The sequence below is a fragment of the Flavobacterium artemisiae genome, from assembly GCF_042678225.1.
Taxonomy (GTDB): domain Bacteria; phylum Bacteroidota; class Bacteroidia; order Flavobacteriales; family Flavobacteriaceae; genus Flavobacterium; species Flavobacterium artemisiae.
Map to the genome: position 1 here is coordinate 517,329 of NZ_JBHUDZ010000007.1, position 57,671 is coordinate 574,999.

Annotated in this window: 57 protein-coding genes (1 of these 57 only partly in view); 34 read left to right on the top strand and 23 right to left on the bottom strand. The window is 33.2% G+C overall.

All coding sequences use genetic code 11. The features are described 5' to 3' along the window. From ACFSC2_RS07425 to ACFSC2_RS07470, 10 genes are all read left to right on the top strand, one after another. A protein-coding gene (locus tag ACFSC2_RS07425; protein ID WP_379816759.1) for an amidohydrolase crosses the window boundary here: on the top strand, window positions 1-804 show its 3' portion. It extends 1,083 nt beyond the left edge of the window; the window shows 804 of its 1,887 coding nt (coding positions 1,084-1,887); its start codon lies beyond the left edge, outside the window; its stop codon occupies window positions 802-804. An 11-nt stretch (window positions 805-815) separates the two neighbouring features. After that, complete coding sequence (locus ACFSC2_RS07430; RefSeq protein ID WP_379816760.1) at window positions 816-1,244, top strand: DoxX family protein; 429 nt, start codon at window positions 816-818, stop codon at window positions 1,242-1,244. Window position 1,245: 1 nt separating this feature from the next. Continuing rightward, window positions 1,246-1,719 (top strand): Dps family protein, encoded by a 474-nt coding sequence (locus ACFSC2_RS07435; RefSeq protein WP_379816761.1) that lies wholly within the window; start codon window positions 1,246-1,248, stop codon window positions 1,717-1,719. Between the two features lie 4 nt (window positions 1,720-1,723). After that, window positions 1,724-2,389: a YoaK family protein gene (locus ACFSC2_RS07440; protein ID WP_379816762.1), complete on the top strand. Its 666-nt coding sequence runs from the start codon at window positions 1,724-1,726 to the stop codon at window positions 2,387-2,389. 38 nt (window positions 2,390-2,427) lie between these two features. Beyond that, the gene (locus ACFSC2_RS07445) at window positions 2,428-4,704 is read left to right on the top strand and encodes a tetratricopeptide repeat-containing sensor histidine kinase (RefSeq protein WP_379816763.1); all 2,277 of its coding nucleotides are present in this window, start codon (window positions 2,428-2,430) and stop codon (window positions 4,702-4,704) included. 9 nt (window positions 4,705-4,713) lie between these two features. Then, window positions 4,714-6,072: a sigma-54-dependent transcriptional regulator gene (locus ACFSC2_RS07450; protein WP_379816764.1), complete on the top strand. Its 1,359-nt coding sequence runs from the start codon at window positions 4,714-4,716 to the stop codon at window positions 6,070-6,072. A gap of 379 nt (window positions 6,073-6,451) precedes the next feature. Next, window positions 6,452-6,742, top strand: a complete 291-nt coding sequence (locus tag ACFSC2_RS07455) for a GNAT family N-acetyltransferase (protein WP_379816765.1) — start codon at window positions 6,452-6,454, stop codon at window positions 6,740-6,742. 16 nt (window positions 6,743-6,758) lie between these two features. Beyond that, a complete protein-coding gene (locus tag ACFSC2_RS07460; RefSeq protein WP_379816766.1) occupies window positions 6,759-7,379 on the top strand; it encodes an alpha/beta hydrolase in 621 nt (206 codons plus the stop codon). Continuing rightward, window positions 7,379-7,732 carry a cupin domain-containing protein gene (locus tag ACFSC2_RS07465; RefSeq protein WP_379816767.1) on the top strand — a complete coding sequence of 118 codons (354 nt, stop codon included), beginning with the start codon at window positions 7,379-7,381 and terminating at the stop codon, window positions 7,730-7,732. Before ACFSC2_RS07460 ends, ACFSC2_RS07465 begins: the two co-directional genes overlap by 1 nt. Before the next feature lie 183 nt (window positions 7,733-7,915). Next, on the top strand, window positions 7,916-8,533 hold the full coding sequence (locus ACFSC2_RS07470; protein ID WP_379816768.1) for a TMEM175 family protein: 618 nt from the start codon (window positions 7,916-7,918) through the stop codon (window positions 8,531-8,533). Window positions 8,534-8,538: 5 nt separating this feature from the next. Here ACFSC2_RS07470 and ACFSC2_RS07475 read toward each other — a convergent pair whose 3' ends face one another. Next, window positions 8,539-10,128: a sigma-54 interaction domain-containing protein gene (locus ACFSC2_RS07475; RefSeq protein WP_379816769.1), complete on the bottom strand. Its 1,590-nt coding sequence runs from the start codon at window positions 10,126-10,128 to the stop codon at window positions 8,539-8,541. 317 nt (window positions 10,129-10,445) lie between these two features. Between ACFSC2_RS07475 and ACFSC2_RS07480 the strand changes: the two genes are divergently transcribed. Beyond that, window positions 10,446-11,384 carry a ring-cleaving dioxygenase gene (locus ACFSC2_RS07480; RefSeq protein WP_379816770.1) on the top strand — a complete coding sequence of 313 codons (939 nt, stop codon included), beginning with the start codon at window positions 10,446-10,448 and terminating at the stop codon, window positions 11,382-11,384. A gap of 148 nt (window positions 11,385-11,532) precedes the next feature. Here the strand turns inward: ACFSC2_RS07480 and ACFSC2_RS07485 are convergent, their stop codons facing one another. Both ACFSC2_RS07485 and ACFSC2_RS07490 read right to left on the bottom strand, forming a co-directional pair. Next, window positions 11,533-12,510, bottom strand: a complete 978-nt coding sequence (locus ACFSC2_RS07485) for a YheT family hydrolase (RefSeq protein ID WP_379816771.1) — start codon at window positions 12,508-12,510, stop codon at window positions 11,533-11,535. A 269-nt stretch (window positions 12,511-12,779) separates the two neighbouring features. Further along, on the bottom strand, window positions 12,780-13,307 hold the full coding sequence (locus tag ACFSC2_RS07490) for a hypothetical protein (protein ID WP_379816772.1): 528 nt from the start codon (window positions 13,305-13,307) through the stop codon (window positions 12,780-12,782). Between the two features lie 235 nt (window positions 13,308-13,542). Here ACFSC2_RS07490 and pdxR point away from each other — a divergent pair, with 235 nt between their 5' ends. After that, window positions 13,543-14,955, top strand: coding sequence for a MocR-like pyridoxine biosynthesis transcription factor PdxR (pdxR, locus tag ACFSC2_RS07495; protein ID WP_379816773.1), 1,413 nt, complete (start codon window positions 13,543-13,545; stop codon window positions 14,953-14,955). Window positions 14,956-15,578: 623 nt separating this feature from the next. On the opposite strand, the gene ACFSC2_RS07500 is transcribed toward pdxR, so the two are convergent. Beyond that, window positions 15,579-15,842 carry a DUF2024 family protein gene (locus ACFSC2_RS07500; protein ID WP_379816774.1) on the bottom strand — a complete coding sequence of 88 codons (264 nt, stop codon included), beginning with the start codon at window positions 15,840-15,842 and terminating at the stop codon, window positions 15,579-15,581. 176 nt (window positions 15,843-16,018) lie between these two features. Here ACFSC2_RS07500 and ACFSC2_RS07505 point away from each other — a divergent pair, with 176 nt between their 5' ends. Both ACFSC2_RS07505 and ACFSC2_RS07510 read left to right on the top strand, forming a co-directional pair. Next, window positions 16,019-16,750: a YggS family pyridoxal phosphate-dependent enzyme gene (locus tag ACFSC2_RS07505; protein WP_379816775.1), complete on the top strand. Its 732-nt coding sequence runs from the start codon at window positions 16,019-16,021 to the stop codon at window positions 16,748-16,750. Window positions 16,751-16,779: 29 nt separating this feature from the next. After that, window positions 16,780-17,496 carry an AAA family ATPase gene (locus tag ACFSC2_RS07510; protein WP_379816776.1) on the top strand — a complete coding sequence of 239 codons (717 nt, stop codon included), beginning with the start codon at window positions 16,780-16,782 and terminating at the stop codon, window positions 17,494-17,496. Between the two features lie 125 nt (window positions 17,497-17,621). On the opposite strand, the gene ACFSC2_RS07515 is transcribed toward ACFSC2_RS07510, so the two are convergent. Continuing rightward, the gene (locus tag ACFSC2_RS07515; RefSeq protein WP_379816777.1) at window positions 17,622-19,070 is read right to left on the bottom strand and encodes a glycosyltransferase family 2 protein; all 1,449 of its coding nucleotides are present in this window, start codon (window positions 19,068-19,070) and stop codon (window positions 17,622-17,624) included. A 529-nt stretch (window positions 19,071-19,599) separates the two neighbouring features. Here ACFSC2_RS07515 and ACFSC2_RS07520 point away from each other — a divergent pair. Both ACFSC2_RS07520 and ACFSC2_RS07525 read left to right on the top strand, forming a co-directional pair. Next, a complete protein-coding gene (locus ACFSC2_RS07520; protein WP_379816779.1) occupies window positions 19,600-20,046 on the top strand; it encodes a response regulator in 447 nt (148 codons plus the stop codon). A 12-nt stretch (window positions 20,047-20,058) separates the two neighbouring features. Further along, the gene (locus tag ACFSC2_RS07525; RefSeq protein ID WP_379816780.1) at window positions 20,059-24,078 is read left to right on the top strand and encodes a PAS domain S-box protein; all 4,020 of its coding nucleotides are present in this window, start codon (window positions 20,059-20,061) and stop codon (window positions 24,076-24,078) included. Between the two features lie 97 nt (window positions 24,079-24,175). Here ACFSC2_RS07525 and ACFSC2_RS07530 read toward each other — a convergent pair whose 3' ends face one another. Together ACFSC2_RS07530 and ACFSC2_RS07535 are read right to left on the bottom strand one after the other, a co-directional pair. After that, window positions 24,176-24,592, bottom strand: coding sequence for a lipocalin family protein (locus tag ACFSC2_RS07530; RefSeq protein ID WP_379816781.1), 417 nt, complete (start codon window positions 24,590-24,592; stop codon window positions 24,176-24,178). Between the two features lie 126 nt (window positions 24,593-24,718). Beyond that, complete coding sequence (locus ACFSC2_RS07535; protein WP_379816783.1) at window positions 24,719-25,633, bottom strand: hypothetical protein; 915 nt, start codon at window positions 25,631-25,633, stop codon at window positions 24,719-24,721. Window positions 25,634-25,993: 360 nt separating this feature from the next. Between ACFSC2_RS07535 and ACFSC2_RS07540 the strand changes: the two genes are divergently transcribed. The 13 genes from ACFSC2_RS07540 (at window position 25,994) to ACFSC2_RS07600 (ending at window position 35,909) form a co-directional block, all read left to right on the top strand. Further along, window positions 25,994-26,152 (top strand): hypothetical protein, encoded by a 159-nt coding sequence (locus ACFSC2_RS07540; RefSeq protein WP_379816784.1) that lies wholly within the window; start codon window positions 25,994-25,996, stop codon window positions 26,150-26,152. Window positions 26,153-26,280: 128 nt separating this feature from the next. Beyond that, window positions 26,281-27,924 carry a tetratricopeptide repeat-containing sensor histidine kinase gene (locus ACFSC2_RS07545; protein WP_379816785.1) on the top strand — a complete coding sequence of 548 codons (1,644 nt, stop codon included), beginning with the start codon at window positions 26,281-26,283 and terminating at the stop codon, window positions 27,922-27,924. Window positions 27,925-27,930: 6 nt separating this feature from the next. Continuing rightward, on the top strand, window positions 27,931-28,599 hold the full coding sequence (locus ACFSC2_RS07550; RefSeq protein WP_379816786.1) for a response regulator: 669 nt from the start codon (window positions 27,931-27,933) through the stop codon (window positions 28,597-28,599). Window positions 28,600-28,889: 290 nt separating this feature from the next. Further along, the gene (locus tag ACFSC2_RS07555) at window positions 28,890-29,192 is read left to right on the top strand and encodes a DUF4236 domain-containing protein (protein WP_379816787.1); all 303 of its coding nucleotides are present in this window, start codon (window positions 28,890-28,892) and stop codon (window positions 29,190-29,192) included. 7 nt (window positions 29,193-29,199) lie between these two features. Continuing rightward, a complete protein-coding gene (locus ACFSC2_RS07560; protein WP_379816788.1) occupies window positions 29,200-29,424 on the top strand; it encodes an excalibur calcium-binding domain-containing protein in 225 nt (74 codons plus the stop codon). Window positions 29,425-29,436: 12 nt separating this feature from the next. Next, window positions 29,437-29,832, top strand: a complete 396-nt coding sequence (locus ACFSC2_RS07565; RefSeq protein ID WP_379816789.1) for a hypothetical protein — start codon at window positions 29,437-29,439, stop codon at window positions 29,830-29,832. Window positions 29,833-29,835: 3 nt separating this feature from the next. After that, window positions 29,836-31,104, top strand: a complete 1,269-nt coding sequence (locus ACFSC2_RS07570) for an ABC transporter permease (RefSeq protein ID WP_379816790.1) — start codon at window positions 29,836-29,838, stop codon at window positions 31,102-31,104. Window positions 31,105-31,108: 4 nt separating this feature from the next. After that, a complete protein-coding gene (locus tag ACFSC2_RS07575; protein ID WP_379816791.1) occupies window positions 31,109-32,008 on the top strand; it encodes a hypothetical protein in 900 nt (299 codons plus the stop codon). 176 nt (window positions 32,009-32,184) lie between these two features. Next, window positions 32,185-33,249, top strand: coding sequence for a type I restriction endonuclease (locus ACFSC2_RS07580; RefSeq protein WP_379816792.1), 1,065 nt, complete (start codon window positions 32,185-32,187; stop codon window positions 33,247-33,249). Window positions 33,250-33,317: 68 nt separating this feature from the next. Then, the gene (locus ACFSC2_RS07585; protein ID WP_379816793.1) at window positions 33,318-33,668 is read left to right on the top strand and encodes a DUF4359 domain-containing protein; all 351 of its coding nucleotides are present in this window, start codon (window positions 33,318-33,320) and stop codon (window positions 33,666-33,668) included. A 39-nt stretch (window positions 33,669-33,707) separates the two neighbouring features. Further along, on the top strand, window positions 33,708-34,124 hold the full coding sequence (locus ACFSC2_RS07590) for a hypothetical protein (RefSeq protein WP_379816794.1): 417 nt from the start codon (window positions 33,708-33,710) through the stop codon (window positions 34,122-34,124). A gap of 11 nt (window positions 34,125-34,135) precedes the next feature. After that, the gene (locus tag ACFSC2_RS07595; RefSeq protein ID WP_379816795.1) at window positions 34,136-34,345 is read left to right on the top strand and encodes a hypothetical protein; all 210 of its coding nucleotides are present in this window, start codon (window positions 34,136-34,138) and stop codon (window positions 34,343-34,345) included. Window positions 34,346-34,556: 211 nt separating this feature from the next. Further along, complete coding sequence (locus ACFSC2_RS07600; protein WP_379816796.1) at window positions 34,557-35,909, top strand: GH1 family beta-glucosidase; 1,353 nt, start codon at window positions 34,557-34,559, stop codon at window positions 35,907-35,909. Window positions 35,910-36,132: 223 nt separating this feature from the next. On the opposite strand, the gene ACFSC2_RS07605 is transcribed toward ACFSC2_RS07600, so the two are convergent. Further along, window positions 36,133-36,498: a hypothetical protein gene (locus ACFSC2_RS07605; RefSeq protein ID WP_379816797.1), complete on the bottom strand. Its 366-nt coding sequence runs from the start codon at window positions 36,496-36,498 to the stop codon at window positions 36,133-36,135. A gap of 344 nt (window positions 36,499-36,842) precedes the next feature. Further along, a complete protein-coding gene (locus ACFSC2_RS07610) occupies window positions 36,843-37,475 on the bottom strand; it encodes a hypothetical protein (protein ID WP_379816798.1) in 633 nt (210 codons plus the stop codon). Window positions 37,476-38,042: 567 nt separating this feature from the next. Between ACFSC2_RS07610 and ACFSC2_RS07615 the strand changes: the two genes are divergently transcribed. Next, window positions 38,043-38,231 (top strand): hypothetical protein, encoded by a 189-nt coding sequence (locus ACFSC2_RS07615; protein WP_379816799.1) that lies wholly within the window; start codon window positions 38,043-38,045, stop codon window positions 38,229-38,231. Window positions 38,232-38,284: 53 nt separating this feature from the next. Further along, on the top strand, window positions 38,285-39,994 hold the full coding sequence (locus tag ACFSC2_RS07620; protein ID WP_379816800.1) for a tetratricopeptide repeat-containing sensor histidine kinase: 1,710 nt from the start codon (window positions 38,285-38,287) through the stop codon (window positions 39,992-39,994). Between the two features lie 22 nt (window positions 39,995-40,016). Here ACFSC2_RS07620 and ACFSC2_RS07625 read toward each other — a convergent pair whose 3' ends face one another. The 10 genes from ACFSC2_RS07625 to ACFSC2_RS07670 all read right to left on the bottom strand — a co-directional run bounded on the left by ACFSC2_RS07625 (window position 40,017) and on the right by ACFSC2_RS07670 (window position 52,401). Next, entirely contained in the window at window positions 40,017-40,388 is a 372-nt protein-coding gene (locus tag ACFSC2_RS07625; protein WP_379816801.1) for a hypothetical protein, read from the bottom strand. A gap of 126 nt (window positions 40,389-40,514) precedes the next feature. Next, entirely contained in the window at window positions 40,515-41,960 is a 1,446-nt protein-coding gene (locus ACFSC2_RS07630; protein ID WP_379816802.1) for a TolC family protein, read from the bottom strand. Then, window positions 41,953-45,120 (bottom strand): efflux RND transporter permease subunit, encoded by a 3,168-nt coding sequence (locus ACFSC2_RS07635; RefSeq protein ID WP_379816803.1) that lies wholly within the window; start codon window positions 45,118-45,120, stop codon window positions 41,953-41,955. Before ACFSC2_RS07635 ends, ACFSC2_RS07630 begins: the two co-directional genes overlap by 8 nt. Before the next feature lie 59 nt (window positions 45,121-45,179). Then, a complete protein-coding gene (locus tag ACFSC2_RS07640; RefSeq protein WP_379816804.1) occupies window positions 45,180-46,262 on the bottom strand; it encodes an efflux RND transporter periplasmic adaptor subunit in 1,083 nt (360 codons plus the stop codon). A 181-nt stretch (window positions 46,263-46,443) separates the two neighbouring features. Beyond that, complete coding sequence (locus ACFSC2_RS07645; protein WP_379816805.1) at window positions 46,444-46,830, bottom strand: hypothetical protein; 387 nt, start codon at window positions 46,828-46,830, stop codon at window positions 46,444-46,446. Between the two features lie 156 nt (window positions 46,831-46,986). Next, on the bottom strand, window positions 46,987-47,391 hold the full coding sequence (locus ACFSC2_RS07650; RefSeq protein ID WP_379816806.1) for a GNAT family N-acetyltransferase: 405 nt from the start codon (window positions 47,389-47,391) through the stop codon (window positions 46,987-46,989). 181 nt (window positions 47,392-47,572) lie between these two features. Next, the gene (locus ACFSC2_RS07655; protein ID WP_379816807.1) at window positions 47,573-48,187 is read right to left on the bottom strand and encodes a hypothetical protein; all 615 of its coding nucleotides are present in this window, start codon (window positions 48,185-48,187) and stop codon (window positions 47,573-47,575) included. A gap of 151 nt (window positions 48,188-48,338) precedes the next feature. Then, on the bottom strand, window positions 48,339-50,216 hold the full coding sequence (locus tag ACFSC2_RS07660) for a M1 family metallopeptidase (protein ID WP_379816808.1): 1,878 nt from the start codon (window positions 50,214-50,216) through the stop codon (window positions 48,339-48,341). Window positions 50,217-50,430: 214 nt separating this feature from the next. Next, the gene (locus tag ACFSC2_RS07665) at window positions 50,431-52,011 is read right to left on the bottom strand and encodes an NADP-dependent glyceraldehyde-3-phosphate dehydrogenase (RefSeq protein WP_379816809.1); all 1,581 of its coding nucleotides are present in this window, start codon (window positions 52,009-52,011) and stop codon (window positions 50,431-50,433) included. 78 nt (window positions 52,012-52,089) lie between these two features. Further along, complete coding sequence (locus tag ACFSC2_RS07670; protein ID WP_379816810.1) at window positions 52,090-52,401, bottom strand: rhodanese-like domain-containing protein; 312 nt, start codon at window positions 52,399-52,401, stop codon at window positions 52,090-52,092. A gap of 359 nt (window positions 52,402-52,760) precedes the next feature. Here ACFSC2_RS07670 and ACFSC2_RS07675 point away from each other — a divergent pair, with 359 nt between their 5' ends. After that, window positions 52,761-53,390 (top strand): Crp/Fnr family transcriptional regulator, encoded by a 630-nt coding sequence (locus ACFSC2_RS07675; protein ID WP_379816811.1) that lies wholly within the window; start codon window positions 52,761-52,763, stop codon window positions 53,388-53,390. 192 nt (window positions 53,391-53,582) lie between these two features. Then, window positions 53,583-54,368: a sulfite exporter TauE/SafE family protein gene (locus ACFSC2_RS07680; RefSeq protein ID WP_379816812.1), complete on the top strand. Its 786-nt coding sequence runs from the start codon at window positions 53,583-53,585 to the stop codon at window positions 54,366-54,368. Between the two features lie 126 nt (window positions 54,369-54,494). Here ACFSC2_RS07680 and ACFSC2_RS07685 read toward each other — a convergent pair whose 3' ends face one another. The 3 genes from ACFSC2_RS07685 to ACFSC2_RS07695 form a co-directional block, all read right to left on the bottom strand. Then, window positions 54,495-54,881, bottom strand: coding sequence for a helix-turn-helix transcriptional regulator (locus tag ACFSC2_RS07685; protein WP_379816813.1), 387 nt, complete (start codon window positions 54,879-54,881; stop codon window positions 54,495-54,497). A 232-nt stretch (window positions 54,882-55,113) separates the two neighbouring features. Further along, entirely contained in the window at window positions 55,114-55,518 is a 405-nt protein-coding gene (locus ACFSC2_RS07690) for a hypothetical protein (protein ID WP_379816814.1), read from the bottom strand. 278 nt (window positions 55,519-55,796) lie between these two features. After that, on the bottom strand, window positions 55,797-56,192 hold the full coding sequence (locus tag ACFSC2_RS07695) for a helix-turn-helix domain-containing protein (protein WP_379816815.1): 396 nt from the start codon (window positions 56,190-56,192) through the stop codon (window positions 55,797-55,799). A 317-nt stretch (window positions 56,193-56,509) separates the two neighbouring features. Here ACFSC2_RS07695 and ACFSC2_RS07700 point away from each other — a divergent pair, with 317 nt between their 5' ends. Then, window positions 56,510-56,905: a hypothetical protein gene (locus ACFSC2_RS07700; RefSeq protein ID WP_379816817.1), complete on the top strand. Its 396-nt coding sequence runs from the start codon at window positions 56,510-56,512 to the stop codon at window positions 56,903-56,905. A gap of 139 nt (window positions 56,906-57,044) precedes the next feature. Here ACFSC2_RS07700 and ACFSC2_RS07705 read toward each other — a convergent pair whose 3' ends face one another. Next, the gene (locus ACFSC2_RS07705) at window positions 57,045-57,506 is read right to left on the bottom strand and encodes a hypothetical protein (protein WP_379816818.1); all 462 of its coding nucleotides are present in this window, start codon (window positions 57,504-57,506) and stop codon (window positions 57,045-57,047) included. Between the last annotated feature and the right edge of the window lie 165 nt (window positions 57,507-57,671).

The following is a 57,671-nucleotide window of genomic DNA, read 5'->3' on the forward strand; positions in this document are numbered from 1 at the left end:
GTTCCATTTAACGGATTGCCTTGGATTTTTGATCACGCTGAAACTATTGACGAAAGAAATATCGAACGTGTAAAAGCACTTGGCGGCGGTATTGCGGTACAAAGCAGAATGGCGTATCAAGGCGAATATTTTACCGATCGTTATGGAGCAAAAGCGGCAGAAAACACACCTCCAATCAAAAAAATGATTGAAATGGAAGTTCCAGTTGGAGCAGGTTCAGATGCTACACGTGTAAGCAGTTATAATCCGTGGGTTTCTATGTATTGGATGACGGTTGGAAAAACAATCGGTGGTTTGCAATTGTATAACGAAACGAGATTAAACAGACAAACCGCTCTTGAATTGTATACGAGAGGAAGTGCTTGGTTTTCGCAGGAACAAACTAAAAAAGGAGATATTAAAACCGGAATGTTTGCCGATTTAGTGGTTTTAGACCGCGATTATTTCAGCATTGACGATGAAGATATCAAAAAAATCGAAGCCGATTTAACCATTGTTGACGGAAAAATTGTGTACGCTAATGGCGATTTTTCTTCATTTTCTCCGCCTCATATTCCGATTCTGCCAGATTGGTCACCGACAAATATTTACAATGGATATCCAGCGAGAAGCAGTTTTCAAAGTACAATTGAGAAAAATGCACATGCTCATGCAAAACCAAGTTTAACATCACAAATACACAGTTGCAGTGGCAGCTGCGATGTGCACTTACATAATCACGACGCTGCAAGATTGAGCAACGTTCCTGTTAACAATTACAATGCATTTTGGGGCGCTTTAGGCTGTTCTTGTTTTGCTTTTTAAAAATAAACGTAATGATAGACCTTATAAAACAAATCCTTTCTTCTGATTTAGGAAATTCATTCAACAATGCTGCGATTCTAGTTTTTAGAATTCTATTGGCTGTTGAACTTTTCAGAGTACATGGAATGAAAAAATTCAGAGTTGAAAACGGCCAAAAAGAACACGTTCCGAATCCGTTACATCTTCCTGAAAAACTAAACGGATTGGTGGCAACTTTCTCCGATACTGTAGTTCCGTTTTTTATTATTCTCGGACTCGGAACCCGCTTAGCAGTATTACCAACAATTGGCGTAACAGCCGTTGGTTATTTTGTAGTACACAGAAAAGATTCGCTCGAAGTACGAGACGTTCCTTATATGTACACTTTATCTCTATTACTGATTCTAGCTCTTGGAGCAGGAAAATATTCACTTGATTATTATTTATTAAACCTAATTTAAAATGAAAGCAAACATCGGAATTAAACAAGAAAACATTAACAAAGTGGTTGATGTATTAATTAAAGTTCTTGCAGATGAATTTGTATTGTACACAAAAACAAGAAGAGCACACTGGAATATTGAAGGTCCGGATTTTTACAACAAACATCTTTTCTTCGAAAAACAATACGAAGAGCTTGACGAAATTATGGACACAGTTGCAGAAAGAGTAAGAGCTTTAGGCCATTATACTCCTGCAACACTAAAAGACTTTTTAGAATTGACACATCTTTCAGAAGAGTTAAAAGAGAAAAATGATGCTAACGGTTTCATTAAAGAATTGCTTATCGATCACGAAAGTATCATTATCTATCTGCGTGAAAACATCAATTACATCGCTAATGACTTACAAGATGCGGGAACAAGCGATTACATTACAGGTCTTGTAGAAACTCACGAAAAAATGGCGTGGATGCTTCGTGCCCACTTAAATTAATACTATGGAAATTCAAAAAAATATTTGGTACGTAACCCTGCTGCTTACAATGATAGCAGGGTATTGCGATACCGTCACTTTTGTCGCGGCAGATTCTTTATTTTCGGCACACGTTACGGGCAACTTTATTGTATTTGCCTACCAAATCATCAAAGGTTCTGATGTACATGCTTGGATCAAATTATTGACTTTCCCGATCTTCATTCTTGCCGTTATCGCCGGCGGAAGAATCGCTTTAAAAAGTGTAAACCGTTATACTATTTTATTTTGGGAAGGTGTCATATTAATGCTTTCAGGAATAGCTGCGTATGTTTTTGGTTATCTAGGAATCTTTTCAGAATGGGCAATGTACTCGGTAGCAATGACAACGGTATTTGCAATGGGACTTCAGAATGCATTCGGAAAATTATTTGCTAAAGAAACCCATGGCCCGACAACGATGATGACCGGAAATGTAACACAAGCTTCTCTGGATTTAGGAAACCTGATTAAAAACGGAACAAATGATGCCGATTCTTTTTTAAGTTTTAAAAAACAATTGGTTACCATTTTTGGTTTTCTAATAGGCTGTTTTCTTGGAGCTGTTGCTGGAAAGTTTTTTGGTCTCGGAACTTTAATTTTACCTGGAGCTGCCATGATTATTTGTTATTGGTATCATAGAAACAACTAGCATTTTCAGTTTTATGACAATTGGTTATCTTGAGAAAAATGAGTAATAATTTCGTAAACGCTTTTAAAAATCACCTATGCAGTACGCATATGGTGATTTTTCTGTTTATCCTGCATACACAAGTTTTTGCACAATTTAAAAAAGATCCAGCTGCAATAAACAGAAAAATAGCAGTATCCGAAAACGATACTCAAAAAGTAGAATTACTGCTGACTTTAGGAAAGTGTTATTTAAATAAAGACGGCGAATTCAAAAACGATTTGGACAATGCTGTTCTTGCAAACAAACAGGCAAAAGTTCTAAGTGACCAGTTAAACTATAAATTGGGAATTGGAAAATCGATTCTTCTCAGTGCTCAAATTACAAGAGAAAAAGGCAGGCCTGAAAACGGTTTAAAAATAGCCAGACAAGCCCTCATTTATACTCAAAACAATTTATTACTAGAACTTCAGGCCTATGTCTACTTAGAGTTATCTATGTATGGATCTTTTGAGGACAAAATTAAAAATAAAGAAACCGCGCTTCGAATTTTTAAGAAAGTCGGAGCAAAAGAGAAACAAGCAGATATTTTAAAACAGCTTGGCGAGTTATATATCATACAAGAAAATCAAGCGAAAGGAATCGCTCTTTTAAAAGAATCACTACAACTTTATCAATCCATAAAATTTCCTCATGTGCAAGGCGTATACAATTTACTTTCTGAAGGTTATACGCAAACGGGAAATTGCGTTGAATCTTTAAAATATGCGTTGCTGGCAGAAAAAACAGCTGTAAAAGTACGAGACAGTTCGCTGCAAATGAGTTCTATTTACAATCACGTCGGAATGGCGTATTACAGCCTCAGACAAAAAAATACTTCGGAGGAATATTTCTATAAGGCTCTTGAAATAGCTAAAAAATATAAGGATACAGAATATGTTCGAGCAATAAATGAGAATCTATGCACGGTATTGATTTCACAAAAAAAAGAAAAAGACGCACTCAAAGTTATTAGAGACATGCAGCTCAATTTTCCTACTGCTAATATTGGCAGACAAATGAAAGAGAATTACCTTTTGCTTACAGTTTACAGGAAGCTGCAAAATATTGACAAAGCGAAAATATATTACAATAAGCTTGTTGCCTATTATGGAATAAATGCTGAGAAAGAAAAGGAAAACAGATTGCAGATTTTGAGAAGCTATTCTAATTATCATTACCAGCTTAAAAATTATAATGATCTCTATCGCATAATTAGACTTATCGATTCTATAACTACTGCTACCAATAATAATTTAATGTGCTCCGAGAATCATCTTACTTGGTTCCAGGCAGATTCTTCCCGCGGCGATTATAAGAATGCCATAAAACATTATCAGTTATATAAAAGTCTTTCTGACTCGGTTTATAAAGGCGAAAAAAGCAAGCAGATCAATAGTCTTCAGATCAAATTTGAAAGCGAAAAAAAAGATAAAAACATCGATCTTCTTACACAGCAAGACAAACTGCAGAAAATTCAGATTCGAAACGACAGTATTATCAGATATGTTTTTATTGCCAGTCTAATTGTTTTGACTCTTTTTATCCTGCTGCTTTACAATCGATTTCTATTAAAAAAGAAGACCAATAAACAGCTTGAAATCAAAACACAGGAGATTAATGAACAAAATGAACTGAACAAAAAAATGCTGATTGAAAAAGAATGGCTTCTTAAAGAAATTCATCATCGTGTAAAGAATAATCTTCAGATTGTCATTAGTTTATTAAACACACAATCGGCTTATCTGGATAACGAAGATGCCTTGCTGGCGATACAAAACAGCCAGCATAGAATGCACGCCATGTCACTCATTCATCAAAAATTATATCAATCTGATAATTTAGCCAATATTGATATGTCTTGGTATATTTATGAATTGATCAGTTACATGAAAGAATGTTTTGATACTCATGAAAAAATCAATTTTGTTCTAAACACCGAAAAAGTCTATCTTGATGTTGCACATGCTGTTCCGCTCGGATTAATTATAAACGAAGCCGTCAATAATGCGATAAAATATGCGTTTCCACAGGACACAAAAGGTGATGTATATATCGAACTAAAAAATACCGGCGAAAATAATTATAAATTGATCATTGCTGATAATGGCATTGGCGTTGCTGAAAATTTTAATGCTGCCGAAAGAAAATCACTCGGCGTAAATTTAATGATGGGATTAAGTGAACAAATTGATGGAAATTTTGAAATGAAAAATGATCACGGATTAAAAATCAAAATTACTTTTACACGAAATACAGAATTTGAAGGCACAGCTGATAATTCAGAAATTATATAACTTTAGGTAATGAAGGAGAAAATTCTAATTGTTGAAGACGAATTTATTGTAGCAAACGATTTAAAAATCATGCTGATCAAAGCGGGTTACGAAATAACCGGCATTGCTTCTTCTGTGGTTCAGGCACGTAAATTAATTTCCGACAAAAGACCCGATTGGGTTTTGCTCGATATTATGCTCAAAGGCGAACTTACCGGAATCGATCTTGCTTGGGAATTGCGCGAAATGCAATTACCGTTTCTTTATATTTCTGCCAATACCAATCAATCGACCTTGGAAGCAGTTAAAGAAACCCAGCCGTATGGCTTTATGGTAAAGCCATTTAGAGAACGTGATCTTGTCGTGATGCTGGATATTGCCAAATACCGATACAATGAAGAAAAGGGTTCTTATATCGAAAATTCTCCTGCTGTTGCTGATGCCGAAATCGAAGGTATTATTGGAAGCAGCGAAGTTTTGAAAGAAGTAATCGAAAAAATAAAAATCGTAGCTCCGACAGAAACTTCCGTTTTAATTCTGGGCGAAAGCGGTACTGGAAAAGAACGTGCAGCACATTCTATTCACGATCTTTCGCATCATAAAAACAATCCGATTGTTGTGGTAAACTGCGCTGCTTTACCGCAGTCTTTAGTAGAATCGGAACTTTTTGGACACGAAAAAGGAGCTTTTACAGGCGCAAATTCGCAGCGAATCGGGAAATTTGAACAAGCCGATAACGGCACTATTTTTCTGGATGAAATTGGTGAGCTTCCACTCGATTCCCAAGTAAAATTATTACGCGTTTTACAAGAAAAAGAAATTCAGCGTCTAGGCGGCAATTCAACTATAAAAATCAATGTGCGTATTATAGCGGCCACCAATAGATCGTTGGAAAAAGAAGTTGCAGAAGGTCGTTTCAGGCTTGATTTGTATTATCGATTAAATGTTTTCCCGATTGAGTTACCGCCGTTAAAAGAACGAAAAGAAGATATTGAAGCGCTTGCCAGCCATTTTCTTAGAAAATATGCCGCAAGTTCGCGCAAAAACGTTTCGAGTATAAATGCCAATGCTTTGGAACAACTAATGCAATACAACTGGCCGGGAAATATTCGCGAACTCGAACATTTGATAGAAAGAAATGTTTTGCTTTCTAAAACAAATGAAATCGAAAAATTTGATTTACCGCAATCTGTTTCCAGACCACTTCAAGAAACTTCGGGTAAAATGAAAACGATGGAAGAAATGGAAAAAGAACATATTTTGACAGCATTGCAAAATTGCGGTGGTAAAGTTTCAGGTCCCGGCGGCGCAGCAGCACTTTTACAAATGTCAGCACAAACTTTGTATTCAAAAATGAAAAAATTAGGGATAAAACAGGGATATAATTAATTTGGTTTGAAGTTTTTAACCGCGAAGATTTACGCAAGGTTCGCAAAGGTTACTATATTAATTATTAGGCATAGTTTGTCATTTCGAGGAACGAGAAATCACACGCGGGATTCTGCAATAATGATTAAAAAACTTTGTGGTTACGAGTGCGATTTCTCGTTCCTCGAAATGACAAACAAGGTTTAAAAAACTTAGTTTCTTTGCGTTTCTGTGCCAAATAGCATAAAACTAAAATAAAAAAAGGAATCTTATTAATCTAGATTAAGCTGACTTCACCGTAAGCTTAGCGAACTTTGTAACTATAAAACCAACACATAAAAAACTTCGCGAACCTTGCGTAAATCGTTGCGCTCTTTGCGGTTAAAAAAACAATAAAATTATGGAAACAATAAAACTAGAATTAGACGAAAAAAAACACGGCAATTTCAATTTGTATGTTGACGGAAAAAAACAAGGCGAAATGACCGTTAGCATAAAAGATGATTTACTAACTGTTTATCACACAGGAGTTGAACCAGAAGCCGAAGGAAAAGGTTACGCAAAAAAACTTCTTGAAGAAATGGTTTCGTATGTACGCGAACATAAAATGATGGTTAAAGCACTTTGTCCTTACGTACACGCACAATTCACAAGACATCCAGACGAATATCTGGATATCTGGAAAAAATAATTTAAAAACAAAGCTTATGAACTTAGATACAATTACTGCCGGCGTTCCTTTAAACGAGGCGAAAAAAGCTTTAATCATGCTTCACGGACGTGGTGCAACTTCACACGATATTTTATCGATTGCCAAATATCTTGATGTCGAAAAATTTGCTTTGGTAGCACCGCAAGCAGAAAACAGAACTTGGTATCCGTATTCGTTTTTAGCTCCGATCAACGAAAACGAACCTTCTTTTTCAAGATCTTTAGAGGCGATACATCAGGTTTTGGTTGCGGTACAGCAAAACGGAATCGAAAAAGAAAATATTTATTTCTTAGGATTTTCGCAGGGCGCTTGTCTTGCTTTAGAATTTACAACCAGAAATGCAGCTAAATATGGCGGTGTCGTGGCTTTTACAGGCGGACTTATCGGCGATAAAGTGTATGAAGAGCATTATCACGGAAACTTTGAAAACACGCCAATTTTCATCGGAACGAGCGATCCCGATTTTCATGTTCCTGTTGAAAGAGTAAATGACTCTGAAGCTCTTCTTAAAAAAATGGGTGCTAACGTGACCAAAAAAATCTACGATAATATGGGACATACCATAAGTCAGGATGAAATTGACTTAGCAAATCAACTTATTTTTTCTAAGAAATAATGATTCAGATTACGCGAGTTTACAGCGACGAAAATGGCGAAAGTCATTTTGAAGATTTTGAAGTTCCGTTGAAAAATAACGGAGATATCGGCTTTTTGTCTGATGACGAACCTGTAAAATCGATCGTTTTTAGAGAAGTAAAACCTTCTTACGATTATGATTTTCACAATGCGCCAGACCGTCAATATATTGTTTTATTAGACGGCGGCGTAGAAATCGAAACTTCATTAGGCGAAAAAAGAACTTTTGAAACAGGTTCAATATTACTGGTTGAAGATACAACGGGTAAAGGACACAAAACAAAAAATATCGAACCTAAACTCCGAAAATCGATATTCATAAAATTAGTTTAAACACATAGCTTTAACGATGGCAGCTTTGTCAAAGTTTTGAACTTTGACAAAGCTTTCGGAATGAATTACGTTTACATAACGTCTATGTTTATTAAACAATTGAAACGCCTTTTCTAAAACCTAGAAAACTATGTTTCTATGTGTTAAAATAACTACCCTCTCAATTATTAAAAATTTATAAAAATGGAAAAAGAAACCGCTAGAATAGAAGGCTTCAGTGATGGCGTATTTGCGATCGCGATCACACTTTTGGTGCTGGACCTGCATGCGCCCGAAATTGGAATTGTAAAAACCAGCAGTGAATTATTGGCTTTTCTAAGAAGCGAATGGACAACGTATCTTGCTTTTACCCTTTCTTTTTTCAGCATTTTCATCATGTGGGTCAATCATCATAAAATTTTCAAACAGATTTACAGTCGTAATACTGGAATCATGTTTGCCAACGGATTCATCCTTTTTCTGGTTTCTGCCGTTTCGTATCCAACTGCATTGTTAGCGCGTTTTTTTGATGGAGAAGCTTCTAATATCGCGGTTGCTGTTTATACTGGAATCTTTGTTTTAATTAATATTTCGTACAACCTTTTGTGGTTTATTGCGAGCCACAACAAAAAACTGCTGCGTCCTGGAATTACCGATTCAGCGATTAAAAAAATCACAAATAATTATCTCTACGGATTTCCAACGTATCTAATTGCTTTCGGAATTTCGTTCCAGTTTCCTGCCATTGCATTGGCCATCAATATGATTCTGCTGATTTTTTGGGCTGTTTCTTCTGGAAAAATAAAAGTCGCTCAGGAATAAATCGCCTAAAAGTACTTTTTCTTAATCCCTAATTTCTGCATTTTAGAAATGAGCGTTGTTGGAGGCAGATCCAATAAAACTGCAGCACCTTGAGGTCCCGAAATTCTACCGCTGCATTTTTTTAAAACTTTTAAAATATGCTCTGCCTCTACTTCCTGCAGAGTTTTGGTGTAAAGTTCATTTTCAGTATTCTGAGATTCTGTTATAAAAACTTTCGAAAAAGTCATCTCTTTGATTACCTCATCTTTTGCAAACAAAATACTGCGTTCAACCATATTTTCGAGTTCGCGCACATTTCCCGGCCACGGATTTGCTGTCATGCTTTTAAGCACTTTTTTAGAAAATCCTTTTATCTTTTTTCCGATTTTCTGCGAATGTTTTTCTAAGAAAAAATTCCCCAGAGCTTCAATATCTTCCGGACGTTCACGCAGCGCCGGAAGTGAAATTGGAAACACATTTAAACGATAAAACAAATCGCTTCTAAAACGACCTTCGGCCACTTCTTTTTCAAGTAACTTATTGGTCGCCGCGATTACTCTTGCATTCACTTTTATAGAATTTTGACCGCCAATTCTTTCTATTTCTTTTTCCTGCAAAACGCGTAATAATTTTCCTTGCAGTTCCAAAGGCAGTTCTCCTATTTCATCCAGAAAAATGGTGCTGTTTTTGGCTTGTTCAAATTTTCCAATTTTTAAATCTGTTGCTCCTGTAAACGCACCTTTTTCATGTCCGAATAATTCACTTTCAATTAAATTTTCGGGAATTGAAGCGCAATTTACTTTGATCATTTTTTCATTAGAAACCGACGATAAATAATGAATCGCATTCGCAATTAATTCTTTTCCTGTTCCCGTTTCTCCTAAAATTAAAACAGTAGATTGCGATGGCGCCACTTGATTTACTAATTCTAAGACCTTTTGCATGACTTGGCTGCTGCCGATAATCTCCAGAAAACTTTCTTCTTTTATAAGTTTTGTTTCTGATTTTCTTTCGCTTAAATTATTTTTTAAAAACTGCAATTCTTTTAGATTGCTTTCGTATTCTTCAGATACTTTAATATTTCTAACCGTTATACAAAGCTGTGAAGCAATTTTGCGAATAATCCGATTGGATTCTCTGGTAAAAGTGACCGCATTTTTAAAGAATAGAAAAAGCACACTTTGGTTTCCTTTTATAGACGGGAGACAAATTCCGATTCCGTTTTTAAAATTTTTATTTTTTACGAAATGAAGATAATCGGGAAGTTTATTTTTTCTTTCAGTTAACAATTTTAAGTCAAAAATAATTGAATCGGCAGCATCCAGACAAACATCAAAAAAACCGTCATTTATAGTATAGGTTTTATTTTCTGTTTTTTTCTGATCTGAGAATTGATAGAAGATTTCATAATTCGTTTGATTCTCTTCCGCGAAAGCGAAAATAAAATCTTCAAATAAAAACTGTTCTTTTAAAACATCATTTACAATCGTGTGAAATTCTTCTTTAGTTAAAGCTTCAGAAAGCCATTTGCAGATCGACAAAACCAACATTTGTTCTTTTTCTCTCTCCTGCAATCTGTTGAGCATAATTGCGGTTTGATCTGCTGGCTTTTCCATAATTATTCTTTGACGTGGTATTTTAATTGGGTAAAAGGTAAATTTAAGAAATAGCCTAGTTTAAATTACTATTGATTTTTGAAATAAAGCATTTTCGAGCTATAAAATTACGATATATCGTATAACTAAAAATAGTTACAGAACCAAAAACCTTTGTATTGCAACATATTAACTCAAATGGAATATTATTTGGATATTATTTAAACGAGAAAAAAATACCGTTTTTTTATTTCTTAATCTAGGTTAATCGATCAGCAGGCATAACGGACGTAAATTTGTAAAAGAAAAATCAAACAACAATTTAATACATAAATACCATGGAAAATAAAATTTTAGGCTTACACCATATTACTGCAATCGCAGGTGACGCTAAACGTAATTTCAACTTTTATTCAAACATATTAGGATTAAGATTTATCAAAAAAACGGTAAATTTTGATGATCCAGGAACCTACCATTTTTACTTTGGTGACGAAGTAGGAAGCGCTGGAACAATCTTGACTTTTTTCCCTTGGGGAGAAGGAATTCAGCAAGGAAGAAAAGGTTCTGGAATGGCAACTGAAATCGGCTATTCTGTTCCAAAAGGAAGTTTAGATTTCTGGCAGAAACGTTTTGAGCAGTATAATGTAATTTACAACAAACCTGCTGAAAAATTCGGAGAAAAATATTTGACTTTCTTAGATCCAGACGGTTTAAAATTAGAGTTAATAGAATCTAAAACTGACGATAACAGAAAACCTTGGGAAACTGACGAAGTAAAAGCAGATGTGGCAACAAGAGGTTTTCATAACATTACTTTGACTTTAAATAATATCAAACCAACTGCGGCGATTTTAACTGAAATATTTGGTTATAAATTAATCGATCAAGATGTTAATCGTTACCGTTATGCAACTGATACTGTAGAGAATGCTGCAATTGTAGATTTGGTTGAATTGGCTGATGAAAAACGCGGACATGTTGCCAATGGTTCTGTGCATCACGTAGCTTTTAGAGTTAAAAATGATGAAATTTTAATGCACTTCCGTGAAAAAATCGAAGCTTACGGATTGTCTATTACACCACAAATTGACAGAAACTATTTCCACTCTCTATATTTCAGAGAACCAGGCGGTGTTTTATTCGAAATCGCTACCGACAATCCTGGATTTATGGTAGATGAAAGTGTAGAAGAATTAGGTAAAAACTTAAAACTTCCTGCTCAATACGAACCAAACAGAGCTGAAATTGAAGCGCATTTGGTTAAGATTAATTAATTTTTAGGATTTAAATTGAATTGAAAAGATTCAATATCAAAAAAGCTGTCTACAAGGACAGCTTTTTTGTTTTGCAATTATCGTAAAATGTTTTTACAAGTATCTCTTTGTTTTTCAAACGTCTAAAGGTTGCTTAATTTTAAAACATTTAAGCATTTATTGTAGTAGTTTTACAAGATTCAAAAAACTCATAAGCACGCTTCTCTGCATAAGAATAGGTTGAATTACGCAGTGGAAAAGCACAATGTCCTCCATACTTCGGAGTTTCTAGATACACATATTGGCTGTCTTTTGCTATAGCTCTTGGATAACATCTTTCTCCCAAAAAAGGATCGTCAAGCGAATTAATAATCAAAACCGGAGTCGTAATGTCTTTTAAATAAAATTCTGGCGAAACACGTTCGTAATAATCATCTCGACTGGCATAACCATGAAGCGGTGCCGTAAAATACTGATCGACTTCATCAAAAGAAGTAATTTTATCAATCTGATCGCGGTTTATAAAATCTGGAAACTGTGCCGCTTTGTATTTCAGTTTTCTTTTAATATCAATAGTAAAGTTCTTTAAATAAACACGGTTAAAACCTTGTTTGAGAACTTCTGCACTGGTTGCAATATGTGTAGGAACTGAAATTGAAACGGCCGCTTTTATTCGAGAATCAATTTTTGTCCATCCTAAATAATTGAGAAGTTGTACGCCGCCCATCGAATATCCGATCAAATAAACATCTTCGAATCCTTTTTGCAGCGCAAACTGAACTACTTCGTCCAGATCGTCAACTGCACCGTGATGATACAATCTTGGCAGACGATTCATTTCGCCGCCACAGGTACGATTATTCCATGCAAAAACAGAAAAGCCCTTCTGTAAAAAATAAGCGGCACAACTGTTATTATAGGTTCTACGAGAATCTCCTTCTAAACCATGACATAAAATAACTGCTTTTTTAGAATCGTTTAGAATAAAATCGATATTGATAAAATCGCCGTCATTTAATTCTTTTTTTTCTCTCGTATATCCTGGAACTTCAAATTTCTTAAACAAAGCAGCATAGATCGTAGAAACATGTCTGTTGCGATGCATAATAGAAGGAAAATTATATTCTGATTGTTCAATTACTGGCATAACAAAAAAATTTATGGTGCTTACTACAAATCTAAGAAATCAATTGATATGTAGTAAATTATCCCATAAAAAATATTTTCATGTCGTTGATTTTTATTTTATTGAAATAAAAACCGAAACTATTTTAAAGTTACGTCTTTTTTGTCAACCTCTTTTTTCAAATTGTGGATTGTAGGCGGTATTTCATTTTTGATCTTTCTTATTTAAACAAAAAATCTGCGACAACAATGAGTTGCCGCAGATTTTAAATATTTATTTTTCTAATGAATTTAAAAAATAACTCGAAGTCCCACTTGGTTATTAGACGCCACAATTACAGTCTGAATTTTTTCTTCATCATTGTAAGCTACTTTAGCATTATAAATTCCTAAAGCTTTTTTAATACGTTTAGGATAACCAATTTTAATCGGGATTGAAGCTGCCAAAAAAGCACCGCCAATTACTGCCATCGTCATATTGGCACGGTCTTGCGTATATGTATATGTAGTCACATATTGTGAAGAACTTGATACGACAACTCCGTCATTGATGTTGCTGTTCATTTCTGAAATAACATTTGCAGCAATTAAACCCAAACCTCCATAAAATAATATGTTTCCAAAAGTCTTTTTGCTTCTTCCGGCATTATACAGTTTTAAAGCTTCTGGACTATTATCTCCCAATATTGCTCGGACTGTATTTGTTTTGACTTTTTTACCTTCAGAATCGTAAACAGTTCCTCCGGTTCCGTAACTTAGTTGCTGTGCAAATCCTGCGACAGATAGGATAAAAAATAGAATGGTAAATTTTGTTCTCATTTTCGGTTTTGGTTGTTTTTTGGGTTAATTATAATTGGCGTAAATATAGAAATTAGAAAATTCCTTCAAAATTTTATTTACTAAAGAACTTACAAATTTCTCCTCTTGAATCATGGTGTTTTTTATATAAAAAAAATTTAGAGTGACGAATGCTTTTCATTGCTGCATTCGAATTCAAAAAAACGTAAATTTGGACTATTGCAGATTCATTTTTCAACCCTAATACCTCATCCAGATGTTACGTCCGTGGTCTTTAGAAATTCAGCTTGATAAAAAACTTGATAAAGCATTGTACCTGCAGATTGCCGATGCTATTATTGATGCTATCAAAACGGGAAAACTTGTAAGCAGTAATGCCTTGCCGGGAAGCAGACAACTGGCGGGATTATTAAATGTAAATCGGAATACGATTATCGAAGCGCTTGATATTTTGACTGCAGAAGGCTGGCTGGTAACGATCGACCGAAAAGGAACTTTTGTAACTGACTCACTGCCCGAAATTATTTCTAAAAAAGAAAACATTTCAACTGTTCAAAATCCTGCTGTTTCATTAAAACCACATTTAGTTTTTGATGACGGACTTCCCGACAGCCGTCTTGCGCCTATGAACGATCTGGCGCGGGCGTATCGTGAAATATTCAGTCGAAAATCACGCTGGCAGATTATGGGTTACAGCAGCGAACTGGGAAATCTGGAATTTAGAAAATCAATTGCTCAGATGCTTAATTTTAAGCGCGGCATGAGTATTTCGCCAGAACAAATCTGTATTACACGCGGGAGTCAAATGGCGATGTATCTGGCTTCGCATTGTATTTTGCAAAAAGGAGATTTTGTTATGATCGAAAATCCAGGTTATAAACCAGCTTGGGAAGCTTTTGAAAATGCAGGCGCAAATCTGCTTCCAGTCAATATTCAATCGGACGGACTAGATATCGATCAAGTCGAAGATTATCTCAAGAAACATCAAAATATAAAAGCCATTTATGTAACACCGCACCATCAATTTCCGACAACGGTTACTTTGTCTTTAAAGAAAAGAATAAAACTTATAGAATTATCCAATCAATACGGTTTTACCATAATTGAGGATGATTATGATAATGAATTTCATTTTGGACAGCGCCCCGTCTTGCCTATTTCGAGTTTGAACGCACTTAAAAATTATATTTATATTGGCACTTTTAGTAAAATAGTTGCGCCGGCATTGCGAATTGGTTATTTGGTGAGTTCACTGGAAAATATTGAAAAAATAGCCCATCACCGAAAAATAATCGATGTTCAAGGCGATAATATTATGGAAGAAGCGGTTTTGAATTTGATTAATGAAGGAAAAATAAAACGCCATCTTAAAAAAGCGAATCTCGTTTATAAAGCCAAAAGAGATTATTTTGAAAGTCTTTTGAATCTTCATTTAAAAGAAAAAATCTCTTTTACTAAACCAGACGGCGGACTTGCCTTTTGGATCGTGCCAAAAGCTGATATAAATGTTTTATCGATTCACAAAAAAATGGCAGCTAACGGAATTCAGATCATGAATCCAGAACGCTTTAGTCATCAGGAAACAGTCAAAGGTTTTCGACTGGGTTACGCTTCATTATCTGAAAAAGAAATGGAAGAAGGTTTAAAAGCACTTTCTAAGTTACTTTAAATTTAGACACTGATTATACGGATTTGCTATTGCAAAGACGCGGAAAAAAACTGATTTTAAAATCTGCAGGTTCGCTAATAAAGGCGTTTTTAAAATTGTTAGAAACCATTTAGTGCGACTCAAAATACATAAATTTTAAACACATAGAAACATAGATTTTTCTTTTCTGCAAAAGGATAATTGAAAGAAACTTGTTTCTCACACATAGCTATGTGAATTTAGTAAAAGTGAAACGCCTTTTTAAACTCAAAAAACTATGTCTCTATGTGTTAAAATAATTGCGCTCAAATTATTATAAAAAAAGACTGAAAACAGAACGTTTTCAGTCTCAAACAAATCTAAAGGATTGTAAAATTTAATTACAATTTCCATTTCAATGCAACTCAAAACACATAAATTTTAAACACATAGAAACATAAATTTTTCTTTTCTACAAAAAGGATAATTGAAAAAAGCTTGTTTCTCACACATAGCTATGTGAATTTAGTAAAAGTGAAAAGCCTTTTTAAAACTCAAGAAACTATGTGGCTATGTGTTAAAATAATTGCGCTTCAAAATTATTATAAAAAAAGACTGAAAACAGAACGTTTTCAGTCTCAAACAAATCTAAAGGATTGTAAAATTTAATTACAATTTTCCATTTCGATAATAGAAAAACCGTTTTCCAATATCTGATTTTCTATTTCTATCGGCGCTTTATCGATATGGCAGAAGCGACATTCTTTAGACGATAAAGTCTGTCCTTCCTGCGCCACACTTTTAAGATATTTTTTACCGTATTCATAAACTTGTTCGGCATCATTAATATTTTCATCTACCAAAATATCGAAGTGCATAATTTTTCCGTCTTTACGGGTTACGTAAGTATCCCAAACTGCTATTTTCATAATTTTTATTTTAAGTTTTTAATTAACTGAGATGTTGTCTTTTTATAGTACAAATTTACGTTGGATACGAAAATCGAAAATCATCCAGTTTTTTCATTTTCTAAAGCTTACTGGACCAGCTTAAATAATAAAAACTGGACACAATAAATATTCCAGATTGGTCATACTTTTGACACATGAAAAATGATATTATTTTGAACCTAAAAGAGGTTCACGAACGGATAGAAAATGCCTGCCGAATTTCAGGAAGAAAATCTGCAGAGGTGCAGCTTTTATTGGCAACCAAAACTGTTCCTGCAGAAAATATCAAAATTGCGATTGAAGCGGGTGAAATGCTAATGGGCGAAAATAAAATGCAGGAACTTCGGGATAAAAACCACATTTTAGGTCAGTTGCCTGTTGAACGTCATTTTATAGGACATCTTCAAACCAATAAAGTCAAAGATGTGCTAAAATATGCAAACTGTATTCAGTCTTTGGATCGGTTGAGTTTAGCCGATGAATTGCATAAACAACTGCAGGCTCAAAATAGAAAATTGGATGTTTTTGTACAAGTCAATACTTCTTATGAAGAGAGTAAATTTGGCCTTGCACCCGAAGATGTTTTGACTTTCATTAAAAAAATAAAAAATTACGACACTTTGAATATTAAGGGTTTAATGACTATTGGTTTATTGGATGTTGAGAAAGAAAAAATGCGTCCCTCTTTACGACTTCTTAAAACAATTCGGGATGAAATTTACGAGGCTAAAATTGAAGGTTTGAATAATTTGAAACTTTCTATGGGAATGTCTCAAGATCTTGAAATCGCGATTGAAGAGGGTTCTAATATGGTTCGCGTCGGAACTTCGATCTTTGGAAACCGTTTTTTAGGAAAAGAAATCTGGAACGAAAATATTGCGGAATAAAACTTAATTTTGCATCAAATAATACGCATATGAACTTGAATGATCTTACAGTAATTGATACTGAAAAAATTGCTTTGGACGATTTGTTTTTCAGCAATGAAAATAAAACGGCTTTACTGCAAGTCATTAAGGAACACCAATATATTGCCGAATTACAAAAATATAATCTTAAAGTAGATAATAAGATTTTATTACACGGGAGTTCGGGCTGCGGTAAAACAACTACGGCAAAAGCGATCGCTAATACGCTCAATAAAAAGATTGTCATTATCAATCTCAGTACGATAATAGACGCTCGAATTGGCGAAACTTCAAAAAACATAAAAGCCATTTTTGATAAAGCAGTCCGCGAAAGAGCGGTTTTATTTCTCGATGAGTTTGACCAAATTGGAAAAAGTCGTGACAGCGAGGATAAAGATGTTGCCGAAATGCGTCGTTTGGTCAATACGATCATTCAGCTTTTTGATTATTTTCCGTCAGATAGTTTGTTGATTTGTGCGACCAATCATTATGAAATTATTGACAGTGCTTTACTTCGTAGATTTCAGCTTCGATTAAAATACGATTTACCTTTGCAAGAACAATTGGATCTTTATTATGATAGAATCCTGAACACTTTTCCAACTCATTTACAAAATATAGAACGCCGATATGGCATTTCGTATGCCGAAGTTTTAGATTACATTCATACTTCAATGAAAAAGCAGATTATTGCTGAATTGGATCTGAAATTAATGACGGTTTAATCTCCATTTGATACAAAACAAAAACAGCTGCAAATTCTCTTTGCAGCTGTTTTTCTTAAAAAAAGAAAGATATTCTCTTGGGGAGGGAATATATTTTTAATTTAAAAATATTCTTTTTTATATTTTTATAGACCTCTTGTTAACCATCCTCTTTTGTTGGCAGTTATGATGGCATAAGGTGCGATCCAGAATAAACTGAAGGTGTAAAATATACTATAAGTATACGCCCAGAATGATTCGGCTAAATCGTATCTTTTTGCGTAAAACGCCATTGAGAAAGTAGATAAAACTAAAATTCCTAAAAATGTCGAGCTTAAAAACAACACTGGATGAACGGCAACAAAATAGATTAAAAATGCTAAGAATGGATAAGTCATCACAATTTTGAAGAATTGATTCAAGAACAACATTCTAGCTCCGAATTTAGATTCTTTTCTGAAATTTTTGAAAACAAATTGTCCCATTGCCAGATTTTCACGAACATTACTTCTACTCCATCTAATGAACATTTTGTATAATCCATTATAATTTTCTGGAACGTTGGTTAACACGACTGCATTTTTTTGGAACAATACATGTTTTCCTTGTTTCAAGATCATGTTGGTCATTGCACGGTCTTCTCCAATATCAGACGGCTGTCCCATGAAAGTCTGGTTGATCCACTCAGGAAGACAATTTAAAACCGCATCTTTTTTATAAGCTGCAAGTGCTCCCGGTGTACATAAAACAGAACCTAACATGCTTTCTGCAGAACGCTGAAATTCAAAACTCATCACAAAACTTACGTTCAGCATTTTTGGTAAAATGGCTTTTTTATTATTCAAAACCTGAACGTTTCCTGCTACTGCGCCACACTTGTCATTTACAGCAAACGGACTTACTAAGTTTCTTAACGTATCTTTTTTCACAATAGAATCACTGTCTACGGTTACGAAGATATCACCAGTTCCTAATTGAAAACCACGGTATAAAGCGTGACGTTTTCCTTGGTTTTTAGGCTGTTGAAAAATATCCAAACGATCTCCTAATTTTGCTTTTGCTTCCTGCATCCAATACCAAGTATCGTCTTTACTTCCGTCATCAACTCCTAAAATCTGCATTTTATGAGCCGGATAATCGCTTTCTGCAAGACTTAAAAGTGTATTCCAAACTAATTTTCCTTCGTTATATGCCGGAACAATGATCGTAATTGTTGGCAGTAATTCGTCTGAAACTGACTCAATTGGTTTGTATCTTAAATATAAATACGAACTGTATAAAAATACTGCTGCTTGATAAAAGAATAAAACTGTACCAATAATCAGAAATGGAAATCCTAAAGTTGATTCTATTCTTTCTAATTGAAATTGCTCAAAATCATCTTGTAATAGAAAAACTGAATATCCTCCTACCAGCATTAAAGCAAATGTGCCTATTAAAACTGCCAAACCGAAAGCGCTTTTTGGTCGTTCTACGTGTACTTTTGTTGATTTTTGTTTAGTTCCGAAAAATGAACTGTTTAAAGAGTTGTCAGCAATAACCGCCGCGTTACTAGCTGTATAAAATTGTTTTGGGGTGATTGTTTCGCTTTCCATGCTATTCTCCTTTAATTATTTTTTTGTTATGGGCTTTTAGTAAAATCTTTTCTTTCGGGTTTATTTACTGCTTTTTGAAATCAGAAATAAAAAAACGAACACATTCAAGATTTAGACATTAACTCCATTTGCAAGCGGCGTGCCAACATGGTTCTAAACTGCTGTAGAGGTATTTAGCGAATATTGTATTTTAAAAAGTGTATATTTTTTTTACACTTTGATATACAAGTAAACAGTAAACAGTGAATTTTAATGGGTAGAAAGGACTGGGTTTACAAGGTTTTTTTTGAGTTCTGCGCCAGTGTGCAGTAAAAAATAATCCAGTTCTATATAAAATATCAGAGCGATATTTACATAAAATTAAAACGCAGAATTTCAATTAAAATTGCATGAGTAATTCATCTTTTTTATTCATTTAAAGAAAAAAAGATATTGAATAAAAAACATTCTTCTAAAAAGACGGAATTCTGACTTAAAAATGTTAAATTTATCGAAACATTTTTAACAATTAATTTTAGGAGACTAAAAAATGAATAAAGAGTACAATCTTTTACTCGCAGATGATGATGATGATGACTGCGATTTCTTTAAGGAAGCTCTCGATGAAATACCTGTAACTGCAAATCTATCAATGGTTCATGATGGAGTACAGTTAATGGAACGTTTAGGAAATACCGCTTTAAATAATCTTCCAGATGTTGTTTTTCTGGATTTAAACATGCCTCGCAAAAATGGTTTGGAATGTCTGGCTGAAATTAAGGCAAACCAAAAACTGCAAAATCTTCCAGTAATTATTTTTTCTACATCACTAGATAGTGAAATCGTAGACAATCTGTATAAAAAAGGTGCGTCTTATTATATTCGTAAACCAGGCGATTTTTCTAAACTAAAAAAAGTAATAGAAAAAGCATTGACGACTGCATCAGAAAATCAATTTAAACAGCCCGAAAGAGCAAACTTCATACTGCAACCTTAAAATCGTCATTGAATGAACCGCAAAAAAAAGGAACATTATTTTCTGTCCGAAGGTGGCGAAATGGGTACTGCTATGCGTTCTAAAGATTGGAGCAAAACTCCTTTGGGTGATCCTGATAAGTGGCCTCAAAGCTTAAAAACCATGACAGCAATGATGCTCAGTAATCCGTTTGGAATGTACATTGCGTGGGGAAACAGTTATACACAATTATACAATGATGCATTTCGTCCAATATTAGGTACTACAAAACATCCTGAAGCTTTGGGCGGAAGTTCTAAAAATACATTTTCTGAAATTTGGGACACTATCGGACCTATGTTTTCAGAAGTAATGAAAGGCAAAGCAGTCAGCTTTCCTGAATTTAAAGTCCCGCTTAATAGAAATGGTTACATAGAAGATTGCTATTTTGATTTTTCATACAGTCCGATAAAAATAGAAGACGGAAAAATTGGTGGTATTTTGGTCACGGTAATTGAAACTACCGAGAATAAAATTGTTGCCGATGCCTTGCAGGAAAGTAATGCAAGATTTGTCAATAATATTATGCAGGCTCCTGTTGCCATGTGTATTTTTAGAGGTAAAGATCATGTTGTTGAAATTGCCAATGAACAAATGATTGAACTCTGGGGAACAAAAGCAGAAAAAATTATTAATGAACCTATTTTTAAAGCTTTACCCGAATTAAAAAAACAGGGTTTAGATGAAATTCTTCAGAACGTTTATACAAACGGAAAAAAAATTACGGCCGACGAAAGCTTTGTTCAATTAAACCGAAACGGCCTTACCGAAAATACGTATGTCAATTTTGCTTATGAAGCTTTAACAGAAGCCGACGGAACTATTTCCGGCGTAGCTGCTATAGCAACCGAAGTAACGGCACAGGTTTTGGCACGATCTAAAGTCGAAGAAAGTGAACAAAAAATAAGACAACTGGTAGAAAATGCTCCTTTTCCTATTGCAGTTTATGCTGGAAAAGAACTTCGCATTGAGCTGGCTAACGAATCTATAATTAAAGTCTGGGGAAAAGGTCCAGATGTAATTGGAAAATTATACAAAGAAATTCTGCCTGAACTTCAAAATCAATCTGTTTTTGAGCAATTGGCGGCGGTTTTAGAAACTGGAGAATCTTTTCATACCAAAAACACGCGTCTTGATTTGGTGATCAATAATGTAATGGAAACCTTTTATTTCAATTATAGTTTTACGCCGCTTTATGACACCAATGGCAAAATTTACGGTGTAATGAATACCGCGGTTGATGTTACAGAAGTAAATTTAGCCAAGAAAAAAATTGAAGAAAGTGACAAACGTTTCCGCAGTACTGTAAAACAGGCTCCAGTTGGAATTACGATTTTACGTGGTCCTGAATATATTGTCGAAATGGCAAACGAAACATATCTTAGGCTTGTAGATCGCGAAGAAGAAACTTTTGTCGGCCGCTCTTTATACGATTCTCTTCCCGAAGTAAAAGAAACCGTAAGCTCACTTTTAGACGGTGTTTTAAAAACCGGAATTCCGTTTCACGGTTATGAAGTTCCCGTTCCTCTTAATCGATACGGCAAACAGGAAATATCTTATTTTGATTTCCTCTATCATCCTTTAAAAGAAGAAGATGGCAGTATTTCAGGCATTTTGGTTACTGTAACTGAAGTCAGTGAAAAAGTAGAAGCTCGCAAAAAAATCGAGATTAACGAGGATCGTCTTAAAATTGTGGTCGAAGCCAGTGAACTTGGAACTTGGGAATTAAATGTAAAAACCAAAGCTCCAATTTACTCCAAAAGATATCTGGAAATTATTGGCGGTTATACCGAAGATATAGCGCTTACTCATGAAGAATTACTAAAACACCTGCATCCTGACGATCTTAATATTCGAAATAAAGGTTTTAAAGAAGCTTTAAGTTCTGGATTTCTAAATTATGAAGTACGAGTTATTTGGAAAGATCAATCAATACATTGGATACAAGGCAAAGGAAAAGTCTTTTATGATGAAAACAAAAAGCCCGAAAAACTCATTGGTACCATACGAGACATTACAGCCGAAAAACAATATCAGCAGGATATAGAAGAAAGCGAGAAAAAATGGCGTAATCTAATTATGCAATCTCCTATTCCGAAAGCGATTTTACGCGGTGAAGATTTTACCATCGAAATGGCGAATTGGGTACTTCTCAATAATATCTGGAAAAAAGACGAAACAGAAGTTCAAGGAAAAAAAATATTAGAATTATTTCCCGAACTCAAAAAACAGAAATATGCCAAATTATTAAAAAAGGTATATGAATCGGGTAAAGTGTATTCTGAATTTGAGTCACTGCTTTTTATTGATGACAAAAACGGTGGCAGAGAATATTATGTTGATTTTGAATATGCTCCTGTCCGCGAAAGCGATAATTCTATTTCTGGAATTAAAATAACACTTATTGATGTTACCGAAAAAGTAGAAGCCCGCAAAAAAATTGAAGAAAGCGAAAAGAGATTCCGTTCGCTGACAGAAAGTATTCCGCAGTTGATCTGGGAAACCGATGCTGAAGGAAATGCTTTGTTTGCCTCTGGAAAATGGCTTGAATATACCGGAGTACAGCCTGGAACAGAAGAATCTTGGAAATCTATCGTACATCCTGATGATTTTGAAGAAAGCCTTAAAACTTGGGGACATGCATTGAAAACTGGAGAAATATACCGCTCTGATGTTCGCATGCGCCGAAAAGACGGAACTTATAGATGGCACGCCGTGATTGGCGAACCTGTTTATGATCTTGATGATAAGATTATAAAATGGGTTGGTGCTTTTACAGATATTCATACCGAAAAAGCATTTTCACACGAGCTCGAACAGCAAGTTACGGCGAGAACAAGAGAATTAATTCAGATAAATGAATCGCTTACCAAAAGTGAAGAACGTTACCATTTAATGGTAGAAGAAGTTCAGGAATATTCGATTTTATATCTTAATCCTGAAGGAATTGTCGAAAACTGGAATGTGGGCGCCGAGAAAATTAAAGGATATAAAGCCGAAGAAATCGTCGGGAAATATTTTGCTGTTTTTTATACCAAAGAAGACCAGAAAAACAAACTCCCTCAAAAACTTCTGGAGATTGCCCGCGAAAAAGGAAAAGCGGTGCACGAAGGTTGGCGCATACGAAAAGACGGAAGTTTATTCTGGGCAAGTGTAGTTATTACTGCGGTTCATAACAAACAAAATAATATTATTGGTTTTTCTAAAGTTACACACGATTTGACCGAAAGAAAAAGAGCCAACGATAAATTAAAACAAAATTCGCTTGAGCTTGAACAAAAAAATAATGAGCTGGAAGAAATGAACAAAGAGCTTCAGTCCTTCGCTTATATTTCGAGTCATGACTTGCAGGAACCGCTCCGAAAAATTCAGACTTTTGCTTCGCAGATTATGGAGAAAGAGTTAGAAAATTTATCCGAAAGCGGTCAGGATAAATTTAAAAGAATGCAGAATGCTGCGCAGCGTATGCAGACTTTGATTAATGATTTGCTTTCGTATTCTAGAACCAATATTCAGGAACGTGTGTTTGAGAAAACAGATCTTTCTAAAATTATTGATGAAGTAAAAGAAGATCTTAAAGAAGAAATAGAACAAAAAGCGGCCACAATAGAAATTGTCGGAACCTCTGAAGTGGATATTATTCCGTTTCAGTTTAGACAATTATTATATAATCTGATCAGTAATTCGTTGAAGTTTTCGAATCCGGAGATTCCACTTGTAATTAAAATCACGAGTGAATGCGGAAAAGGCAAAATTTTTCAGAATGAGATGTTAAAAGCAAATCAAAATTATTGTCATATCAAGGTTTCAGACAACGGAATTGGTTTTGATTATCAATACAATAAAAAAATATTTGAGGTATTCCAGCGTCTTCACGGAAGAGATCATTATAAAGGAACTGGAATCGGACTGGCGATCGTAAAAAAAATTGTAGAAAACCATAACGGAATTATTACAGCATCTGGAATTCAAAACAAAGGTGCTTCGTTTGATATTTATATTCCGGTAGAATAAATAGAATTTTAAAACATATAAAAAGGGCAGTAATTATAATAATTACTGCCCTTTTTTGGGTTTAACTCTAAAAAATAGTTTAATTAAAAGCTGAAGACTATCTGCTGTAAACAGTGATTATCCCCGTAGCTTTATCTTTAATTTTCAATTCCTTGTTAGTAAGGTTCATGATATCACTTACAGAACTAGTATTACCAACAGTGATCGTTAAGTCGTTATGAGATCTTACATAAGTTCCAGTAGTTTCTGTTAAAGCACATTGTGTTCCGTTATAATCTCCCATAACTGCAGTATTACTTAGTTTTAATTCTAAATAATCTAAATTACATCCAGCTTGGTTTTGAGGAGCATCGATTAATACTTCTTGTCCGTTAACAATTGTTCCTGTTTGACGAAGGTTATATTTACCTTGAATTGGAACGATTGTTTCTCCCTCATTATCGTCGTTACTGCATGATGTTGCGAACACTCCCAAGCTTAAGGCTAATACGAATAATATCTTTCTAGTTTTCATGTTTATATGTGTTAAAAATTTATAATGCTAAATTAATAGGATATTCCTACATATAATTTCATGATTACAATTCGAATTTTACATAAATCGCATTTATTTAAAAAAAACAGTAAAATTCTTAAAGAATTAGTGCTTTTTTACATATTTATTAATAATATACTGAGTTACAGGTCTTAATGAGTTATTGTTTTCAGGATGACGTCCGTGGCCGTTAAAAAAATCAATACCATTTGCTGTTTTAGCGTACCAGACAACAGCATTTCCATTTTTATCAAAATATTGTGTTGTATCGCAAACCTGAACTTTTTTAAGATTTACTAGGCTTTCATCTAATAATTCCACCGGGTTCAAAACAGCAATTCCTTGTGGCTTGAAATCACAATCAACCAATTCATAATGATCTTGCGACCATTGCATGCATTCTTTTTTAGACAGAGTTAAGAAAATAACAAAACCAATTAAAACGACTATAGCTGTTGCTATAATGTATTTTACTCTTTTTACTTTTCTACTCTCTATAATAGGTGTTGACTGTAAAAAGTGAGTTACTGGCTGTGTTTTATAAATGATTTCCTGATCTAAAGTTTTTTCATTTACCTCTTCCTCTTCAGTTTCGATTGTTTCCTTTACTACATTATCAAGAACAACTTCTTTAATTACATTTTCTTTTACTGAATTTAATCCAACCGTTCTAAATTTATTAAACGGTCTTAATTCATAATCAACCAAAATAGCTGCCATATCTAATGCATTTGAATTAGTTTCGGCAGTTTTTCCTTTAAAGAAAAAACCAATTGATCTAAACTTATCTGTCTGGTCGAATACCTTCCTTCTATTTTCTAATGAAAATTCACAACCAAAAAAATTATAAAAAACATTCAAATCATCCTTACTTCTACCTGTCGTAAAAATCTCCCAGCAGAAATCTCTGAGTTTAGCTGGTGATGGTGAATTCAAAAATTCAAAATTCTTTCCCTCTTTTTCAATTTGATACTTTTCTCTAATTGCTTTTTTAAATTTTTCCTGAGTAATGTTCTGCATAAGCTATCGGATTTATTAGTATTTCTTCGGAATTCTTCGGATTCTTTCAACCTCATCGGAATTCCCGGAATTCCTTATCAATGCAGGTTCAAAAGCGCTGTTACTTTGCCTCAACAAAATTAGTTATGGCTTTGATCTGCAGGTCAAAAACAAAAGTACAAAACTAGTTCAAACACAAGTGCGGAAAACCGTAAAACGGAGTTTATCCGGGAAGTATAAATAACATTTTATAGTTCTACGCACTTCACTTCCCACCAAAAACAATTTGGTATTGCCACAAATAAAGATCTGGAAAAGTTCCGGACAGCAATACCTATTTCTAATTCTTAAATCATAGAAAACATGAGAAAAATATTTTTAATGGGAGCGTTCGTATTATTGTCAACTACTTTATTTTCTTGCAGCGCAGACGAAGATGATACAATAACAAAAGAAATTAAAAAAGAAGTAACACCAACGTATGCAGACGGACCTGGGGACCAACCAATCATTCCACCACCGCCACCAACTAAAGATTAAATAAAATTATTTTAATAATACTATAATTATTAATTTCGGGGAAAGTAAACTTTATGTTACGATCCCCGTTTTTATATTTTATTCTTTTTGTTTTTCTTTTTTCATGTAACGAAAAAGAACCAATTCTTGTGAGTAAAGATGCTCTAAAAGATGAATCTAAAAATTTCCAAGAAAAAGGGATTACAAACCTTACACAAAAGAAATATAATACCGCTTTTTACAATTTAAACAAATCAAAAATAGCTTTTGAAACTTTAAAAGATAGTGCCAACGTAGCTTACAGTCTTACTCTGATGGCTCACATTCAACAAATCAACGGAGATTATTACGGAAGTAGAGAAACACTTACTGAGGCATTACCTTATATCAAAAAAAAGGATATTTACAGTGCTTCCATCAATAACTTTTTTGGAATAGCAGATAAAGAATTATCTAATTATGATGATGCCCTTCATTACTATAATGAATCACTAAAAGATTGCACAGATTCATTGTGCAAAAAATCTACTTTAAACAATATCGCAGTCGTCTATATCAGGCAGAATAAGTATGATAAAGCTATAAAAATCCTTAAATCAATTTTAGATAAAAAACTATCTAGAAAAGATCCCGAAAATAGAAATGCACGTGTTTTAGATAATTTAGGTTATGCATTATATAAAAATGGAATAAATGAAAAAGGGCTTGTACTTATGATGCAAAGTTTAAATTTAAGACAAACCAATAGTGATGATTACGGAAGTATTGAGAGCTATTTACATTTAGCAGAATATTATTTCGAAAGCGAACCTCAAAAATCAAAGCAGTTTGCCTTAAATGCCTATACAACAGCAACAAAAATACACAGTGTTGATGAACGTTTAAAAGCTTTATCATTTTTGATGACTAATAGTTCTGTGTCAAATAATACAGAATACGCCAAAAAGTTCACCTTTATAAATGACAGTATTACTAAAATCAGAAATAACTTCAAAAACAAGTTTGCCAAAATAAAATACGATTCCAAAAAAGAAAAAGACGAAAACCAGAAACTACGTTTAGAAAAAGCCGAAAATTTATTAGCACTTCAAGAAGCAGAAAAAGAAAGAATCATATTTTATGCGACTTTTATTGCCATTTCCATTTTCGTTGTGTTTTTAGTCATGTATTTAACAAAACGCCATAAACACAAAACACGTCTTGTAGAAATTAAAACAGCTTACAATACCGAAACCAGAATTGCTAAAGATATCCATGACGAACTTGCAAATGACGTTTTTAACACTATTACCTATACCCAGACTCAGGCACTAACTAACGAAAACAATAAAGAAACATTACTGCAAAAACTCGATGATATTTACTCACGTGTACGCGGAATTTCGAGAGAAAATAATGATATTGACACGGGATTAAACTTTCCAAAAAATTTAAAAGAAATGCTTTCTACCTATAATAGCAGTCAAACCAATGTTATTATTAATAATATCGAAAAAGTAAATTGGGACGCTGTCGAAGATTTAAAAAAGATAGCGATTCATCGTGTCTTGCATGAATTAATGGTTAACATGAAAAAACACAGCGAAGCTTCTCTGGCGGCTCTAAAGTTTGAAAGCACTTCAAATAATTTATTTATAGATTATACAGATAACGGAAAAGGCTGTGAAAAATCTAAAATTATAAAAAATGGTTTGCAAAATATGGAAAACCGTATTCTAGCGATAAATGGAACTATTACTTTTGAAACTGAACCTGATAAAGGTTTTAAAGTAAAAATAACAATGCCTAAATAAAAGCCCATGTTTAAAAAAGTAATTTTAGCAGAAGATTTTGAAGAATTTAATTTAGCCGTCAAACAAACTTTAGATGATTTTGATATTGTCGATTTTCAGCATGCAAAATATTGTGACGATGCTTTAACAAAAATAAAAAGAGCTATTCAGGATAATGAGCCATTTGATTTATTGATTAGTGATCTTTCGTTTAAAAAAGATCATCGTGAAGTCAAAATCGGAAGTGGAGACGAACTGATCCAAAAAGTTCGTGAACTGCAGCCCAATTTAAAAATCATTGCCTATTCTATCGAAGAAAAAAATCCGCGCATAAAAGCGCTATTTGAAAATTCTGAAATTGATGCTTTTGTATTAAAAGGCAGAAACAGTATTGTTGATTTGAAAAAGGCCATTCAGATAATTTCTACTTCGAATGAAAGATTTATTTCTCCGGAAATCGCTTCTTCATTACAAGAAAAAAACAATTATGAAATTGATGATGTCGATATTAAAATCCTAAAATACCTCTCTGACGGAACTTCACAAGATGAAATTATAGAAATCTTCAAAAGCACAGATATTAAACCCAACAGTAAAAGTGCTGTAGAAAAAAGATTATCTAAACTCAAAGACTTTTTTAAAGCCAATAATACGGTTCATTTGGTTTCTATTACAAAAGATATGGGGATTATTTAAACTTCTGATTCTCAATTCTAAAAGCTCCTTCGGGAGCTTTTTTTATTTCTCGATTTTAAAATTCATGGATTATGGATTTCCGTAAAATACTGGTTTTGATTGGGTTTACTTTTGAAATATCAAAACAACATTAATACTAATTAAAACCTTTAAAATCATGAAAAATTATTACGTAAACAACACCGCCCAATCAAACGGAGATCATGAAGTTCACACAGATGATTGTCGATACTTTAAAAATATTGCAAGCAAAAAGTACTTAGGCTCTTTTTCTTCCTGTAAACCTGCAGTTGAAGAAGCTAAAAAAACATATTCACAATCTAACGGCTGTGCAACATGTTGTAATGATTGCCACACAAGCTAAAATCATGGGCTTTCGATTTCAAAAAAGAATCAAACTTGGAGGCGGACTTGGATTAAATGTAAGTAAATCTGGAATCTCTCCAAGTTTTAGAACAAAGATGGGCACATTTAGTAAAAATGGCTATTCTACAAAAACAGGTATTCCTGGTGTACTCTACCAAAACAGCGGATGTCTTGTTCTATTTCTCTTCACTGGACTTTTAACATTTTTAATCTATAATCTAAAATAACACAGACATGAACCATAAAAAAATTACACAAGCTATACTTTCATTACTCGCAATAATTGCATTTGCAGTTTCATGCTCAGATTCAGGAGAAGCAAAGTCAGATTGCCCAACTAAAACTTGTGGCGATTTCACATCTCAAGCTCAGGCTCAAGCCACATTCGAAAGTAATAAAAGCTGTTACAAAAATCTAGATTCTGATGGTGACGGAAAAGCCTGTGAATCTTTAAAATAAACACCCAAAACTATGATAACACTAGAACTTAAAAGCCATTTTTTGAGATTATACCAAATGGCATTATCAGATGATCATTTTGATGTATTAGAACTACAAATGTTGTATCATTTTGCTGATGAACGCGGCATACCAAAAGAGGAATTAGATAAACTTTTCTCAAATCCTGTAAATACCGAATTCATTGTTCCGGAAGCTTTAAATACAAAAATTGAATACTTATATGATCTCACCAGAATTATTTGGGCAGACGGAAAAGTTACTGATGACGAGTTGAATATGTTGAAAAAATACTGTAGAAAATTCAATTTCTTAGAAGAAAACATCAACGATTTATCGGATTACCTTATAGATTGTGTACAGCAAAATATTGGAAAAGAAGAAATTATTAGTCAATTAAACGCTTAAATCATGAAAACACTTTCACAATTATTCAGTTTAAAGAAAACTGAAGATTCCTCTTCTAGAATTTTTGAAGAAAATGAAGAAGACAGAGAACAAATTAGAATTACCTACTATCAAAGCGGTTTCGCCGCCTCGGTCAAAGCAACTGGAAAACCAATTGTTTTAAAAGCCTGTCTTCAAAATTTATATATGAGTTTTGAAGATCAGTGTCGAAAACAAAAAATGGAACAAGACAGACTGAAACAGCCTTATCGTGAAGAACAGGAAAAAAACAGGACTGAACTTAAAAAATCGGAAGCTGCAATTGGTATTTATGAAAAAAAAGAGCAGGACACAAATGATAATATTGATCAGATTAAAAACGAAATTATCGAAGTAAAACGCAATCCTGATAAATACGGAATTGAAGAAGGAAAAGGTCTAAAAGCACAATTTTATATTGGTTTGATTCTATTACTTCCCATTACCCTTTATGTTTTGGTATTTTACATATCGGCTTCTTATTCCGCTTTTTTCAAAGAATTTTCGAATGACAGTTTAACTGCCGCTATTTTTGATGCCGATGCTTTTACAAATGCTTTTAAAGCGAGCTGGCTCGAAGGCGTTTTAGTCGTTACCATTCCGTTTGTTTTTATGGGATTAGGTTATGTAATTCATATGGTTCAAAAAGGAAAAGGACTTAAGAATATTTTTAGACTTATTTCCCTTTTCGCTATTACCTTTTTATTCGATTCTCTTTTGGCTTACATCATTGAGAAAAAAATATATGAGTTTAACAAAACAACAGAGTCTTCTCCTTATAATTTGAATATTGCTTTGGGCGAACCAGAATTCTGGATGATCATATTTGCAGGTTTTGTGGTGTACATTATCTGGGGACTTGTGTTTGATTTTGTGATGAAAGAATTTGAAAACATTGACAAAATCAGAGCTTTTATAAGAGGTAAAAAAGAGAATATACTTAATCTTGAAAATCTTAAAACGGAATACATCAATAAAATCAATGATTTTAAACAACAGATCGTAACTATAAATGGTAAAATATCAGAACTTCAATCAAAAATTGACGGCTTTGTTTTTCCTGTAAAAGAATATCTGCATTACCACCATCAATATAAAGAAGGATGGTTTCAGGCTATAGGAACTGAACTGGCTTTACCGTACAAAGAAAAAGAAGAACTTTTACAGAGCTGCGAACTTTACTCAGAAGAACATTTAAGTAAATTAAACTTGGTAGATCCTGATTTCCAACATTTAGTCTATTCCAAAAACTAATATTATGAAAAATATATTACTCAAAATTTCGATGTCACTATTGTTGGTTTTATTTTTTTCATGTAAAGAAGATCCAAAGAATGCAGAAAAAGAAGAAACAATAAAAAGCGCTGTTTCTGAAAACTACAACATCAGTATTTTAATTGATTTATCAGACAGAATAAGTCTCAAAAAAAATCCAAATTCAACTATGGAAATTTACCAGCGAGATTTAGGATATATAAAATCAGTTTCTGAAGCTTTTACGCAGCATTTAAAGTCAAAAAGAATGAGACAGATTGATGATAAAATGCAATTATTCTTTAATCCTGAACCCGAAAACTCTGAAATTAATTCGATTTCTAAAGATTTAAGAATTACGGTTGATAAAGACAACGCTTCAAAAAAATTACTGAACTCTATTAACGATACTTATTCGTCAAAAACAGCATCAATTTACGAATCGGCGATTAAAGACGATAAATATATTGGTTCTGACATTTGGAACTTCTTCGACAGTAAAGTTCAAGATCAGTGCATTGATAAAGGTTATCGAAACATTCTAGTGATTTTGACCGACGGATATATATATTATGAAGGAACTCAAATGAAAGATGGTAATTTATCAAGCTATTTGACACCTCAACTAATAAAACAAAATGGATTAAATACCAACGATTGGCAGAAAAAATTTGATACTGGAAATTTTGGTTTTACTAAAATAAATACTGATTTATCAAATCTTGAAGTTTTGGTTTTAGGAATCAATCCGAGCAAGAATAATCCTTTTGAAGAAAAAGTTATAAAAGCTTATTGGAGTAAATGGCTTTCTGAAATGAAAATAAAACATTTTGAAATTAAAAATGCCGACCTGCCATCAAACATGGATAAAATTATCAAAAATTTTGTTTTAGAAAAAGAATAAAAAATCAAAACTTATATGTTTTAAAGAGGTACTTTATTGTCCTCTTTTTTCTGTTTAAATCCGTCTAAAAAAAACTTCTTTAAAAATTTTCCTCATTACGGATTTCCATAATGCACTGGTATTTATTGGTTTTACTTTTGAATAAAACTTAAATAAACTACCAAAAATAAAACACTATGGAAACTGCAATTCAACTGAAATCATTGGCTGAAAAAATAAACCAGCTAAAAGACAAAATAGAAACAGAAGAATCAACCAAGCATGCTTTTGTGCTTCCGTTTATTCATGTTTTAGGATATGACGCTTTTAATCCACTGGAAGTTGTTCCAGAATTCACAGCCGATTTAGGTCTTAAAAAAGGGGAAAAAGTAGATTACGCTATTTTTCAGAATGGCGAACCTATAATTATTGTCGAATGCAAAAGCTGGAAAGAAAAATTGACCGTTCATAATTCGCAACTATTCCGCTATTTTCATGTCACAAAAACACGATTTGCGCTTTTAACAAACGGAATTACGTATCAGTTTTTCACCGATCTTGATGCACAAAATAAAATGGATGAAAAACCATTTTTAGAATTTGACATTACTAATCTAAAAGAGAATACGATTAATGAAATTACAAAATTTCATAAGTCCAATTTTAATGTCGAAAATATCGTAAGCAACGCTAGTTCGCTAAAATTTATCAAGGAAATTAAGAAGCTGATTAACGTTGAACTTGAAAATCCATCTAGTGATTTTACTAAGTTTTTTGCCAATAAAGTTTATACTGGAAGACTAACGGAAAAAGTTGTTGATGAATTTAAAGATTTAGTTCAAAAATCATTAAATCAATTTATCAGCGAAAAAATCAATGATCGATTAAACGCAGCACTTTCCAAGGAAACCATTAAACAACAAGACGAACAAGTCGAAATTATTGAAGACGAAAGTAAAATTGTAACTACAGAAGAGGAATTAGAAGGTTTTAGAATAGTAGTAGCTATTTTACGAAGAAAGATTCCGATAAAACGTATTGTGCATCGTGATACCCAATCTTATTTCGGAATTCTTTTAGATGATAATAATCGAAAACCACTTACTAGACTTCACCTCAACGGAAGCAAAAAATACATCAGTCTTTTTAATGAAAATAAAACGGAGGTAAAACTACCGATTTCTTCAATCGACGATATTTATCAATTCGAAAAAGAATTATTAGAAACAATCGAGGTTTATGACGATCAAATTCAGGTATAAGTACTCGCTTTAAAAAACTTAATTCTATTTAGATTTATCTCAAAAAAATAACCTGTAACCTTACTACTATGAAAACAAAACATTATTTAATTATTGGATCTTGCTTAATCCTACTAATTACCGCTCTAACGAACCCTGAAACTGAAAAGCACAAAGAAGAAGTAAAATTAAAAATGAATGCTTTTTTAGAAAAGAAAATGAATAACGAAAATCCAACCCAAAAAGCTGGCGGAATGGTAGGAAATGCTCTTGCTCAATCAATGATAAATATGATGGTTGACAATATGGTTTCTTCGTCAAATTATATTTTTTTCTCAACTACTAATGTCACAGTTGAAGGAAAAACTAAGAGAATTGGTTTTGGACTTTTAGGTAACATCTTTTTATCTGGAAAAATTGATGAAGCACTAAAAGAATAAACTCAAAAATTTCCAATTCAACCAAATACCACAAAGCCTATGCAGAAAAATTACCTTTTTTTATTTTTACTATTTACATTTTATTCCTGCGAAAAGGCTTCAGCTCCGCCTCCTCAACTGCCAGAAATAAATTCATTTTATAAATCGGCAATTACAGCAGACGACCGTAAAACCATAACTCCAGAAGAAGCTAAAACGTATCATGTAAATAAAACATATCAATACGAATATAGAACCGGAAATCCTGGACATTATGAATATAACTATGATGTAAAAGGAATAAACGTCATCGGAGATTCGGTTTGCGGAAATATTAATGTACAGGGCAAATACGGCGCTGGAATTTTAACCTCCGATACTATTGCCGAAATTGAAATTAATACCGAATGGGTTTCATACGGTAAATTAAAGGCTACCGATAAAAAAGGAAATGAATACCAATTAATAGTCAAATAAATAATCATTTTATGAAATACACAATCCTACTTCTTTTTGTTTTTATGGCTTCTTTTCGCACTCCCGATGCCAACGTATATATTTGCGGTACAACAGGTGCAAAAAAATATCATTTAAAAGAAAATTGCCGCGGTTTATCAAGCTGTCGCAGCGAAATTTTAAAAAAATCAGTTAGACAAGCCCAAGGTCTTGGATTAACACTTTGCGGATGGGAAGACTAAAATCTTCTCATCCTTTTTTTTAATCATTTGATAATAATCACTTTACAATAAATTCACATTAGTTTTATTAATTTGATATAAAACTAATTGTTATGAAATTCTTTAATCTAAAATTTCTAGTATCATTCAAAGAATGGCTTTTTTTAAGAGCTATGCAATCTTCTTTCCTTCATTAATAAATCAAAAAAATAATAAAGGAAAGTACATTTGAATGAATAAAATTGAAAACTCATTTTTGAACAAAAATCAATTTGGAGAAGATTTCTTGTGGGGTGTTTCAACCGCTGCTTTCCAAATCGAAGGTGCTCATGATGCTGACGGAAAAGGTTCGTCTATTTGGGATGTCTTTACTTCTCAAAAAGGAAAAATAAAAAACGGACATCATGCTGCCATCGCATGTGATTTCTACAACTCTTACCAAACCGATATTGACCTTATTCGTGATTTGAATATTCCGAATTTTAGATTTTCTATCAGCTGGCCGAGAATTATGCCTACGGGACTTCATCCTGTAAATCAATCTGGCATTGATTATTATAATAAAATTATAGATGCTCTTCTGGCATCTGGAATTGAGCCTTGGATCACACTTTATCATTGGGATCTTCCGCATGCTCTAGAAATAAACGGAGGCTGGACCAATCGCGATTCTGTAAAATGGTTTTCTGATTATGTCGAAGTCTGCGCGCAATATTTTGGAGACCGTGTTAAAAATTGGATGGTAATTAATGAACCTTCCGTATTTACCGGCGCAGGTTATTTTCTTGGCATTCACGCTCCCGGCAAAAAAGGAATTACCAATTATTTAAAAGCCATGCATCATGTTACGCTGGCGACGGCTTCGGGCGCGAAAATACTTCGAAACAAAGTTCCGAATGCCAATATCGGAACTACTTTTTCCTGCACACACATAGAGCCGGCAACCGAAAGCAAAAAGGATATTGAAGCGGCAAAACGTGTCGATACTTTATTGAATCGAACTTTTATTGAACCCATTTTAGGATTGGGTTATCCGCAAAAAGATCTTCCAGTGCTTAAAAAGCTCAACAATTATATTCGTGAAAACGATCTTGATAATCTTGCTTTCGATTTTGATTTTATAGGCCTGCAATGTTACACGAGAGAAGTGGTCAAAAATTCACTTTTAACGCCTTACATTGGCGCGGAATTAATAAGTGCAGAAAAACGAAATGTAATTTCCACCGATATGGGCTGGGAAGTGTATCCGCAGGCACTCTATCATGTTTTAAAGAAATTCAATGAATATCAAAGCATTAAAAAGATTATTATAACTGAAAACGGAGCCGCTTTTCCAGATACGGTTTCTAACGGAAAAGTATATGATATCAAAAGGACACACTTTATACAAGATCACTTAGAACAAATTTTAAACGCCAAAAATGACGGCTTAAACGTTGACGTCTATTTTGTTTGGAGTTTAACTGATAACTTTGAATGGGCCGAAGGTTACAACGCCCGATTCGGTTTAATTCACGTCGATTTTGAAACCCAAAAAAGAACAATTAAACATTCTGGTTTGTGGTTTAAGGATTTCTTGTCTTAAATGCTTGAACTCAAGGTGAATTTTTAACCGCAAAGAGCGCAAAGAATTACGCAAAGAGCGCAAAGGGTTTTGATCATTTTTAAAGATAAAAAAGTTCGCCAAGCTTATTATTGATAAAGCTTTGCGAACTTTTTGTTTTATAAAACCTTCAGAAGATAATAAATCTTTGCGCTCTTTGCGGTTAAATCAAGTTCAAAACCAAAAAAAACAAATCAAATCTTTATTATTGAAATCTAAACGGATATGCCTGTTTTAAAATGCCGACATGCACCTTTCCATTCGATTTTAAATGGGCAGTGACCATGATATATTTTTCTTCCGGATATTTTAAATCATAACTAAACGTTGTGTCTTTTACTTTAAGCTGAAGAAGGTGTTTTCCGTCGTCTGAAATCGAAAGTTCTGCCGTTTCATAAGTCGGTAATGCTTCGGTTGCTTTTAAGTTAATATCCTGCACTTTCTTTTTATCCAAAAGTATTTCCATTTTTAAATTGTCAAGTTTAGCATTTGTCGGCTGTTCAAACGCTACAACATATTTTTTACAGCCAAAAACACATAAAACAATTAAAAGTAAGAGAAGCTTTTTCATAAAAAAATCTTTTTTAAACGGATCGTTAATAGAAATCAAAATCATTATTTAGTATACTATAAATATAAATAATTTTATCACAATTATACTATTTAGAAAAACAGGGTTTAATGGTTTTTAAAGCTGTTATCGGCATAACTATTTTTCCATAAAAAACAACTAAAAAATTCAGTCATTTCACTGATTTTTAGTAGGTTTATCAATATTTTTTTCTTATATTTATAGTCTAAATAACAGTAAATATATGCCGCAAAACAAACTATTTTATCTTCAGAATTACTCCTTAAAAAATCATTCATTTTATCTCTTAAAGCATTTTAATTTTCAAAATGCTTTTCATTCTCCTATTCTTTTTTCTGTACAAAATACAAACAGACAGAAGAAATCACTGCGACAGTTCCAACTGCAATCGTAATTATTTTTCTCGGATAAATTTTCTGAACTATTTCTTTAGAAAATAAGTCTTTAAAATTAAAAAAAAGATTTCCTTTTTCAGGAACCTCTTTCGACCCTTCATTTTCATTTTTCACCAAATCCTCAATTTCTATGATCTCATTTTTTAGTTCAGCTTCACCTATTGGCCCAACCGCAAATTCCTTTTCTTTTGCTTCAATGATTCTGCATTTTTCTACAAATTTTTTAAAAGGGCGCGGCTGAAAATCGACCATAACAGCGGCAAGATTAATCGCGTCGATATTCGACGGATCAGTTTCACCTTTAAAGAAAGTTTCAATTGGCCTGAATTTATCTTTTTGTTCCTTAAACTTATTTTTTTGAGCATAATCAAAATCGAGACAGAACAAATTTTTAAAAATATTCAAATCATCTCGACTCGGATTATTTTCAAAAATAAGCCAGCATAAATCGCGGAGTTTTCCGCGGGAAGGACTGTATAAATAATCAAAATACTCACCTTCTTTTTCGAGCTCGTATTTAATTTTAATCGCCTTTTTGTATTCTTCTAATGTGTTATTCATCTTGCCTCTTTTAGGAACTTCTTTTGACTCGTTAATTTCATTTTTCACCAAAATCTTTTTTCTATGCTTTTATTTTCGACTTCTACTATTAAACCTTTTCCAGCACTTTCAATTTTTGTTCCAAATTCTATATTATTTCTATATTTTTTTAATCATTCTCATCCAACTTTTTCGTGACTTATTGCATCTATATTAATAGAGATCTCTATAGCATTAAATAACAATTAATAAAGAAAAAGGCCTTGCATTTTCGTTTTTATTGGGAATTCACGGGAATCTCAGGAAAACGCGGGAATTCTGGGAATTCCTTATCTACAATGCCCTAGAAGCGCCTTTCCTTTGCATCAGAAATTAGTTCAAGTTTTGTCTGCAGACTAAAACAAAAATAGAAAACTAGTTCTAATTATCATTGTGGAAAACCGTAAGACCGAGTTTATTCGGGAAGTATAAATTACGTCTTACAGTTCTACACTCTCACTTCCCTCAATCAATTGGTATTGCCGCCAATAAAATTTCTGGATCAGATCCGGACAGCAATACCTATGTCTAATTTCTAAATAAATAAAAATGAAAAAACTATTACTTATAAGCGCTTTTGCGTTATTGTTCACTATATTTTCTTGTACTCCTGATGAGTACGAGACTCCTGTAAAAAAGGAAACTAAAAAGGATATCAATCCTTCAAAATCAGGATATGCTGATGATGGTCCTGGTGATGGAACACCACCACCACCACCACCACCAGAGAAAGAATAAAAATATGTTTTTAGTATCTAATAAATTACTATTTTCGGGGAAAGTAAATTTGTATGTTACGGTCCCCGATTTTTCTTTTTATTATTTTTCTTTTCCTTTTTTCTTGTGAAGAAAAAAAGACTGTAAATGCTAATACAGATTCCATACGCCTAAAAGCACGTACGCTTCGAGATACAGCTATTAATAATTATGAAAAACAAAATTATAATACAGCTTTTTATCAATTTAACAAGTCCAAAAAACTTTATGAAACTATAAAAGACAGTGCCAATATTGGATACATACTTATTGAAATAGCTCTTATTCAACAGGTCAATGGTGATTATTACGGAAGTAAAGAAACGTTGACAGAAGCCATACCTTTTGTCAAAAAGAAAAGCGTTTATACTGCCTCAATAAATAATGCAATGGGTGTCGCTGATAAAGAACTTTCTCTCTTTGATGACGCGATTTTTTATTACAATGAAGCAATAAAAGATTATTCAAATCCAATCTCAAAATATGAGCCCATTAGCAACATTGCTGCCACTTATATATTTCAGAAAAAATATGATAAAACCATTACAATTTTAGAAGACATTTTAAGTAAAAAATTGTTAGATGATAAATCTTTAGCTAATAGCAAATCTAGATATCAAGACAATTTAGGTTATGCCTATTTTAAAAAAGGATATGACGAAAAAGGATTTCGTTTAATGAATGAAGCACTGGAAATAAGAAAAGAAATTAAAGATACTTACGGAAGCATAGAAAGTTATTTACATTTAGCAGATTATTACTCAAAAAAAGACCTTAGAAAATCTGATGAAAATGCCATGGAAGCCTATAAAATCTCAACCCGACTAAATAGTGTGGATGAAAGATTAGAAGCGCTTCAAATTTTAATTTCTAACGATAATAGCAGCCAAGTCCCTAAATACACACAAAAGTATTTTTCAATAAATGACAGTATTATCAAAGTTCGAAACAACTTTAAAAACAAGTCAGCTAAAATAAAATACGACGCTCAAAAAGAAAAAGACGAAAACGAAAAACTGCGTCTGGAAAAAGCCGAAAACTTATTGTCATTACAAAAAGCAAAATACCAGCGCATTGTTTTTGTAATTATTTTTATTTTCCTAGTGGTTCTAATAACTATTTTAATCCGTTATTTTAGAAATAAAAATAAAGCTGTAAAGGTCAAAGCTTCTTACGAAACCGAAACAAGGATTGCTAAAAAAATACACGATGAATTGGCAAACGATGTTTATAATGTAATCGCCTACGCTGAATCGCAGTCATTGGCTAAAGAAAACACAAAAGAAAACCTGCTGCAGAAATTGGATGATATTTACTCTCGTGTTAGAGGAATTTCAAAAGAAAATGACAGTATTGAAACTGGTGAAGATTTTACTAAAAGCATAAAAGAAATGCTTTCGGCTTACAGTACCAATCAACAAAATGTCTTGATTAGTAATCTAGAAAGTATTCAATGGGATGCTATTGATGACATTAAAAAAATTACCGTCAGTCGAATTTTACAGGAACTGATGGTAAATATGAAAAAACATAGTAAGGCAAGTCTCGTAGTTATAAAATTTGAAAGCACCCAAAATGCCGTTTTGATAAATTACAATGATAACGGAAAAGGCTCCGAAAAAAGCAGTCTTGTAAAAAGCGGTCTAAAAAACATGGAAAGCCGTATTCAGGCTGTTAAAGGAAATATTGAATTTGAAACCGAACCAGATAAAGGTTTTAAAGCAAAAATAATACTGCCGAAGTAAAAATTAAAAAAGGCTTTTTTCTTTAATGAAAAATAAACTTGTCTTTTTGTTTCAAAATACTCGATTGGATTTTGCCATTCTTTTTTAAATAAGAACTTATAATAATATATTTTTCTTCTGGGTATTTTACATCATAACTAAATATGGTATCATTTAATTTTACTTCCAAAAGATGCTCTCCTTCATTTGAGGCATACATATCAAATGTTTCGTAAGAAGATGCAATACTGGTTGCTTTTAAATTAATAACCTTAACTGTCTTTTTATCTAAAAGAATTTCGAGTTTCAAACCATCGAGTTTCTTTTCAGATGGCTGTTCTATCGAAATAATAAATTCTTTTTTAGCACAGCTGAAACTTAAAAACATAATTAATCCTATAAGAAGTTTCTTCATTGTAATTTCTTTAGAGTTTTATAAAAATAGTGCTTTCTCATGTTAATTCATAAGAATTATTTTAATAAAAAAGCCTTTCAAGATTTTACTCTCAAAAGGCTTTTCACTACAAATTAACAGGCAAAATTATTTCCATCCGCCGCCCAAGTCTCTATAAACATGAACCGCAGCGTTTAACTGTTCTTTTTTGGTATCTATTAATTCTAGTTTTGCTTCTAATGCATCTCTCTGTGTCATCAAAACTTCGAAATAATCTACACGAGCCGATTTAAACAAATCATTAGAAACATCAATTGAAGTATTTAAAGCTTCAACTTGTTTTGATTTTAAATCGTATCCTTTTTGAAGATTTTCTATTTTAGAAAGCTGTGTCGAAACTTCTAAATAAGCATTCAAAATTGTTTTATCATAATTGTATAAAGCTTGAAGCTGTCTTGCGTTCGCACTAGAAAATTCTGCTTTAATTGCATTTCTATTGATAAGAGGCGCAACTAAATCTCCAGCTAAAGAATACAAAAGTGATTCTGGCATTGTCAACAAATAAGAAGGTTTAAAAGCCTGAACTCCAATTGCAGCAGAAATATCCAATGAAGGATAAAATTCTGCACGTGCCACTTTTACATCCAGTTTTGCAGCAACCAATTCTAATTCTGCTTGTTTCACATCTGGACGATTCATCAATAATTGTGAAGGAATTCCAGAATTTACAGCTGCTGGCAACATCGCCAAGAAATCGTTATGAGTTCTTGTTATTTCCTGCGGATAACGTCCTAACAAAAAGTTGATTTTGTTTTCGTTTTCTTTAATCTGCTGTAAAATATCGAACTCTAAACTTTTAGAAGTCAAAACTTCAGCCTCGAATTTTTTAACCCCAAGTTCTGTTGCTCTCGCAGCCTGTTTTTGCACTTTTACAATTTCTAATGCATTGCTTTGCAAAGTAATTGTTTGTTTTACAATATCAAGCTGTGTATCTAAAGCCAATAATTCATAATAAGAATCAGCAATTTCTGCAATCAGGTTTGTGATTACGAAATTCTTTCCTTCAACTGTAGCCAAATAACGGTTTACAGCTGCTTTTTTAGAATTACGCAATTTTTTCCAAATATCTACTTCCCAATTCGCGTAAGCAGCAATTGTAAAATCTGGAAGCGGATCTGGTGTTTCTGAGCCAGGCTTAATTTCTGTCGTTGCATCACCTGCACCTTGGCTCGTATATCGACCTACTTTTTCTATTCCTGCACCCGCACGAATTCCTGCGGTTGGTAATAACAATCCTTTTCTAACACGAATATCATTCTTTGCAATTTCGATTTCCTGCAAAGTCATATTTAGTTCCTGATTGTTTTTCAAAGCAACATCAATCAAATCATTCAGATTTTGATCCTTAAAAAAGTCTTTCCATTTCAGTGTTGCTGTATTGGTGGTATCTTGACTTTTGACAGCTCCAAAACCTTCTGGAACTGCTGCACTCAACGGACTTGTAGTTGTCTCTGCTGCAGGAGCTTTACAGCCCGTTACAGCAAGACAAAGTCCTAATGCGATACTATATTGGTATAATTTAACTTTATACATGATTGTTGTCAATTTCTTCTGTTAATGGATTTTCTTCTTCATATTTTACCAATTTGTGTTTCTCAGCAATTTTGGCAAAAATGAAATACAAGCCCGGAATTACAAATACACCACAAATGGTTCCCACAAGCATTCCTCCTGCAGCAGCAGTACCAATGGTTCTGTTACCAATTTTACCTGGACCTGTTGCAAAAGCAAGCGGTAATAAACCAGCAATAAATGCAAATGAAGTCATCAAGATTGGACGGAAACGTTCTTTCGCTCCTTCCATTGCTGCTTCTAAAACAGATTTTCCTGCTGCATGTCTTTGAATTGCAAACTCTACAATCAACACGGCATTTTTACCCAATAATCCGATAAGCATTACCATGGCAACCTGTGCGTAAATGTTGTTTTCTAATCCAGTTAATTTTAATAAAAGGAAAGCTCCAAAAATACCCGCTGGTAATGAAAAAATTACTGATAACGGAAGAATAAAACTTTCGTATTGTGCTGCTAAAACCAAGTAAACGAATCCTAAACAGATCAAGAATACCCAAATCGCCTGATTTCCCTGCGCCACCTCATCGGCAGAAATACCTGCCCAGTCAATGTCATATCCTCTAGGTAATTTTTTAGCTGCTACTTCCTGAATCACTTTAATCGCTGTACCAGAACTGTAACCTGCTGCAGCAGAACCACTAATTTGTGTAGAAGTATACATGTTATGGCGCGTAATTTCTGAAAGTCCGTATACTTTTTCCAATTTCATGAAAGCAGAAAACGGAACCATTTCATCACGATCATTTTTCACGTACAGTTTTAAAATATCATCTGGCTGTGCACGATATTCTGGCGAAGCTTGAACGATTACTTTATAGTTAATACCGAATTTAATAAAACTGATTTCGTAGTTACTTCCCACAAGAGTTGACAACGTATTCATGGCATTTTCGATAGAAACACCTTTTTGCTGTGCCAGATCATTGTCTACTTTCATCATGTATTGAGGGAAACTAGAACTGTAAAAACTAAATACATTTGATAATTCTGGCTGTTTGTTTAATTCGGCCACAAAATCGTTATTTACCTGCTCTGTTCTTTTGTAATCTACAGTTCCGGTTTTATCTAGCAAACGAAGCTCAAATCCTCCGGCAGCACCATATCCAGGTACAGCAGGTGGTTGGAAAAATTCGATATTTGCTCCTGCAATATCTTTACATTTTTCTTCCATTTCATGCATAATCTCGACAACAGATTCTTTTCTGTCACTCCAGTCTTTAAGATTGACCAAACAAGTTCCCGAGTTTGCTCCCGTACCTTCAGAAAGAATTTCATAACCTGCTAACGAAGAAACTGATTTTACGCCATCAATATCTTCAGCAATTTTCTGAACTCTTTCAGCAATATTATTTGTTCTTTCTAATGAAGAACCTGGAGGAGTCTGAATAACGGCATAAAACATTCCCTGATCCTCATTCGGAATAAATCCTGAAGGAACAGAACTACTTATAATCCAAGTTCCTGCACAGAATACAAGAAGTGCTGTGATCGTAACAACTCTTCTGTTCACAATTTTGCCTAATAGATTTTGATATTTACCTTGCGCTAAATTGAATTTTTCATTAAAAGCATCAATAAATCTATTCGCTGGCGTTTTCTTTTTAGGTTTACCATGATTATTTTTAAGCATCATCGCACAAAGCGCTGGTGTTAATGTCAAAGCCACAATACCTGAAAGAATAATCGCAGTTGCCATAGTAACAGAGAACTGTCTGTAGAATACCCCAACTGGACCCGACATAAATGCTACCGGAATAAATACTGCCGCCATAAGAAAGGTAATTGCAATAATTGCCCCCGCGATTTCATGCATTGCTTTCTTAGTTGCTTTAAATGGTGACAGATGTTCTTCTTCCATCTTGGCATGAACGGCCTCAATAACCACAATCGCATCATCGACAACGACCCCAATTGCTAATACTAAAGCAAATAATGTAATTAAGTTCAACGAAATATCGAAGAACGTCATGAATATAAATGTTCCTACCAAAGATACTGGAACCGCAATTGCCGGAATAACCGTAGAACGCCAGTCTCCCAAGAAAAGGAATACTACTAAACCTACCAAGATAAAAGCTTCCACTAAAGTGTGAATTACTTTTTCGATAGAAGCATCCAAGAATTTAGAAACGTCATACGAAATTTCATAATCCATTCCTTTTGGAAATCTTTGTTTGATTTTTTCCAGTTTCGCTTTTACTTCTTCAATAACCTGATTCGCATTACTTCCAAAAGATTGTTTTAATACGATCGCCGCCGATGGTTTTCCATTCAAATTAGAGTAGATATCATACATCGAGCTTCCAAATTCAACTTTGGCAACATCTTTCAAACGCAAAAGTTCTCCGTTTGGATTTGCTTTTACTACAATATTCTCATATTGTTCTTTTGTTGTAAAACGTCCAGAATATTTCAATACATATTCAAATGCTTGTGAACGTTTCCCTGAACTTTCTCCTGTTTTACCTGGAGAAGCCTCCAAACTTTGACTAGATAATGCTTCCATTATTTCGTCAGCAGAAATTTTATACGCCAGCATACGATCTGGTTTTAACCAAATACGCATTGCATATTCACGTGTTCCTAAGATGTCACCAGAACCAATACCGTTTACCCTTTTTAATTCAGAAAGTACGTTAATATCGGCATAGTTGTATAAGAACTTCATGTCGGTATTTGGGTCTGTACTATAAAGGTTCACGTACATTAACATACTTGGTACTTCTCGAGTAATTTTAATACCCTCACGAATTACCAAAGGAGGAAGTTTATTTGTAACCGAAGCCACACGGTTTTGAACGTTAATTGCAGCTTGGTTTGGATCTGTACCTAAGTTAAAAACTACTTTGATTGTAGCTTCACCGTCGTTTCCGGCGTCAGAAGCCATATATTTCATTCCAGGAACACCATTCAAGGCTCTTTCCAACGGAATAACAACCGCTTTGATCATCAATTCACCGTTAGATCCTGGATAATCTGCGGTAACGTTTACCATTGGAGGTGAAATCGTAGGGAATTGTGTAATAGGTAAATTTAATACCGACAAAACCCCTAAAAAGACAATTATCAACGATATTACTATCGAAAGAACAGGTCTTTGAATAAATTTATTAAACATTGTACTATTTTTTAATGATTAATCTGAATACTAAAAACTGTATACTGAATACTTTTTATTTATTCTGCTTTTAAGCGTAAATGATTCAGTACCTCTTTTGGAGATTCATAGTCAAATTTAATTTTGTCGTTTTCTTTTACCTTTTGAACACCTTCAAGTAAAATTTTATCATTCTCGGTAAGACCGGTTCTGATTACATATAAATCAGGGATTTCACCGGTAATTGTAATTTCTCTTGACGTTACTTTGTTGTTTTTATCAACTACAAAAACATATTTTTTATCCTGGATTTCGTAAGTAGCTTTCTGCGGAATTACGATAGCATTTTTCAATGGGACGTTCATTTGAACTTGTCCTGTTTCGCCATTTCTAAGCAGTTTCGCTGAGTTAGGAAATCTAGCTCTAAAAGCAATATTTCCTGTTTCGTTATTAAATTCACTTTCGATTACTTCAACATTTCCCTTTTCTTTGAAAATATCTCCGTTGGCCAAAACCAAATTCACTTTATTATCTGCACGATCTTTAATATTGGTTTCATAACTAATATATTCTGGCTCAGAAACATTGAAATAAGCAAACATCTGGCTGTTGTCTGAAAGGCTTGTCAGCAATTCGCCTTCGTCGATCAAACTACCTAGTTTTAAAGGAATTCTATCAATTGTTCCGTCAAACGGTGCTCTAATTTCTGTGAAGGATAAATGTAATTTTGCCAATGCAACCTCAGCTTTTGCAGATTGCAATTTTGCTTGAGCTACACTTAATTCGTTTTTAGAAACGATATTTTTATCTGCCAATAGTTTTGAATTTTGCAATTCGATTTCAGTTGATTTTTGTTCTGCCTGTGCTTTAAGCAATTCAGACTGATACATGTTTGGCATAATTTTGAATAACAACTGTCCTTTTTTTACAAACTGTCCTTCGTCAACATAGATGTTTTGTAAAAACCCTTTTTCCTGGGCACGGATTTCGATGTTTCGGACCGATTTGATCTGCGAAACGTATTCCTTCGTAAACGAAGTATCAATTTTTACTGGATTAGTTACAGTGAACTTTTCCGCTTCTTCTTTTTCTTCTTTTTTTGATGTACAACTGGTTAAGCACACCGCGGCCATAAAGCCCGCGAACAAGATGATTCTTTTCATGATTTTTAAATGGAAATTAAGCGATTGAATGCTTGGAATACAAAGATTCCCTAAAGATGGAATTTAGACATCAGTAAGCTTGGGTCTGACCTTAATTTGTCATATAAGCGGAAGTAAAAAAAAACATACATCAACAAGATATGCAGGATCGCAACTTAGGCAACCGATGTATATTTTAAAATCAAATTCTTAATACTCTTTGAGTAATATAGATAGGATTTGAATGCCCTAAGAAAGGCGTAGAAATTTTTAAACGATCGGAATCATTTGCAGCAGACTGATCTGATAAGGCCAGATACAAATCTTCGACAAGGCTGTAAGAAGCTCCAAAAAATTTATTCGTAAGTCCATCATTCGCATCGTCGTTTCCAAGAAGATCTTCTTCAATATCAATATCTGTGGCATCTTCTATAGTCGAAGATCCACGATCATGATTGGTAAACTTAACTCGATGTTTCTTTTCAAGATTGTGGTGTTGAGGTAAGCCAAAAGTATTAGCATTGAGATATTGACCTCCGCCGAGCAGAAGCATATTCATGAATACTAAAAATACTATTAACTTTCTCATTTGGGTGCGAAAGTAATAAAAGATTGGAATAAAAAAAATAAAATAAGAAATCCTTAACATGTAAGGTCAAACGAAAACGTTTTCAGGCAAAGTCTTAACTTAATTCCTGCAAATAAAAAGCTACAAACATGAAATAAAAACCTAACCATCAGATATTTACAACCAAACCGACATTATTACAAACTCTACTCCTGCTTTTGTAAATATTTCTCCAACTGGTTGCAATCCCAGCTTTTTATAGAAATCACTTTTGTTTTTTCGTGCATTACACCAAACTTTTTTAACTCCTTTTTCTCTAGCAAAGTTTAAAACAAAATGTAATAATGCTGTAGCAATTCCTTTTCCTTGATACGATTCTAAAGTGGCCAGTTTTCTAAATTGCATTTCTTCATCAGAAATAAAACAAGAGACAATTGATACTAATTTGTTTTCAATAAAAACTCCAAAATGAAATCCAGATTCATCTTCTTCTAATTGTACAAATTCAAAAGGCTGATCGGGCCACATTACTTCATGGCGAATCTGCCAAGTATCTGATGCTTTAATTGCTTTTATTTCCATTTTTTACTCTTCTTGAAATTGTGTCAAAAATAACTCATTTTATTCTTAGCTGAAAAGCATAAAATAGTTTCAGTAAAAGCTCTTTACTTAAACTTAAAATACAAACAAATCGGATTTAAGTTTTTATAAAAACCTATCACATAAAAAAGGGAATCTTAATTAAGATTCCCTTTTAATTTTATTAGATCTTTACGTAATAACGCTCTAGATTGTTTGTCGTTATTTTTTCAATGCCATCTTCTTTTTTTATTGCCACATTTACAACATGAAGAATATTTCCTTTTTCATTAATGCTGCAGTTCCAAATTGTTCCGTCGGCTAAAATAATTTCTGAAAAAAGGGAAGCCGAACCATTTTTGTCATTATAAACCAGATTCTCGGTTTTTACAAGTTTTTTTTCCTTAGTTTTTTTATTGACTTGATAAAAAACAATTTCATTTTCGGTAATCTCAATAATCTCTTCAAATTCTGCTTTACTTTCAATAATGGCAGTATTACTCGCCCATATTGGCTGATCTCCTGCTTTTTTCCAAGTTCCGATTGCTTGGCTGGTAATATTTTTTCTTAAAATCTCTCTTAAAGAATCAACTTTTTTAATTGATTCTTTACCAATTTCATTTTCTGGTTTGAGTTTAGAAGCTATGTAAAATAAATCAATAGCTTTTACAAAATCGGCTTTCTTATAATAAGAAATTGCAAGCTCATATTTACCTTTCTGAAATGCAGATTTAGAGTCATTCTGCGAAAAAACATGAGAAGTAACTAATAAAACAATAATAATAAGTTTCTTTTTCATTAAAATAGTAGATTTTGGGTTGGTGCAAACGTACATTAAAAATCGATATTTTCTTACGTCTTTTCGCGTTTTTTTACTATTTAAAAAGATTCTAAACAAAAAAGCCTTTCTGATATAGAAAGACTTTTTTTACAAGATGTATTTTATTGATTTATTTTGTTTTCCAAATATTATTGTTTGGCGTTGCATCCATAAAAATACCGCCATCAAGCTGTACTTCTTTTATCTTTTTTGTGTTCTTCAAAATAATTTTAGCCAGCTTTTCATTATTTTCCCAAATCGCAGGTGTGTGATGAATTGTTTCTTTTGAATTATCAGAATAAGTAATATTAACATCAAAAGGAATTGCAAAGCCACCAATATTTTCGACTGTAATTACTTTATTATCTGATGAAACACTTTTCACGGCTATGTCTAAATAATGATTTGTAAAAAACCAATTATTGAAAAACCAATTAAGATTTTTACCTGTTGCTGTATTAATGGAATTAAAATAATCCCAAGGAATTGGATGTTTACCATTCCAAGTATTCATGTAATGATGAAGTGCTTTTTTAAATAAATCTTCGCCCAGCATATCTTTTAGAGCCAAATACGATAACGACGCTTTTCCGTATGAATTATTTCCGTAACCCGCTCCAGAAACTTGAGTTGACATGGTAATAATCGGCTGATCTTCTTCTGTAGAACGATCATTGATATATCCTTTTACTCTAAATTCTTGGTAGAATTTATCAGCGGCCTCTTTACCATGTTCTGCAATTCCGATTAAATATTCGAAAGTCGTTGCCCAGCCCTCATCCATAAAAGCGTAACGCGTTTCGTTGATTCCCATGTAAAAAGGAAAATAAGTATGTGCGACTTCATGATCCTGAACCAGTTGAGCAAATTTTGCATCGCCCATTTGCGAATCATTACACATCATTGGATACTCCATATCTGCAAAACCTTGAAAAGCTGTCATTTTTGAAAATGGGTATGGAACGCCAGGCCAATTATTAGAAAACCAATCTAGAGCATATTGGTTATTTTTTACCGAATTTACAAAGTCAGTTCCTTTTACATCGTATGCCGCCTGAACACTTGCACGACGATTTGTTTTTTTATCTACAACTACACTGCTGGCATCCCATAAATAGTGGTCGCTTAAACCAAAACAAACATCTGTAATATTTTTAGCTTCAAATTTCCAGGTATTCCAATCATATTGTTTGGTTACTACCCCATTTTTCATCTCTGTTTCGTTCGCAATATGCAGGACTTCGTCTGTGGTATACGATTTTTTTAATCGCGCTGCAAACTCAGGCTGCAAAACCTCATCTGGGTTTAGTAAATCTCCCGTTGCATACACGACATAATTCTTAGGTGCTTTTACTGAATAAACATAATCATTAAAATCATTATAAAACTCCTGACGATCGGTATGCGGTAATCTATCCCAGCCGTTATAATCATCAAAAACTGAAACACGAGGATAACTGTAAGCCACGAAAAACGTAGTTTCGTCGATTTGTCCTTCTCTACCGCTTTCTTTAGATAAAGGATAATTCCAATCTATGTTAATAACCGTTTTTGAGTTAGGTAAAATTGCTTTTTTAAGTTTTATATTTCCGTATGTTCCCCAGTTTCTTGCATCTTCTTTGTAAACTTCATTTTCAACTTTTAAAGAAGTAATTGTCAATCCTTCACTTAAAAAATCATTTGAAACAACACTGCCTCGAGGTGATGACGGTTTATGAAGATTATTGACAAAACGAATTACAAGATTTCGTAATGTATCTTTACTATTATTTTGATAAACAATAGTTTCGGTTCCGCTTACTAATCTCGTTTTAGGATCTACAGCAATCTCCATCGTATATTTTCCGCGATTCTGCCAATAGTTTTTTCCTGGATTTCCGTCTTTCGAACGAGTCTCTTTTGCGTAAGCTTCCTTTATATTTCGAGGCATATAAAGTTCCTGAGCAAAATTAATTTGGGTAAAAAGAACAAATAGTAGTAATGCAAAACGCAAAATTTTATTTTTCATAGTTATTTTTGAGTATTAAAAATTGTTTTGGTAATAACTTAGATGCGATTTCTTCAAAATTGTTACACAAAACGTAAAATTAATATTTAATATTCAAAATTCAAATCCAGCCAAACCTGAAACTTGAAACCCAAAACCTAAAAGAACCTCAAAAAAAACCGCCTGTTTCCAGAAGAAACAGACGGCATCTACAATTAATATATAACTTTGAGAACTACAAAATATAATCTGTATTAATAAAATTCGATTCCTTGCTGTTTAGCAATTCCTGCAGAATTTCATTATTGTAAGCGATATCTTTTGAAGCAACAAACGTACGAATTGAGAAAGAACGCAAGGCGTCTGGAATACTTAAAGTTCCAACTGCAGAATCTTTTCTTCCTGTAAAAGGGAACGCATCTGGTCCTCTCTGACAAGAACTGTTTAAATTTACACGACAAACTAAATTTACCAGTGCATCGATAAGCGGTGCCAGGGTTTTAATATCTTTTCCGAACAAACTTACTTGTTGTCCGTAGTTCGATTCTGCCATATCTCCTAACGGCTCTTTAATATCTTTAAAAGAAATAACCGGAACCACTGGTCCAAACTGTTCTTCGTGATAAACACGCATTTTGCTGTTTACTGGATATAAAACGGCAGGAAAAATATAGTTATCGGTATGTTTTCCTCCCTTTTCATTCAGTACTTTTGCGCCTTTGCTTGTTGCATCGTCAATTAATCCCTGAATGTAGTTTGGCTTTTCAGTTTCTGGAAGCGGTGTAAGTGAAACTCCTTTTTCCCATGGATTACCAAATTGAAGTGAATCTACTTTTTCTGAGAATCTTTTGTTGAATTCTTCAGCGATAGATTCGTGAACATATAATACTTTTAAAGCCGTACAACGCTGTCCGTTAAAAGATAAACTTCCTGTAATACATTCTTGGATAGCTAAATCTAAGTCAGCATCTGGAAGAACAATTGCAGGATTTTTTGCCTCCAAACCTAAAATCAAACGAAGTCTATTTTTGTTCGGATGCTGATCTTGCAAAGCAATCGCCGATTTACTGTTTCCGATCAATGCCAAAACATCAATTTTCCCAGATTTCATAATTGGAGAAGCTACTTCTCTTCCGCGTCCGTAAACAATATTGATTACTCCTTTTGGAAAACTGCTTCTAAATGCTTCTAACAATGGAGAAATACATAATACCCCATGTTTTGCAGGTTTAAAAATTACAGTATTACCCATAATTAAAGCCGGAATCAATAACGAGAAAGTTTCGTTTAAAGGATAATTGTAAGGTCCAAGACACAATACAACACCAAGAGGCCCGCGGCGAATCATGGCGTTTACACCTTGCACTTTTTCAAAATGCGAGCTGCGTCCGTTTAATTCTTTATAACTTGCGATTGTATCGTAAATATATTCTACGGTTCTGTCAAATTCTTTTTGCGAATCGCCCAAAGATTTCCCGATTTCCCACATCAAGTATTTCACTACTTCTTCGCGGGTTTCTTTCATTTGACGGACAAAATTTTCCATACATTTAATACGATCCGCTACTTTCATGGTCGGCCATAATCCCTGCCCCATATCGTAAGCAGCAGTAGCCGCTTCAACAACTTCTGCGGCTTCTTTTTCTGCCATAAAAGGAATCGATCCTAACAAAGTCGGCGTATATTTTTCTGTCGAAGAAATAGTAGAAAAAACAGGTGTGGTTTGCCCTGTCCATTGTTTCAATTCTCCATTTACAAGATACGTGTCTTGGTTTATCAGCGTTTTAATCTGATATTCTTCTGGTATAAAACTCATAATTTTCGGTTATTTAATAGGTCTGGTAATTCGTTTTCAAAATAAAAAAGAGGCTTATTTATGCCTCTTCTTATGTATTTATGGGTGTACGGTCTCGCCTTCCCAGTCTAAAATACCTCCAAGCAGATTATAGGCATTATCTATACCTAACTCGTTCATAATCTGACATGCTTTGGCACTTCTTGCTCCAGAACGGCAGTACACATAATAGTTTTTATTTTTATCTAATTCTTCGATTTCATAAATAAAACCCTGACCTTTATTGATATCAATGTTTAATGCATTTTCAATATAGCCGTCATTAAATTCGTCCTCAGTTCTTACGTCCAGTATAACTGCATTCTCGTCAGCAGCAAGCTGATTAACCCAATCTTCTTGTGATAAATTCATAATATGTGTTTTTTGTAAAATTACGACGTTTCTATCTATAAAAAACGTCTCAAATGCGATTTCGATTATTATTCTCAGAAAACGTTTTAGAGAAAGTATTATAATCAGTGATTTACAAATTTAGTTACAATTTTCAAAAATTCAGTCTACAAAATCGATAGAAAATAGGATTTTTTCATTTGCATAAAATTAATCTCAAATACTGTTTTCTGACAATTAATCCGATATCAAACCGCTATATTTGCAAATAATTACATTTTTTAATTCGATTCTGATAAAATCATCCGTCGCCAATTTCACTAATTCTCATCAATTGAATTCGTGTTTATTCGTGAAATTCGCGGCAAAAAATATCACCAATGCAAAATTCACTAAAAACTATTTTTCCTAATTTTTCTTCAGAATTGATTGCTACAATTGAAGAAAACGCAACGCCTCAAGATTTTGAAGCTGGAACTGTATTAATGAGAACGGGACAATACATTAAAAACACCGTTCTGATTACGAAAGGAAAAATCAAAATTTACCGTGAAGGCGAAGACGGAGGCGAGTTTTTAATGTACTATTTACAGCCTGGACAAGCTTGCGCTATTTCGATGATCTGTACTGCTAAAAGCGAAAAAAGCCAGATTATGGCAAAAGTGGTAGAAGATGTTTCGGTTATGATGATTCCGCTGCAAATGATGGATAAATGGATGATGGAGCATCGTTCTTGGTACGAATTTGTGATTGAAACTTATAGAAGCCGTTTTGAAGAAGTTTTGGAAGTGGTTGATAATATTGCTTTCCGTTCTATGGATGAGCGTTTGGAGTTTTATCTCAAAAGACATTCTGATGCCTGCGGTTGTTCTGAAGTTAATTTATCTCACCAAGAAATTGCTACCGAATTAAATACTTCTAGAGAGGTGGTTTCAAGATTATTAAAAAAGATGGAACAAAGAGGTTTAGTTAAACTCAACCGAAACCAAATTGAGCTTTTGAATTTTTAACCATTAAGATATTAAGTTAATTAAGCTAAACTGTCTTAATGTTCCTTAAAAGGTTAAGAAATAGTAAGCAATCCAACTTAATTAACTTAATCTCTTAATGGTAAAATTTATTTCGCTTCAAAAGGCTCTTCTGTGATAAATGTTACTGTAAGTTTCTAAATTCCGAAGCAACTTTGCATCAAAATAAATGCGATGGAATATTTAGGGTATTTTGCTTCAATCATAATCGGGATTACGCTTGGCTTAATTGGTGGTGGCGGTTCTATTTTGACTATTCCAATTCTTGTTTATTTATTTGCTATAAATCCCGATCAGGCAACTTCCTATTCTCTTTTTATTGTTGGTTTAACAGCAATGTTCGGCAGTTACAGTCATTATAGAATGGGAAATCTAAAGTTGAAATCGGCATTGTATTTTGCTGTTCCTTCTGTAATTTCGATTCTTATTATTCGTGAAGTTATCTTTCCTCAAATAGCATCTACTTTGTTTTCTGTCGCTTCTTACACCGTTTCAAAAGATTTTCTGATTATGATTATCTTTTCGATATTAATGATTACAGCCGCAATTTCGATGATAAAGAAAAAGCAGCCTGACTTAAAATCAACTGAAACTAATTATTGGCAATTAAGTATTATCGGTTTTTTAGTGGGAATCGTAACAGGTTTTCTTGGTGCCGGAGGTGGATTCCTGATTATTCCCGCGCTGCTTTTCTTTGCCAATTTGCCGATGAAACAAGCTGTCGGAACTTCATTATTAATCATCACTATTAATTCAACCATAGGTTTTGTCGGCGATTTGTACATCGGCACACCAATCAATTACACTTTTTTATTAAGCGTTTCGGCTATGGCACTTATCGGAATGTTTATTGGAAGCAGGCTTTCTAAAAAAATAGACGGCACAAAACTAAAACCCCTTTTTGGCTGGTTTGTTCTCGTAATGGGGTTTTACATTCTTGCAAAAGAGATTTTGCTTTAGATTTAGAGTTTCCCGCAGATCGCAAAAAATCTGCATTTTTTTTATTTAAATATTTTAGAATTTAGTTTCACTTGTAGCGTAATCTTTGTCAAAGCCTAAAACTTTGACAAAGATGAAACTAACTTTTTAAATCTCGCCAAACTTCTCTTTATAGCGGTGAAGTTCGTTTTCTGTTCGATTTAAAAGTTTTTCTAACAACCCAATCTTATCCTCATAGAGTTCTTTTAAAGCTGAGGTATTATCGGTATTAATTGAAATACTTCCGTTGTTGTTTGCTGTAATTTTATTAAAATTATTAAAATAACGATGGTAATCAAAACTGATAATATCTTCTACACTCACGTCTAAAATCCGTCCGATTTCGACCAATTTATCGTAACTCAAAGAAGTTTTTCCTTTTTCTATTTTACTGTAACCCGCCTGAGTTACACCTAATCTTTCTGCCATATATTCTTGAGTATAATTCTTTAACTCTCTAATGCTTTTAATTTTGTTTTTAATTGTTGCGGGCATAATTTGTTTGATTTGGGGTCATGTATAGCTAAAACAGCCCGCTGTTAAACTTTTTAACAGCATAACTATACTTATTTTTGGGTATTCTATAACTGTTTTCTGGGGTAAAAAACAGTGGTTTTTGTTTATTATTTTTTTCTGGCAGTAATACTATAACCATATAATAAAGCTGCCGATATGAATATTAAATCATATTCAGAAATTCCGAATGAAAACATCTTTGATTTTTTATCTAGGCCGTTTTTCTAATATTTTTTTCAAATTGAAGGTCTAGATAATGGTCAATCTGTTTACCAATCAGAACACGATCTTTTAAATCGATTTTGGTTCTTATTTCTTTTTCATAAATATCTCTTACCAAAACAAAGTAAATAAAATCTACCGGTTTATAAAATCTCGCTATTATGATAAAAGTATAAGAAAGTAAAATTGGAATAATATAGTACAAGTCGGGCAAATTAGAAAAAATCATACAGTAATAAGCAATTGCTGTTACGCAAATAAAGGCGCCATTTTCTAAAAAATATGTTTTCTTTTTCTTTAGTATTCCAAGTTCTTTAATTTCATCAAAATCATACTGCCAAGTATTCGATTGATAGCAAAACTTGATCTTGTCGGGCGTAATTGTAATAGGCATAATATTAAGTAGGTAATAATAAATTTAGGCATTTACATGAGAAATTTTGTTCAAGAATCCTGAAAAGAATTCTTAGCAAAGCAATATTACGCAATACCTTCTTTTTTTTCCTACAATTCAAATTATAGAATATAACTAAGAGTTGTAATTAAATCTTTTATAAATAATTAGAGTTTTTAAGGTTTGTAAAGCATTCTATTTTTCATACTTAAAAAATTAAAAACAAAAATCCGTTTATTCAAGAGAACAAACGGATTTCCTTTTTATATTTTGTACTGTTATTTTTTCAGCAGTTTTTCTAAATATTCTACTTTTTCTTTTTCTGCCTGAACCAAACGTTCATAAAGCTCAATGACTTTATCTAATGGATTAAAAGTTGCATACATTCCTTGATTAAAACTGTTTCCCTGACTTGAACTATTATCATAGAAATTATTAAAGAAATTGAAAACCGATTCTTCCGAAAAATTTTCAATTGCTTCAATCGTTACGCCAAGAGCTTTTGCTATTTCTGTCAATTTTTCACTATCAACATTTTCACTCGATTCAATATTCGAAACAGTTTGCTGGCTTAGACCAATTGCCATTGCCAGAGCTTCCTGCTTCATTCCTTTAAGCTCTCTAATTCTGCTTATGTTTCTTCCTATGTGTTTTGGTTTTGCTGTTGTGCTCATGATTCAAAGATATTTAAAATTCTTTAAAAAATTATTTATGGAGTAAAATACAGCTTCTTTTTCGTAAGATACATTTTACATATTTTAAACTAAAACAAAAATACCATTTTCTACAAGTTTAAATATGTTGTCACAATCCTTTTAATTAATTTCTATAAAAATCAATTTTTGGAGTCAAGATCATGTATTTTTTTATTTCTATTTAATTGGGGTACTAATTTAGTCATTTCAGATATAGTATTAAAAACCAATCACATAACTTTATTTATTTCTAATATTTGTCTATATGCAACAAAAGACAAACTAAAAACAGCGTTATGACTTTTCAAACAACTACTATCAGCATATCAATTAATAATTCAAGAGAAAAAGTATATCAATTTGCCTCAAATCCTGAAAATTTCCCAAAGTGGCTTGCTTTCGTAAAATCAGTTTCAAAAAAATCGGATGCAATTTGGACCGCCGAATCAGACTTAGGAAAAATTGAAATAGAGTTAACGCCTAAAAATGAATTCGGAATTATAGATCACACAGTCACACTTCCTGATGGCGCAAAAGTGCATAATCCATTACGAGTTATAGAAAACGGAAAAGGAAGTGAAGTTACATTCACTTTATTCAAATTGCCTGCCAAAACAGATGAAGAATTTAACGCAGATTCTGATTTAGTAAAAGAGGATTTACAAACTTTAAAAAATCTTTTAGAAGAGTAGCTTATTTTCTAGTATCTAAAATTTATTTTACTGTGTGAGAATAGAAATCTTGCTAAACTTTTTATTTTGGCTAAAGCCTAATCTGGATAAAAACAAAAAACCTCCAGTTAAAACTGGAGGCAATTGATTTTTATCTTTTTCAATTCTCTTCTGAACCCATCAATTTAAACTCTATTTTTCCAGAATCATTCAATTTATAACTGTAAATACTTTTTCCTTCAACATGGCCATCTTCATAAAAAGCAATCAAAAATTTACTTCCCAAAAGTTGAATATTTCCAAAAGACATTTTTCCTCCCAATGCAGCTTTCATCGGAATCAAATCATTTCTTTTCTTTAATTCATTTATTATAAATTTTTCGGGATCTGCAATTCCTTTGTTTTTAAAATCTGTATTATCAAATTCTTCATCATACCAAATATTTCGATCCTGTAAAACAATTATAGCTTCTTGCGCAATCTCAAGTTTTCGTTTCAACGAATCATTCTTTTTCTTCAAAGCCTCATTTTCCTTATTTGGAAAACTTTTATCTTGATCTACATCCTGTTTTTTACAACTTAAAACTAAAAAACAGATTATCATTAAAATTAGTTTTTTCATAGTTTAATTTATATTTTTCTTGAATTGCCTCCAGTTTTAACTGGAGGTAAACAAATGTATATAAAAAAGGCTTTAGCCAAACTTTACGTTTTTTTGGCTAAAGCCTTATTCAAATCCAAACAAAAAACCTCCAGTTAAAACTGGAGGCAAATTATTTTATTAATT

What these genes read in the sequence shown, in the direction of transcription:
- ACFSC2_RS07430 (WP_379816760.1), top strand. Translation starts at nt 816, where the DNA reads ATGATAGACCTTATAAAACAAATCCTTTCTTCTGATTTAGGAAATTCA.
- ACFSC2_RS07435 (WP_379816761.1), top strand. Translation starts at nt 1,246, where the DNA reads ATGAAAGCAAACATCGGAATTAAACAAGAAAACATTAACAAAGTGGTT.
- ACFSC2_RS07440 (WP_379816762.1), top strand. Translation starts at nt 1,724, where the DNA reads ATGGAAATTCAAAAAAATATTTGGTACGTAACCCTGCTGCTTACAATG.
- ACFSC2_RS07445 (WP_379816763.1), top strand. Translation starts at nt 2,428, where the DNA reads ATGAGTAATAATTTCGTAAACGCTTTTAAAAATCACCTATGCAGTACG.
- ACFSC2_RS07450 (WP_379816764.1), top strand. Translation starts at nt 4,714, where the DNA reads ATGAAGGAGAAAATTCTAATTGTTGAAGACGAATTTATTGTAGCAAAC.
- ACFSC2_RS07455 (WP_379816765.1), top strand. Translation starts at nt 6,452, where the DNA reads ATGGAAACAATAAAACTAGAATTAGACGAAAAAAAACACGGCAATTTC.
- ACFSC2_RS07460 (WP_379816766.1), top strand. Translation starts at nt 6,759, where the DNA reads ATGAACTTAGATACAATTACTGCCGGCGTTCCTTTAAACGAGGCGAAA.
- ACFSC2_RS07465 (WP_379816767.1), top strand. Translation starts at nt 7,379, where the DNA reads ATGATTCAGATTACGCGAGTTTACAGCGACGAAAATGGCGAAAGTCAT.
- ACFSC2_RS07470 (WP_379816768.1), top strand. Translation starts at nt 7,916, where the DNA reads ATGGAAAAAGAAACCGCTAGAATAGAAGGCTTCAGTGATGGCGTATTT.
- ACFSC2_RS07475 (WP_379816769.1), bottom strand. Translation starts at nt 10,128, where the DNA reads ATGGAAAAGCCAGCAGATCAAACCGCAATTATGCTCAACAGATTGCAG.
- ACFSC2_RS07480 (WP_379816770.1), top strand. Translation starts at nt 10,446, where the DNA reads ATGGAAAATAAAATTTTAGGCTTACACCATATTACTGCAATCGCAGGT.
- ACFSC2_RS07485 (WP_379816771.1), bottom strand. Translation starts at nt 12,510, where the DNA reads ATGCCAGTAATTGAACAATCAGAATATAATTTTCCTTCTATTATGCAT.
- ACFSC2_RS07490 (WP_379816772.1), bottom strand. Translation starts at nt 13,307, where the DNA reads ATGAGAACAAAATTTACCATTCTATTTTTTATCCTATCTGTCGCAGGA.
- pdxR (WP_379816773.1), top strand. Translation starts at nt 13,543, where the DNA reads ATGTTACGTCCGTGGTCTTTAGAAATTCAGCTTGATAAAAAACTTGAT.
- ACFSC2_RS07500 (WP_379816774.1), bottom strand. Translation starts at nt 15,842, where the DNA reads ATGAAAATAGCAGTTTGGGATACTTACGTAACCCGTAAAGACGGAAAA.
- ACFSC2_RS07505 (WP_379816775.1), top strand. Translation starts at nt 16,019, where the DNA reads ATGAAAAATGATATTATTTTGAACCTAAAAGAGGTTCACGAACGGATA.
- ACFSC2_RS07510 (WP_379816776.1), top strand. Translation starts at nt 16,780, where the DNA reads ATGAACTTGAATGATCTTACAGTAATTGATACTGAAAAAATTGCTTTG.
- ACFSC2_RS07515 (WP_379816777.1), bottom strand. Translation starts at nt 19,070, where the DNA reads ATGGAAAGCGAAACAATCACCCCAAAACAATTTTATACAGCTAGTAAC.
- ACFSC2_RS07520 (WP_379816779.1), top strand. Translation starts at nt 19,600, where the DNA reads ATGAATAAAGAGTACAATCTTTTACTCGCAGATGATGATGATGATGAC.
- ACFSC2_RS07525 (WP_379816780.1), top strand. Translation starts at nt 20,059, where the DNA reads ATGAACCGCAAAAAAAAGGAACATTATTTTCTGTCCGAAGGTGGCGAA.
- ACFSC2_RS07530 (WP_379816781.1), bottom strand. Translation starts at nt 24,592, where the DNA reads ATGAAAACTAGAAAGATATTATTCGTATTAGCCTTAAGCTTGGGAGTG.
- ACFSC2_RS07535 (WP_379816783.1), bottom strand. Translation starts at nt 25,633, where the DNA reads ATGCAGAACATTACTCAGGAAAAATTTAAAAAAGCAATTAGAGAAAAG.
- ACFSC2_RS07540 (WP_379816784.1), top strand. Translation starts at nt 25,994, where the DNA reads ATGGGAGCGTTCGTATTATTGTCAACTACTTTATTTTCTTGCAGCGCA.
- ACFSC2_RS07550 (WP_379816786.1), top strand. Translation starts at nt 27,931, where the DNA reads ATGTTTAAAAAAGTAATTTTAGCAGAAGATTTTGAAGAATTTAATTTA.
- ACFSC2_RS07560 (WP_379816788.1), top strand. Translation starts at nt 29,200, where the DNA reads ATGAACCATAAAAAAATTACACAAGCTATACTTTCATTACTCGCAATA.
- ACFSC2_RS07565 (WP_379816789.1), top strand. Translation starts at nt 29,437, where the DNA reads ATGATAACACTAGAACTTAAAAGCCATTTTTTGAGATTATACCAAATG.
- ACFSC2_RS07570 (WP_379816790.1), top strand. Translation starts at nt 29,836, where the DNA reads ATGAAAACACTTTCACAATTATTCAGTTTAAAGAAAACTGAAGATTCC.
- ACFSC2_RS07575 (WP_379816791.1), top strand. Translation starts at nt 31,109, where the DNA reads ATGAAAAATATATTACTCAAAATTTCGATGTCACTATTGTTGGTTTTA.
- ACFSC2_RS07580 (WP_379816792.1), top strand. Translation starts at nt 32,185, where the DNA reads ATGGAAACTGCAATTCAACTGAAATCATTGGCTGAAAAAATAAACCAG.
- ACFSC2_RS07585 (WP_379816793.1), top strand. Translation starts at nt 33,318, where the DNA reads ATGAAAACAAAACATTATTTAATTATTGGATCTTGCTTAATCCTACTA.
- ACFSC2_RS07590 (WP_379816794.1), top strand. Translation starts at nt 33,708, where the DNA reads ATGCAGAAAAATTACCTTTTTTTATTTTTACTATTTACATTTTATTCC.
- ACFSC2_RS07595 (WP_379816795.1), top strand. Translation starts at nt 34,136, where the DNA reads ATGAAATACACAATCCTACTTCTTTTTGTTTTTATGGCTTCTTTTCGC.
- ACFSC2_RS07600 (WP_379816796.1), top strand. Translation starts at nt 34,557, where the DNA reads ATGAATAAAATTGAAAACTCATTTTTGAACAAAAATCAATTTGGAGAA.
- ACFSC2_RS07605 (WP_379816797.1), bottom strand. Translation starts at nt 36,498, where the DNA reads ATGAAAAAGCTTCTCTTACTTTTAATTGTTTTATGTGTTTTTGGCTGT.
- ACFSC2_RS07610 (WP_379816798.1), bottom strand. Translation starts at nt 37,475, where the DNA reads ATGAATAACACATTAGAAGAATACAAAAAGGCGATTAAAATTAAATAC.
- ACFSC2_RS07615 (WP_379816799.1), top strand. Translation starts at nt 38,043, where the DNA reads ATGAAAAAACTATTACTTATAAGCGCTTTTGCGTTATTGTTCACTATA.
- ACFSC2_RS07620 (WP_379816800.1), top strand. Translation starts at nt 38,285, where the DNA reads ATGTTACGGTCCCCGATTTTTCTTTTTATTATTTTTCTTTTCCTTTTT.
- ACFSC2_RS07625 (WP_379816801.1), bottom strand. Translation starts at nt 40,388, where the DNA reads ATGAAGAAACTTCTTATAGGATTAATTATGTTTTTAAGTTTCAGCTGT.
- ACFSC2_RS07630 (WP_379816802.1), bottom strand. Translation starts at nt 41,960, where the DNA reads ATGTATAAAGTTAAATTATACCAATATAGTATCGCATTAGGACTTTGT.
- ACFSC2_RS07635 (WP_379816803.1), bottom strand. Translation starts at nt 45,120, where the DNA reads ATGTTTAATAAATTTATTCAAAGACCTGTTCTTTCGATAGTAATATCG.
- ACFSC2_RS07640 (WP_379816804.1), bottom strand. Translation starts at nt 46,262, where the DNA reads ATGAAAAGAATCATCTTGTTCGCGGGCTTTATGGCCGCGGTGTGCTTA.
- ACFSC2_RS07645 (WP_379816805.1), bottom strand. Translation starts at nt 46,830, where the DNA reads ATGAGAAAGTTAATAGTATTTTTAGTATTCATGAATATGCTTCTGCTC.
- ACFSC2_RS07650 (WP_379816806.1), bottom strand. Translation starts at nt 47,391, where the DNA reads ATGGAAATAAAAGCAATTAAAGCATCAGATACTTGGCAGATTCGCCAT.
- ACFSC2_RS07655 (WP_379816807.1), bottom strand. Translation starts at nt 48,187, where the DNA reads ATGAAAAAGAAACTTATTATTATTGTTTTATTAGTTACTTCTCATGTT.
- ACFSC2_RS07660 (WP_379816808.1), bottom strand. Translation starts at nt 50,216, where the DNA reads ATGAAAAATAAAATTTTGCGTTTTGCATTACTACTATTTGTTCTTTTT.
- ACFSC2_RS07665 (WP_379816809.1), bottom strand. Translation starts at nt 52,011, where the DNA reads ATGAGTTTTATACCAGAAGAATATCAGATTAAAACGCTGATAAACCAA.
- ACFSC2_RS07670 (WP_379816810.1), bottom strand. Translation starts at nt 52,401, where the DNA reads ATGAATTTATCACAAGAAGATTGGGTTAATCAGCTTGCTGCTGACGAG.
- ACFSC2_RS07675 (WP_379816811.1), top strand. Translation starts at nt 52,761, where the DNA reads ATGCAAAATTCACTAAAAACTATTTTTCCTAATTTTTCTTCAGAATTG.
- ACFSC2_RS07680 (WP_379816812.1), top strand. Translation starts at nt 53,583, where the DNA reads ATGGAATATTTAGGGTATTTTGCTTCAATCATAATCGGGATTACGCTT.
- ACFSC2_RS07685 (WP_379816813.1), bottom strand. Translation starts at nt 54,881, where the DNA reads ATGCCCGCAACAATTAAAAACAAAATTAAAAGCATTAGAGAGTTAAAG.
- ACFSC2_RS07690 (WP_379816814.1), bottom strand. Translation starts at nt 55,518, where the DNA reads ATGCCTATTACAATTACGCCCGACAAGATCAAGTTTTGCTATCAATCG.
- ACFSC2_RS07695 (WP_379816815.1), bottom strand. Translation starts at nt 56,192, where the DNA reads ATGAGCACAACAGCAAAACCAAAACACATAGGAAGAAACATAAGCAGA.
- ACFSC2_RS07700 (WP_379816817.1), top strand. Translation starts at nt 56,510, where the DNA reads ATGACTTTTCAAACAACTACTATCAGCATATCAATTAATAATTCAAGA.
- ACFSC2_RS07705 (WP_379816818.1), bottom strand. Translation starts at nt 57,506, where the DNA reads ATGAAAAAACTAATTTTAATGATAATCTGTTTTTTAGTTTTAAGTTGT.